48 protein-coding genes, 2 pseudogenes and 1 riboswitch are annotated in these 52,757 nt (G+C 45.0%); of the genes and pseudogenes, 26 read left to right on the plus strand and 24 right to left on the minus strand.

Annotated features, from left to right (window positions below):
- Both AACQ42_RS06390 and AACQ42_RS06395 read right to left on the minus strand, forming a co-directional pair.
- Nucleotides 1-867, minus strand: an 867-nt coding sequence (locus AACQ42_RS06390) for an IS4-like element ISVa16 family transposase (protein WP_094165913.1), incomplete at its 3' end; no start/stop codon positions are given.
- Nucleotides 868-985: 118 nt separating this feature from the next.
- Nucleotides 986-2,329: a sodium-dependent transporter gene (locus AACQ42_RS06395; RefSeq protein WP_013857032.1), complete on the minus strand. Its 1,344-nt coding sequence runs from the start codon at nt 2,327-2,329 to the stop codon at nt 986-988.
- A gap of 336 nt (nt 2,330-2,665) precedes the next feature.
- Here AACQ42_RS06395 and cls point away from each other — a divergent pair, with 336 nt between their 5' ends.
- Together cls and AACQ42_RS06405 are read left to right on the plus strand one after the other, a co-directional pair.
- The gene (gene cls, locus AACQ42_RS06400; protein ID WP_094165914.1) at nt 2,666-4,120 is read left to right on the plus strand and encodes a cardiolipin synthase; all 1,455 of its coding nucleotides are present in this window, start codon (nt 2,666-2,668) and stop codon (nt 4,118-4,120) included.
- An 80-nt stretch (nt 4,121-4,200) separates the two neighbouring features.
- Nucleotides 4,201-5,397 carry a cystathionine beta-lyase gene (locus tag AACQ42_RS06405; RefSeq protein WP_094165915.1) on the plus strand — a complete coding sequence of 399 codons (1,197 nt, stop codon included), beginning with the start codon at nt 4,201-4,203 and terminating at the stop codon, nt 5,395-5,397.
- A 68-nt stretch (nt 5,398-5,465) separates the two neighbouring features.
- On the opposite strand, the gene AACQ42_RS06410 is transcribed toward AACQ42_RS06405, so the two are convergent.
- Genes AACQ42_RS06410 through pspA form a run of 4 tightly spaced genes read right to left on the minus strand, consistent with a single transcriptional unit; the run spans nt 5,466 to nt 7,408 of the window.
- Entirely contained in the window at nt 5,466-6,056 is a 591-nt protein-coding gene (locus tag AACQ42_RS06410) for a DNA-3-methyladenine glycosylase I (protein ID WP_013857035.1), read from the minus strand.
- A gap of 52 nt (nt 6,057-6,108) precedes the next feature.
- Nucleotides 6,109-6,498 carry an envelope stress response membrane protein PspC gene (gene pspC, locus AACQ42_RS06415; protein ID WP_013857036.1) on the minus strand — a complete coding sequence of 130 codons (390 nt, stop codon included), beginning with the start codon at nt 6,496-6,498 and terminating at the stop codon, nt 6,109-6,111.
- Nucleotides 6,491-6,724 carry an envelope stress response membrane protein PspB gene (gene pspB, locus AACQ42_RS06420; RefSeq protein WP_026027627.1) on the minus strand — a complete coding sequence of 78 codons (234 nt, stop codon included), beginning with the start codon at nt 6,722-6,724 and terminating at the stop codon, nt 6,491-6,493. Before pspB ends, pspC begins: the two co-directional genes overlap by 8 nt.
- A 15-nt stretch (nt 6,725-6,739) precedes the next feature.
- Nucleotides 6,740-7,408 (minus strand): phage shock protein PspA, encoded by a 669-nt coding sequence (pspA, locus tag AACQ42_RS06425; RefSeq protein WP_026027628.1) that lies wholly within the window; start codon nt 7,406-7,408, stop codon nt 6,740-6,742.
- A 231-nt stretch (nt 7,409-7,639) separates the two neighbouring features.
- On the opposite strand from pspA, the gene pspF reads away from it, so the two are divergent.
- The 6 genes from pspF to AACQ42_RS06455 all read left to right on the plus strand — a co-directional run bounded on the left by pspF (nt 7,640) and on the right by AACQ42_RS06455 (nt 13,979).
- A complete protein-coding gene (gene pspF / locus AACQ42_RS06430) occupies nt 7,640-8,647 on the plus strand; it encodes a phage shock protein operon transcriptional activator (RefSeq protein WP_176429695.1) in 1,008 nt (335 codons plus the stop codon).
- Between the two features lie 96 nt (nt 8,648-8,743).
- A complete protein-coding gene (gene sapA / locus AACQ42_RS06435; protein WP_094165926.1) occupies nt 8,744-10,363 on the plus strand; it encodes an ABC transporter substrate-binding protein SapA in 1,620 nt (539 codons plus the stop codon).
- Complete coding sequence (locus AACQ42_RS06440) at nt 10,363-11,325, plus strand: ABC transporter permease (protein ID WP_094165917.1); 963 nt, start codon at nt 10,363-10,365, stop codon at nt 11,323-11,325. Before sapA ends, AACQ42_RS06440 begins: the two co-directional genes overlap by 1 nt.
- Nucleotides 11,312-12,199: an ABC transporter permease subunit gene (locus AACQ42_RS06445; RefSeq protein ID WP_013857042.1), complete on the plus strand. Its 888-nt coding sequence runs from the start codon at nt 11,312-11,314 to the stop codon at nt 12,197-12,199. The genes AACQ42_RS06440 and AACQ42_RS06445 overlap by 14 nt, the downstream gene beginning before the upstream one ends.
- The gene (locus AACQ42_RS06450) at nt 12,199-13,194 is read left to right on the plus strand and encodes a peptide ABC transporter ATP-binding protein (RefSeq protein ID WP_010320232.1); all 996 of its coding nucleotides are present in this window, start codon (nt 12,199-12,201) and stop codon (nt 13,192-13,194) included. Before AACQ42_RS06445 ends, AACQ42_RS06450 begins: the two co-directional genes overlap by 1 nt.
- Nucleotides 13,191-13,979: a peptide ABC transporter ATP-binding protein gene (locus tag AACQ42_RS06455; protein ID WP_013857043.1), complete on the plus strand. Its 789-nt coding sequence runs from the start codon at nt 13,191-13,193 to the stop codon at nt 13,977-13,979. Before AACQ42_RS06450 ends, AACQ42_RS06455 begins: the two co-directional genes overlap by 4 nt.
- Before the next feature lie 311 nt (nt 13,980-14,290).
- On the opposite strand, the gene AACQ42_RS06460 is transcribed toward AACQ42_RS06455, so the two are convergent.
- On the minus strand, nt 14,291-15,076 hold the full coding sequence (locus AACQ42_RS06460; protein WP_017043971.1) for an AraC family transcriptional regulator: 786 nt from the start codon (nt 15,074-15,076) through the stop codon (nt 14,291-14,293).
- Nucleotides 15,077-15,172: 96 nt separating this feature from the next.
- Here AACQ42_RS06460 and AACQ42_RS06465 point away from each other — a divergent pair, with 96 nt between their 5' ends.
- The gene (locus AACQ42_RS06465) at nt 15,173-16,291 is read left to right on the plus strand and encodes a multidrug effflux MFS transporter (RefSeq protein ID WP_088732291.1); all 1,119 of its coding nucleotides are present in this window, start codon (nt 15,173-15,175) and stop codon (nt 16,289-16,291) included.
- Between the two features lie 85 nt (nt 16,292-16,376).
- Here the strand turns inward: AACQ42_RS06465 and AACQ42_RS06470 are convergent, their stop codons facing one another.
- From AACQ42_RS06470 to focA, 7 genes are all read right to left on the minus strand, one after another.
- Nucleotides 16,377-16,769, minus strand: coding sequence for a DUF2750 domain-containing protein (locus AACQ42_RS06470; RefSeq protein ID WP_010320150.1), 393 nt, complete (start codon nt 16,767-16,769; stop codon nt 16,377-16,379).
- A 100-nt stretch (nt 16,770-16,869) separates the two neighbouring features.
- Nucleotides 16,870-17,775: a manganese-dependent inorganic pyrophosphatase gene (locus AACQ42_RS06475; RefSeq protein WP_010320151.1), complete on the minus strand. Its 906-nt coding sequence runs from the start codon at nt 17,773-17,775 to the stop codon at nt 16,870-16,872.
- Between the two features lie 210 nt (nt 17,776-17,985).
- Nucleotides 17,986-19,722 (minus strand): glycoside hydrolase family 36 protein, encoded by a 1,737-nt coding sequence (locus AACQ42_RS06480; RefSeq protein WP_094165918.1) that lies wholly within the window; start codon nt 19,720-19,722, stop codon nt 17,986-17,988.
- A gap of 205 nt (nt 19,723-19,927) precedes the next feature.
- Complete coding sequence (gene torA, locus AACQ42_RS06485; RefSeq protein WP_094165919.1) at nt 19,928-22,390, minus strand: trimethylamine-N-oxide reductase TorA; 2,463 nt, start codon at nt 22,388-22,390, stop codon at nt 19,928-19,930.
- 24 nt (nt 22,391-22,414) lie between these two features.
- Complete coding sequence (gene torC, locus AACQ42_RS06490) at nt 22,415-23,599, minus strand: pentaheme c-type cytochrome TorC (protein WP_026028833.1); 1,185 nt, start codon at nt 23,597-23,599, stop codon at nt 22,415-22,417.
- A gap of 51 nt (nt 23,600-23,650) precedes the next feature.
- Nucleotides 23,651-23,827 (minus strand): trimethylamine N-oxide reductase system protein TorE, encoded by a 177-nt coding sequence (gene torE / locus AACQ42_RS06495; RefSeq protein ID WP_010318622.1) that lies wholly within the window; start codon nt 23,825-23,827, stop codon nt 23,651-23,653.
- A 641-nt stretch (nt 23,828-24,468) separates the two neighbouring features.
- A complete protein-coding gene (gene focA, locus AACQ42_RS06500; protein WP_026028023.1) occupies nt 24,469-25,323 on the minus strand; it encodes a formate transporter FocA in 855 nt (284 codons plus the stop codon).
- Between the two features lie 302 nt (nt 25,324-25,625).
- Between focA and AACQ42_RS06505 the strand changes: the two genes are divergently transcribed.
- Entirely contained in the window at nt 25,626-25,859 is a 234-nt protein-coding gene (locus AACQ42_RS06505; RefSeq protein WP_010318620.1) for a TIGR02647 family protein, read from the plus strand.
- A gap of 64 nt (nt 25,860-25,923) precedes the next feature.
- Here AACQ42_RS06505 and AACQ42_RS06510 read toward each other — a convergent pair whose 3' ends face one another.
- A complete protein-coding gene (locus tag AACQ42_RS06510; protein ID WP_094165920.1) occupies nt 25,924-26,367 on the minus strand; it encodes a PACE efflux transporter in 444 nt (147 codons plus the stop codon).
- Nucleotides 26,368-26,463: 96 nt separating this feature from the next.
- Between AACQ42_RS06510 and AACQ42_RS06515 the strand changes: the two genes are divergently transcribed.
- From AACQ42_RS06515 to AACQ42_RS06525, 3 genes are read left to right on the plus strand one after another with little or no spacing between them, the layout of a single operon-like run.
- A complete protein-coding gene (locus AACQ42_RS06515) occupies nt 26,464-27,354 on the plus strand; it encodes a LysR family transcriptional regulator (RefSeq protein ID WP_010318618.1) in 891 nt (296 codons plus the stop codon).
- Nucleotides 27,355-27,386: 32 nt separating this feature from the next.
- The gene (locus AACQ42_RS06520; RefSeq protein WP_094165921.1) at nt 27,387-28,217 is read left to right on the plus strand and encodes an NAD(P)H-binding protein; all 831 of its coding nucleotides are present in this window, start codon (nt 27,387-27,389) and stop codon (nt 28,215-28,217) included.
- On the plus strand, nt 28,210-28,842 hold the full coding sequence (locus AACQ42_RS06525) for a YdcF family protein (protein ID WP_094165922.1): 633 nt from the start codon (nt 28,210-28,212) through the stop codon (nt 28,840-28,842). The genes AACQ42_RS06520 and AACQ42_RS06525 overlap by 8 nt, the downstream gene beginning before the upstream one ends.
- A gap of 83 nt (nt 28,843-28,925) precedes the next feature.
- On the opposite strand, the gene AACQ42_RS06530 is transcribed toward AACQ42_RS06525, so the two are convergent.
- Complete coding sequence (locus tag AACQ42_RS06530) at nt 28,926-29,504, minus strand: thymidine kinase (RefSeq protein WP_026027614.1); 579 nt, start codon at nt 29,502-29,504, stop codon at nt 28,926-28,928.
- 120 nt (nt 29,505-29,624) lie between these two features.
- Entirely contained in the window at nt 29,625-31,400 is a 1,776-nt protein-coding gene (gene aspS, locus AACQ42_RS06535; protein ID WP_088732277.1) for an aspartate--tRNA ligase, read from the minus strand.
- A 276-nt stretch (nt 31,401-31,676) separates the two neighbouring features.
- On the opposite strand from aspS, the gene AACQ42_RS06540 reads away from it, so the two are divergent.
- The 7 genes and pseudogenes from AACQ42_RS06540 (at nt 31,677) to AACQ42_RS06565 (ending at nt 37,863) form a co-directional block, all read left to right on the plus strand.
- Complete coding sequence (locus AACQ42_RS06540; RefSeq protein WP_094165923.1) at nt 31,677-32,543, plus strand: DUF72 domain-containing protein; 867 nt, start codon at nt 31,677-31,679, stop codon at nt 32,541-32,543.
- Between the two features lie 100 nt (nt 32,544-32,643).
- A complete protein-coding gene (gene cmoA / locus AACQ42_RS06545; protein WP_064625030.1) occupies nt 32,644-33,387 on the plus strand; it encodes a carboxy-S-adenosyl-L-methionine synthase CmoA in 744 nt (247 codons plus the stop codon).
- A 112-nt stretch (nt 33,388-33,499) separates the two neighbouring features.
- Nucleotides 33,500-34,471, plus strand: a complete 972-nt coding sequence (cmoB, locus tag AACQ42_RS06550; protein ID WP_017043928.1) for a tRNA 5-methoxyuridine(34)/uridine 5-oxyacetic acid(34) synthase CmoB — start codon at nt 33,500-33,502, stop codon at nt 34,469-34,471.
- A gap of 139 nt (nt 34,472-34,610) precedes the next feature.
- A pseudogene (locus AACQ42_RS17575) lies at nt 34,611-34,815 on the plus strand (ATP-dependent Zn protease); the annotation flags it as partial.
- A gap of 122 nt (nt 34,816-34,937) precedes the next feature.
- Nucleotides 34,938-35,363: pseudogene (locus tag AACQ42_RS17580) on the plus strand (ATP-dependent zinc protease family protein); the annotation flags it as partial.
- Between the two features lie 14 nt (nt 35,364-35,377).
- The gene (locus tag AACQ42_RS06560; protein WP_017044665.1) at nt 35,378-36,883 is read left to right on the plus strand and encodes an inactive transglutaminase family protein; all 1,506 of its coding nucleotides are present in this window, start codon (nt 35,378-35,380) and stop codon (nt 36,881-36,883) included.
- Nucleotides 36,884-36,885: 2 nt separating this feature from the next.
- Entirely contained in the window at nt 36,886-37,863 is a 978-nt protein-coding gene (locus tag AACQ42_RS06565) for an alpha-L-glutamate ligase-like protein (RefSeq protein WP_019280854.1), read from the plus strand.
- A gap of 79 nt (nt 37,864-37,942) precedes the next feature.
- Here the strand turns inward: AACQ42_RS06565 and mukB are convergent, their stop codons facing one another.
- From mukB to cmoM, 4 genes are read right to left on the minus strand one after another with little or no spacing between them, the layout of a single operon-like run.
- Complete coding sequence (gene mukB, locus AACQ42_RS06570) at nt 37,943-42,400, minus strand: chromosome partition protein MukB (RefSeq protein ID WP_094165924.1); 4,458 nt, start codon at nt 42,398-42,400, stop codon at nt 37,943-37,945.
- Nucleotides 42,397-43,128, minus strand: coding sequence for a chromosome partition protein MukE (gene mukE, locus AACQ42_RS06575; protein ID WP_176429696.1), 732 nt, complete (start codon nt 43,126-43,128; stop codon nt 42,397-42,399). The genes mukB and mukE overlap by 4 nt, the downstream gene beginning before the upstream one ends.
- Nucleotides 43,109-44,446: a chromosome partition protein MukF gene (gene mukF / locus AACQ42_RS06580; RefSeq protein WP_017047723.1), complete on the minus strand. Its 1,338-nt coding sequence runs from the start codon at nt 44,444-44,446 to the stop codon at nt 43,109-43,111. The genes mukE and mukF overlap by 20 nt, the downstream gene beginning before the upstream one ends.
- Nucleotides 44,447-44,448: 2 nt before the next feature.
- Nucleotides 44,449-45,240, minus strand: coding sequence for a tRNA uridine 5-oxyacetic acid(34) methyltransferase CmoM (gene cmoM / locus AACQ42_RS06585; RefSeq protein WP_064625018.1), 792 nt, complete (start codon nt 45,238-45,240; stop codon nt 44,449-44,451).
- An 88-nt stretch (nt 45,241-45,328) separates the two neighbouring features.
- Between cmoM and elyC the strand changes: the two genes are divergently transcribed.
- Nucleotides 45,329-46,153 (plus strand): envelope biogenesis factor ElyC, encoded by an 825-nt coding sequence (elyC, locus tag AACQ42_RS06590; protein WP_017049875.1) that lies wholly within the window; start codon nt 45,329-45,331, stop codon nt 46,151-46,153.
- Between the two features lie 125 nt (nt 46,154-46,278).
- Here the strand turns inward: elyC and torR are convergent, their stop codons facing one another.
- Nucleotides 46,279-46,992 carry a two-component system response regulator TorR gene (gene torR, locus AACQ42_RS06595; protein ID WP_013857070.1) on the minus strand — a complete coding sequence of 238 codons (714 nt, stop codon included), beginning with the start codon at nt 46,990-46,992 and terminating at the stop codon, nt 46,279-46,281.
- Between the two features lie 287 nt (nt 46,993-47,279).
- On the opposite strand from torR, the gene torD reads away from it, so the two are divergent.
- The 5 genes from torD (at nt 47,280) to AACQ42_RS06620 (ending at nt 51,308) form a co-directional block, all read left to right on the plus strand.
- Nucleotides 47,280-47,927 (plus strand): molecular chaperone TorD, encoded by a 648-nt coding sequence (torD, locus tag AACQ42_RS06600; protein WP_094147356.1) that lies wholly within the window; start codon nt 47,280-47,282, stop codon nt 47,925-47,927.
- Nucleotides 47,928-48,196: 269 nt separating this feature from the next.
- Nucleotides 48,197-49,204 (plus strand): HTH-type transcriptional repressor PurR, encoded by a 1,008-nt coding sequence (gene purR, locus AACQ42_RS06605; RefSeq protein WP_026028025.1) that lies wholly within the window; start codon nt 48,197-48,199, stop codon nt 49,202-49,204.
- Nucleotides 49,205-49,365: 161 nt separating this feature from the next.
- A riboswitch (cyclic di-GMP riboswitch) is annotated at nt 49,366-49,451 on the plus strand.
- A 114-nt stretch (nt 49,452-49,565) separates the two neighbouring features.
- Nucleotides 49,566-50,153: a TfoX/Sxy family DNA transformation protein gene (locus tag AACQ42_RS06610; protein WP_013857073.1), complete on the plus strand. Its 588-nt coding sequence runs from the start codon at nt 49,566-49,568 to the stop codon at nt 50,151-50,153.
- 148 nt (nt 50,154-50,301) lie between these two features.
- The gene (locus AACQ42_RS06615; protein ID WP_026028026.1) at nt 50,302-50,982 is read left to right on the plus strand and encodes a TVP38/TMEM64 family protein; all 681 of its coding nucleotides are present in this window, start codon (nt 50,302-50,304) and stop codon (nt 50,980-50,982) included.
- An 8-nt stretch (nt 50,983-50,990) separates the two neighbouring features.
- Nucleotides 50,991-51,308: a putative signal transducing protein gene (locus AACQ42_RS06620; RefSeq protein WP_081244899.1), complete on the plus strand. Its 318-nt coding sequence runs from the start codon at nt 50,991-50,993 to the stop codon at nt 51,306-51,308.
- On the opposite strand, the gene AACQ42_RS06625 is transcribed toward AACQ42_RS06620, so the two are convergent.
- Complete coding sequence (locus tag AACQ42_RS06625; RefSeq protein ID WP_017043918.1) at nt 51,305-52,105, minus strand: alpha/beta fold hydrolase; 801 nt, start codon at nt 52,103-52,105, stop codon at nt 51,305-51,307. The genes AACQ42_RS06620 and AACQ42_RS06625 overlap by 4 nt on opposite strands.
- 133 nt (nt 52,106-52,238) lie before the next feature.
- On the minus strand, nt 52,239-52,757 hold a 519-nt coding region (locus AACQ42_RS06630), incomplete at its 5' end, for a glycogen synthase (RefSeq protein ID WP_141195661.1).

The raw sequence follows: 52,757 nt of genomic DNA on the forward strand, positions 1-52,757 counted from the left end.
GGGATCTGTCATAGAAGTTAATACTTGGTAGTCTTTTCCTTTAATTTTACGAGTGACAAGTCGAGCGGTTATCGACTTTGGTAAATCAGACCATCGCTTTCTAGCTCTTGGATTACTGTGTAATTGAACAAGTTTGTCATTTCGCCCTAAAGATTGAACAATGTCATATTGTGTATTTTTCTTGAGGGGGATAAGCCAATGGCGCTCTGAGCCAGAGTCTTGCCATTTATGTAATAAGCCTAAAGAATAGAACCCCTTATCGAACATTGTCACGCTATGATTCGGTGTTGTTTCTATCAGTTTTTCAGCTAATACCATTTCGTTTGTATTGTAATTATCAAAGGCACTGGCCGTGATAATGTGACTGCTTAGTTCCATTTGGCAGACCATTCTCACCTGCGGATATTGTGTCCCTTTTTGTCGAGAAAATGCATTTTCATTTTGCGGGTTATCGGGCGTGCGCCAAACAACGCCATCGACGCCAAGAAGCGTTAATCCATTCCACTGGGGTAACTTTGCACTTTTTAACCATGAAGTCGTCATTCGCTCAAAGACCGCTTTAATTGCGCCTTCACCCAACGTCTTTCGACGTTGAGTCAGCGCACTCGGTGCGACAAAAGCTTTACCCGTACGGTCGACAATATCAAGTTGGTTAACTAAGTCTTTCATGGATTTATTGTTGTAGATAGCCATTCCAACAAGTAACCAAACCATGGATTCTAGAGTTAATTTCCTCTTTCTCATCGTGACGGTATCAGTAAGAGAATAAGCTTCGTTGATGAGGTCAATTGGAAGTAAGTCAGACAAAGTCTCAACGTTGCTAGGTTTCCAATCATTAATTATGTTTAGAGCTTGAGAAACATCCATAAAAAAATCCAAGTGCATTAAATACACTTGGATTTTGACAGCTCTGAAGGATCGTTCAACCGATCACTTTGGCCTTAACTGATCGGCATTACTCTCGGATGAGAGCCTTAGGAATGCGCTAAATTAATGAATAAGCAAAGACCATTAAAATCGCCACGGGGCAAACAAAACGCACGTACCATGGCCAAATTTTCCAGAATAGGCTTTGTGCAATGTCTGGGTTACCTTGTTTGATCTCATCAAGCAATTTATTACGATGCCAAACCCAACCCACCACAATAGCCCAAACCACACCTAATAAAGGTTGCATATAGACGGTCGAGACGTTAGCCACTAGGTTAAATAACGCCCCAAAGTTAAGGGAAATGATGATGCTCAGCAGCGCAATGGCTCCACCGATCATCCATGTTGCTTGGCTACGAGTCATTTTTAGTTCATCTTGCGCGCAAGATACTGGTACTTCTAGCATAGAAATTGAAGAAGTTAGCGCTGCGATAACCATCAAAATAAAGAAACCAAAACCGAGCAACACCCCTGCACTGCCCATATTATCAAACATCGCAGGCAGCACGGTGAAGACTAAATCGCCCGAACTCATCAAGTTGCCTGCATCATCAAAAATTTCGACACCATGATTTTTAGCCACAAACATTGCTGGGAGAATCAAAAGGCCTGCTGCAAACGCCACTCCTGTATCAATCGCCGCGACTTGCGCCGCTGTTTTTGGCAAATTAACATCTTTCTTAAGATATGAGCCATAAACGATCATCGCTCCAACGCCTAAAGAGAGAGAGAAGAAAGCTTGCCCCATTGCGTCTACTAATAAACTGGGAGTGATGTGCGCAATATCAGGGATCAAATACATCTTCAATCCTTCCATTGCCCCATCTTGGGTAAAGATATAAGCAATCATGGCGCCGAATAGAATAAAAAGCACTGGCATCAAACGGGTAGACCATTTTTCAATGCCGTCCGCGACACCTTTTCGCACAACATAAATAGTAAGCAAAGAAAATGCGAGAGCCAGTAAAACATTGCGTAAGCCGCTAAAATTCACTAACCAATCGGCCGCCGTCTGTAAACCCAACAGGCCTAATATAGGGGATGCCGCAAAACCCATAAGCCATCCGGCAAGAATGGAGTAAAAACTGAGGATCATCGATGAGGCAATCATCGCGATAATGCCAAACAGTGCCGCCGCCGCACGATTTTTGGTCCAGATACTTCTTAAAGAAGCGATGGGGTTAGATTGTCCATGTCGCCCGATCGTCAATTCCGCAACCAGCATTGGAAACGCCAGCAAGAATACCATTGCCAAATAAATCACTAAAAATGCCGCGCCACCATTACTTGCCGCTTTGGTCGGAAAACCCCACACATTCCCTAGGCCAACCGCAGAACCTGCAGCCGCCATAATAAAACCAAGTCTCGATGAGAAATGACCTCTTGAACTACTTGCCATAAACTATTTACCAATGTTGTGTTTGTTAGGCAGTGCTAAAAGTGAGTGTAAACTTTTAATTACACAAGTTATAATTTTTAGTCGCACTGTGATGGTGGCAAGTAAAACAGTTTGAGATTAAAATTGGAAGTCCGAACGATATAAATTATGGATTAGACCGTAGTTTTATAGTTCAATTGTTGCTTTTTTATCCTCAGATCATTTTTTTAAACTGCTATGATCACTTTAGTAACACAATTCATCTGTTACTATTTTCATATTATTCACGCGATAAACTTCCTTACTTTTCCCTTTCCCTTTACTATCGTGACTTATTCTATCGACAAGATTAATGGCATGGACAAGGTTTACCACGTTCTTACTTTAGCAGGCATCGCACTCTATTGGTTTTTGGTCGCCGCAGTCACGCTACGCGTTGTATTGAAACGCCGAGCGGTGAGTGTTTCTCTGGCTTGGCTGATGGTGATTTATATCATTCCGATTGTGGGAGTGATCTGCTACTTTCTTTTTGGTGAGCTAAATTTAGGGCGCAAGCGTGCAGAGCGTGCCAAGGAAATGTTTGCTCCATTTGGTGATTGGTTTAGACAGCTTAACGATTGCCAAGCTCATGCCCCTGAGGGAATGGGTGCTCAAATTTATAAAATTGATGAACTGTGTAACCACCGTATGGGGATTCCGGCCTTAAGTGGTAATACGTTATCACTGCAAACCTCCCCTAATGAAATTCTGCATTCCATTATTGCCGACATTGAACAAGCTCACACTAGCATCCAAATGGTCTTTTATATTTGGCACCCAGGTGGATTGGCGGATTCGGTTGCGTCGGCTCTGATCCAAGCGGCCAAACGAGGTGTGCACGTTAAGCTGCTGCTTGATTCCGCAGGGAGCCCCCGCTTTTTCAAAAGTCATTGGTATACCATGATGAAAGACGCAGGAGTTGAAGTCGTCCAAGCGTTAGAAGTGAGCCCGTGGCGGATGTTCTTACGCCGCTTAGACCTACGCCAACATCGTAAAATCATTGTTATCGACGATAAAATTGCCTACACAGGCTCGATGAATTTGGTTGACCCGGCCTATTTCAAACAAAACTCTGGTGTGGGTCAATGGGTCGATATTATGGTTCGTATTACTGGGCCTGCGGTCAATGTGCTGTCCGCAGTACATTGCTGGGACTGGGAGGTGGAAACAGGAACACGCATGTTGCCAGCACAACCAGAATGCACAATTGGTCCGGATCAGCCCCATCATCCTGTACAGGTTGTCCCCTCAGGCCCTGGTATGCCAGAAAACTTAATCTCCCAAGTGTTAACACTGGCTATTAATCAGTCAAACCAATCCGTTAGGATCACTACCCCTTACTTTGTACCTAGTGCAGACCTATTAGCAACGCTAAAAATGACCGCTCAGCGCGGTATCAATGTTGAGATCATTATTCCACATAAAAATGACTCATTGATGGTCAAATGGGCATCTCGCGCATTCTATGGTGAGCTACTGGAAGCAGGGGTGAAAATATACGAATTCTACGGTGGTTTGCTGCACACTAAATCCGTCGTGATCGATAACCAGTTCTGTCTTGTCGGTACAGTGAATATCGATATGCGCAGCCTATGGCTCAATTTTGAAGTCACGCTCGCGATTGAAGACCAATCCTTCACTCAGGAAATGAACTGGCTACAGCAACACTATATAGAACAATCTCACTTGGTTGAGCTACCAATATGGGAGCAACGCCCGTTGTATCATAGGTTTTTTGAACGATTGTTCTATCTGTTTAACCCTCTGCTATAAACTTTTTATCTGACTGGGGTTGCCAAGCTAGGCAACTCCATGTTTTAAATAACGAACTCTCTCCCAGACAAGGATTTCGGATGTCAGAAGGTAAAAAAACACAGTTGGTCAATGCGGGTCGTAGTAAAAAGTGGACCAATGGCGTTGTCAACCCACCTATTCAGCGCGCCTCTACCGTTGTATTTGATAGTGTGGCTGAAAAAAATCATGCCACCGTCAATCGGGCTAATAAAACACTCTTTTATGGACGCCGTGGTACTCATACGCACTTTGCGTTCCAAGAAGCAATGGTGGAAATTGAAGGTGGTGTCGGTTGTGCGCTTTTCCCTTGCGGTGCGGCCGCCATTGCCAATAGTATTCTTTCCTTTGTGCAAATGGGTGACCATATTCTGATGGTCGACACTTGCTATGAACCTACTCGTGATTTTTGTGAAAAAATCATGAAGAAAATGGGCATAGAAACGACCTACTACCCACCGACCATAGGTGAAGGAATCCGTGCTTTGATCCAACCCAATACCAAAGTGTTGTTCACTGAATCACCCGGTTCGATCACGATGGAAGTGCAAGATATCCCGACCTTATCGCGGGTTGCACATGAACATAACATCATTGTCATGCTGGATAACACTTGGGCGGCGGGCGTGAACTTTTCACCTTTTGAACATGGTGTTGATATTTCGATCCAAGCGGCGACAAAATACATTGTTGGCCACTCAGACGTGATGTTAGGAACAGCGATTGCCAATGAAAAATGCTGGGATCAATTGCGAGAGCAAAGCTATTTGATGGGACAATGTGTCTCACCTGATGACGCTTATTTAGGGCTACGAGGGCTAAGAACCTTAGATGTTCGCTTACGTCAACATGCTCAAAATAGCTTAGCCATTGCGCACTGGTTAGCAGAACAACCTGAAGTGGATCACGTTCGCCATCCTGCCTTAGAGACTTGTCCTGGACATGAGTTTTATCAGCGTGATTTCACTGGTGGTAACGGGCTGTTTTCATTTGTATTAAAGAGCAGTGATATAAAAGCTACGACGGCTTTGCTCGATGGCATGCAACATTTTAGTATGGGCTTTTCATGGGGTGGGTTTGAAAGCCTGATTTTAGCTAATGAACCCAAAAGCTTTGATAGTTTAAGAACCGTCGCACACCCGCACTTTGCAGGTACACTGATTCGAGTACATATTGGTCTTGAAGATGTAGACGATCTGATCGCTGATCTAAAAGCGGGATTAGAACGCTACAGTGCACAGCTTGCTCTGCGTGCATAATATGAGCGGAAGACCAAAAGGCCGCTGAATCTTCAGCGGTCTTTTGCATATTAGGTTACCCTGAAAAATTAACGCTTGGGGCAATCAGCCAAATGATCGTTCACCATACCCACCGCCTGCATAAAAGCATAACAAATCGTTTCGCCAATAAACTTGAAGCCTTTTTTCTTTAGAAATTGGCTCATCGCTTTAGACGTAGGCGTCGATGTAGGGATATCACTCATCTGCTGCCAATGATTGAGCACTGGTTGACCATCCACAAACTGCCACAATGCTTTGGATAAGGAACCATACTCTTGCTGCAACAGTAAAGCCGCTCGTGCATTGGAATAGACAGAGGCAATTTTTCCTTTGTGCTTCACCACATCGAAATGTTCGATAATGTAAGGTGCCCGCGTTTCGTCGTACTGAGCCAGTTTTTCAAGATCATAACCGTCAAAGGCTAAGCGATAACCTTCGCGCTTTTTCAAAATCGTAATCCAGCTCAGCCCAGCTTGCGCACCTTCTAACGTCAAAAATTCGAACAACTTGACATCATCGTAAACGGGAATGCCCCACTCATTATCGTGATAATCGCGCTCTAAAGGGTGATTCATCGCCCATGCACAAGTCATTTCTGTATGATGCTTCATTTTTTGTTTCCTTACCCTTACCTTCATTTGCAGTGTCAGTTGAACAATGACACTGCAAATCTACGTGCCAGCTTTGCTTTTAAAGCTGATTAAACTCACGATTGACTTTAAATGCTTCAGAGGTGACATAAGCCTCCATTTTACGGATTTTCTGATCCACTCGAGTTAAATCTTGATCCAATGTCGCCAGCAAAGCTTCGGCGGTTTGTCCTTGCTCCCAAGGCTTATTCTTCAATGTATGTTCGCGTTGGGCTTTTAGCGTTTCAACATACTGAGTAGGCTGCTTTTCTAACATCAGCATCAAAGCCATATAAGCTAAAAGCACTAAAAAACCACCACCGAGTAGTGCAGCCGAGATGACCAATATACGCACCAACCAAACTTCTAACCCAAGATAATTAGCAAGCCCAGCGCATACGCCAGCTATTTTGCCATTGACCGGATCTTTATAGAGTTCTCGGCTAGCCATGATTTTGCCTCCAAGTCGGTGATTCAGCATCTAAGATGCGTTCAAGGGTTTCAACACGGCTTTGCAGTTTTTCCGCTTTTTCAGATAACGCTTTGATCCGCTCTAAATCCTCTTGTGACAATGAGTTGCTGCTATGTCGTTTACCTCTGTAATGCAGAAAAAGCCATATCGGTGCAACAAAAATCAAAAAGACAATCAGTGGACCTGCGATAAAAAATGATGACATATATGCCACTCCTCGTTATTGGTTTTTGTCCATTTGCTGTTTCAGTTTTGCTAGCTCTTGTTCAATTTCATCTTGCGCTTGAAGTTCAGCAAATTCTTGGTCGAGTGACTTAGCGTTACCAGACATAGCGTAGAGATCGGCTTCAGCTTCAAGTTCATCGACTTTACGCGAGTACTGCTCAAACTTCGCCATCGCTTCATCAGTACGGCTAGTATGCAAATGACGTTGCACATCACGACGGTTGTGCGCAGTTTGGCTACGAAGTGCCAAAGCTTGTTGCTTCACCCGTGTTTCGGCAATTTTGGCCTCTAACTTACCGATTTCCCCAGTCAATTTATCGATAGTTTCTTCTACCAAGGTTTGTTCAGTGTGCAAGCCTTTCTGCATTTCTTGCAATTTCTTTTTTTCAATTAAAGCAGCGCGAGCGAGATCTTCACGCTGTTTAGCAAGCGCCAAGGTCGCTTTCTGTTGCCAATCTTCAATATGAGAGGCCATAGAATCCACTTTACGCGCGAGCTCTTTCTTATCCGCAATAGCTTTGGCCGAATTGGTGCGTACTTCCACCAAGGTGTCTTCCATCTCTTGGATGATTAAGCGGATCATCTTTTCAGGATCTTCCGCTTTATCTAACAGTGCACTGATATTCGAGTTTACGATATCGGCAAAACGAGAAAAAATACCCATGTTCAATCTCCTGATTAGTTGTTCATGACGATGTAGTTATTGGTGAGCCATTTTGAATCGCTCAAAACGTTTAAGACGAGAAGAGATAACCAAGTTTCATGCCATATATAAATCTATTGATAATCAATAAATTAGATAATGTCTCATAGAATGAGATTACTGTGCTATGATGATTTTCGCCAAGAGTTGGTGAATTTAACCACCCTTTCAATCACAGTGTGGAGAGTGAACATGCAACAAAACTTACTGGGTGAAGCGCCTCAATTTTTATCGGTACTGGATAAAGTCTCTAAGCTTGCACCGATTGATAGGCCGGTATTAATTATTGGCGAGCGAGGAACGGGCAAAGAGTTAATCGCTCAGCGCTTACACTATCTTTCCAAACGTTGGGACCAACCACTGGTTTCGTTAAACTGTTCAACCTTGAGTGAAGGGTTAATTGACTCTGAGCTCTTTGGCCATGAATCAGGCTCGTTTACCGGAGCCAAAGGACGTCACCAAGGACGATTTGAACGGGCAGAAGGTGGAACTCTTTTTTTGGACGAGCTCGCCACCGCGCCGCTTGCTGTGCAAGAGAAACTACTTCGAGTGATTGAATATGGACATTACGAACGTGTCGGCGGTAGCCAACGGCTTAATGCGAATGTCCGTATCGTCTGTGCAACCAATGCTAATCTTCCACAATTAGCTGAAATTGGAAAGTTTCGAGCTGACTTACTCGACCGACTGGCCTTTGATGTGATCCAGCTTCCACCGCTAAGAGAGCGAAAAGAAGATATTATGCCACTTGCTGAGTATTACGCGATTAAGATGTGCCGTGAACTGAACTTAGCGCTCTTTGTCGGGTTTAGTGCAGAAGCGGGAGATCAGCTTCAACACTACTTGTGGCCGGGAAATGTGCGTGAACTTAAAAATGTCGTGGAGCGTGCTGTCTATCAACATGGAACGGCCTCCCATCCGATTGAAAACTTGGTTTTTAACCCTTTTGCTAATGAGTGGCACAAACCAGATGACCTTACTGGCAATCTCTCCACAGATCGCCATACTTACACCACTGGCTTTGAATTTCCGATGGATTACAAAATGTGGCAGGAGGATCAGGACAGACAACTACTGAGTGCCGCGCTCAATGCCAGTAAGTTTAATCAAAGACAAGCTGCAGGATTACTCGGCTTGAGCTACCACCAATTGAGAGGTATGGTGAGAAAATATCAACTCGTCGGCAGCAATGATGATTAACCCTAGGTTTAGATCAACAAAAAATGGTAGATTATCAGGATTTTGAGGCATAATGATTAGCTTTGTTTGCCTTACTTCTCACAGTTATTTCTCTTTATGAAAACATTGATACGATTCGCACTAGGAATATGCAGCTTTAGCCTACTGATAGGCTGTAGCGAACAAATTGACCATAGTAAAATTCGCCAGAGCGGATTCGTATATTGTGGTCACGGCAATCCCACCACTTTTAACCCACAATTGGTTGAGAGCGGCATTACGTCTGAAGCTCTCAGCCCACAGATTTACGACACGCTGTTGCAATTGGATTCAGAAACCTTACAACCGATACCAAGTCTGGCCACGAGTTGGACAGTGAATCCACAGGGTACAGAGTATACATTCAAGCTAAACGATGGCGTTCAATTTCAATCAACCGCTTGGTTTACACCGACTCGCGCTCTTAATGCCGATGATGTGGTCTTCAGCTTTCGCCGAATCATTGACCCAACCAACCCATTTCATTACGTCAATAGTGGCGTCTACCCATGGTTTGCGGGTATTGATTTCAAAAACTTGCTGATCGATGTTCAAGCTCTGGATGAACTCACGGTTAAATTTACCCTCAGCCGTCCCGACAACTCCTTTTTATCCAATATCGCCACCAGTCACGCTGTCATACTCTCCTATGAGTATGCTAATCAATTAGTGATTGAAGATGAAAAAAGCATGATCGACAGCCATCCTGTTGGATCCGGACCATTTTATCTAGACGAATTTAAAGTGAATGACCTTATCCGCCTCCGTCGTCATGGCGCTTATTGGAATGGCGTGGCGAAGATGGAACAAGTCGTATTTGATGTCTCCAACCGAGGCACAGGGACACTCGCCAAACTACTACGCCATGAATGCGATGTGCTCAGCTCGCCTATTTCAAGCCAAATCCCTATTATCAAGCAGCAATCGGAAATAGAGCTTGATGCCAAGCCTGCGATGAACGTGTCTTATATTGCTGTGAATACCTCTCACCCTGCGCTCAGTGATGTTCGCGTGCGTAAAGCGCTTAATTTTGCGATCAACCGCCAAAATATTTTGGACTCGGTCTATTACGGTACAGGAAGTATTGCTTATAACATTCTTCCCCCCTCCTCTTGGGCCTATCAAAAGGACAGTATTCAAATTCGCTATGATCGTAACTACGCGATCGCATTACTTAAAGAGGCTGGCTATTACGCCAACTTGGAATTGACGATGTCTGTTCCTGCAGAGTCTCATGCCTATAATCCAAGTCCACGTAAAACTGCCGAGTTAATTAACGCGAACTTGGCTGACATTGGTATTACATTGCATATCATCACCCAAGACCGCCTCGATCGCTCAAATTTGACCCAGCACGCCAACGTTGATCTGATTTTAACGGGCTGGAATGGCGATACCGCAGACCCAGATAACTTTTTGCGTCCACTGCTCTCATGTAATTCAGATCGCTCAGGGCTCAATGCCTCGATGTGGTGCAATAGTGATTTCGATTTTCTACTCGATTTGGCCTTGGAAGTAGACAAGTCGCGCTATCGCCTTAACTTATACAAACAAGCGCAAAATATCTTGAACGAAGAGTTCCCGGTTATCCCATTGGCACACGGCATGCAATTTAAAGCGTACAGCAAAACATTAACGGGCTTTAAACTCAGCCCGTTTAATGTACAGCCATTCAATACGGTTGAGAGGATCGAATAGTGTTTTTATATACGGTACGCAGGCTCAACTTATTTATTATCACGTTACTCATTTTGACTATGGTCGGGTTTGCTCTGTTGCGCTTAGATCCCCTGTCGCCTCTAATGGACCATGGTTTCTGGTCAGGTTGGTCAACCTATTTAGGGCAACTACTGCAACTCAATTTTGGCGTCAATCACAGTGGTGTCCCGATTGTGGACGAACTGGCGATGGTCTTTCCAGCAACGCTGGAGTTATGCCTCATTGCTTTTACTCTCTCTTTGTTAATTGGTCTCCCTATTGGTACGCTCGCAGGAATGAAGCAAGGTAAATGGATTGATACCGTCATCTCCTTCACGTCAATGTCCGGCTATTCAGCACCGCTATTTTGGGTAGCTTTGTTAATGATCATGGTCTTTTCACTGCATTATGAGCTGTTTCCTGTTTCAGGACGTTATGATCTGCTCTACCAAGTGGAACACGTGACAGGTTTCGCTCTGATCGATGCTTTTTTCGCTGAAGGCAACTACCGTGCTCATGCTTTGCAAAGTGTTATTGAACATATGATTTTACCCTGCTTGGTACTGGCTCTAGCACCGACGACACAAGTGGTAAGCCTGATGCGCTCTTCGGTAGCCGATGTGATGGCTCAAAACTATATACGCGCCGCTCGAATTAAGGGCTTAAGTCACTACGAAATTGTGACTGCTCATGTGCTGAGAAATGCAATTCCACCGATTATTCCTAAATTCGGGGTTCAACTATCAAGTATGTTAACGTTGGCAATTATTACTGAGTCCATCTTCAACTGGCCAGGAATTGGCCGTTGGCTACTCGATGCCTTATCTAACCAAGATTATGTCTCCATTCAAGCCGGCGTGATCGTAGTTGGTACGCTCGTTCTCACAGCAAACATTCTGTCTGATTTGATTGGCGCTATGGTTAACCCGCTGGTAAGAAAGGAATGGTATGCTAACAAATAATATTTATCAGGAAGAGCATATTCCGACTCAGTTTGAGCGGTTTTGGCGCAGCTATCGCAATAACAGTTTGGCAATGTTTGGCTTGTGGTGCTTAGGACTCATTGTGTTGATTACCCTCACCTCTCCTTGGATAGCCCCTCATGATCCACAGTTGCAAACGAGCAACCTGTTAATACCGCCTTCTTGGGATCCTGCAGGTACTGTCGAATTTTTCTTAGGTACCGACGATTTAGGCCGAGACATCTTGTCACGGTTGATTGATGGTACCCAATACACCTTCGCTGCCGCTATTTTAATCACCGCTATCGCAGCTGTGATCGGCTGTTTTATCGGTATCATGGCAGGCATGACCAAAGGATTATTGTCCAGTACATTGAACCACTTACTCGACACGGTCATGTCGATTCCATCATTGCTGCTTGCCATTATTTTTGTGGCACTGCTCGGTTTTGGCGAGTTCAATATTTTGCTTGCGATTGGTTTGGCACTCATCCCTCGCTTTGTTCGTTCGGTGTATATTGCCGTACACAACGAAGTAGAAAAAGACTATATCCTCGCCGCACGTTTAGATGGTGCCAATGACTTTTATCTGTTGTGGAACTCCATTTTACCCAATGTACTTGCTGTCATCGCCAACGAAATAACACTCGCGTTATCCATTGCCATCTTAGACATCACCGCTTTGGGCTTTCTTGGTTTGGGTGCTCAAGCACCAAGCACCGAATGGGGCACCATCTTAGGTGATTCAGTTGAGCTGATTTACCTCGCACCGTGGACAGTCACTCTCCCCGGTTTAGCGATTATGTTTACGGTGATCATCATCAACTTAGTCGGTGAAGGTGTACGACAAGCTCTGAATGCAGGGGTGGAATAATGCCATTATTAGATATTCGCCATCTCACCATCGAAATTGATACGCCACAAGGCATGGTAAAAGCCGTCGATCGCATGAGCTTAACCATGAACGAAGGCGAAATTCGCGGTTTGGTGGGAGAATCCGGATCAGGAAAAAGCTTGGTGGCTAAAGCCATCGTAGGAATATGCAAAGATAATTGGACCATCACCGCCGACCGCATGCGCTTAGGTAACATTGATCTACTTCAGCTGACGCCGCGCGAACGCCGGCGAGTGATTGCCCGCGACATCGCGATGATTTTTCAAGAACCGTCAACCTGCTTAGACCCTTCAGATGAAGTGGGAAAACAACTGATTGAATCTATTCCATCGCGCACATTTGAAGGCAAATGGTGGCAGCGTTTTACATGGCGTAAAAAACAAGCAATTGCCCTTTTACATAAAGTAGGAATCAAAGAGCACGCTCGCATCATGAGTAGCTACCCCTATGAGCTAACTGATGGTGAGTGTCAGAAAGTGATGATTGCGATGGCTATCGCAACCAAACCAAAAATTTTGATTGCTGATGAACCAACGAACGATTTGGACCCCATTACCCAATCACAGATATTGCGCCTGCTCAGCCGGATGAATCAGGTCAATAACACCACGATTCTATTGATTGGCCACGACTTAACCACCATTACCCAATGGGCTAACCGTATTACAGTGATGTACTGCGGTCAGTCTGTTGAGTCAGCCGATACCCAGAAAATATTGAGTGAACCCAAACACCCTTATACGGCCGCACTACTGAAAGCGATGCCTGATTTTAGTGATTGGATCCCGCATAAAGAAAAATTGCAATCCTTACCGGGTTCCATTCCACCCTTGCAACATTTACCGATTGGTTGCAGATTGGGGCCTCGCTGTCCCTATGCTCAGCGCCAATGCGTTGAAATACCGTATCCACAACGTATTAAAAATCATAAGTTTGCCTGTCATTTCCCACTCAATATGGAGCAACAGTCATGAGTGCATCATTATTAGAAGTGAACGGGTTAACTAAAGATTTCATTACTCGTTCAGGTCTATTTCGCAAGAAAATTCAGCATGCGGTCAAACCGGTCAGCTTTACGTTAGAAGCGGGGCAAACTATTGGTTTTATTGGCCAAAATGGTTCTGGTAAATCGACATTGGCACGAATGCTTGCGGGGATGGTTGAGCCCTCTGCTGGCGAGATACGCGTTAATGGAGAGTTATTGGAACACAAGGATTACTCCACGCGCTGTAAGCTGATTCGAATGATTTTTCAAGATCCGAACACATCGCTCAACCCAAGAATTCAAATTGGTCGTATTCTAGAAGGGCCGCTCAAAAGAAACACCAATATGCCACCTGAAGCTCGCATGAAGCGCGTGAAAGATACGCTATTGCGCGTTGGGTTATTGCCAGAGCACGCCTACTTCTACCCGCAAATGCTCGCCACCGGGCAAAAACAGCGGATTTGCTTGGCACGAGCACTGATTCTACAACCGTCGATCATTGTGGCTGATGAAGCATTAAACGGGTTAGACATGGCAATGCGATCACAGATGATTAACTTGTTTCTAGAACTGCAAGAAGAGATGGGTGTCTCGTTTGTGTATGTCTCTCAGCACCTTGGTATTGTAAAACACATTACAGACAAAATTATGGTGATGCACGAAGGCGAAGTAGTCGAATCGGGTGACACACAAGAAGTATTGTCTAATCCAACTCATCCCATCACTCAAAGAATGATTGAGAGCCACTTCAACAAAGCGCCCAGCTTTAAATAGCCGCTCTGTATTTTATGTCGGAAGACAATATCGTGTGAACGATTCAGATACAGTACTGTTCCTCCCCCTTTTAGGAGGGGGTGGCCCTCCTAAAAGGGGAGGATTGACAGTGCTCACCCCACCCTAACCCTCCCCTAAAAGGGGAGGGAATTAGTTTCGTTAGCGTTGAGAGTATTTCATTTATGATGATAGATGCGGGTTGCTAAAATAGTTTTACCCTAAACCTTCTTGAGGAAATTGAGTTTCCATTTCAGTAAATCACTATTTGGCTTGTCTTTTCGTAATACCAATAACCTGACTACTTGATTAGTTTAATTCAATCTACTTCTACTGCTTTTCATAAAACTGAGAGGTGTTTGTCCTGTTTGTTTCTTAAAAAAAGCAATAAACGCACTATCAGAAGAAAAGCCTAGCAAATGAGAGACCTCGCTAACTTGTATTTCTTTAGACAGCAACTCAATCGCCTTTAACAAGCGCCATTGCTGCCTCCAGTCTTGATAGGACATTCCTGTTTCTGCTTTGAATAGCCTTGTGATCGTTTTGGTACTTGCACCTATAGAATGTGCGATGGTGGTAAGAGGCGGCACCAAAAAAGATTCTTGCATCACTTGTTGGCAGAATTTTTTAAACCGACGATCTAACGGTAAGGGTAATTGGAAAGAATGACGTTTAGCCGCATAAAATTCCTCCCAAAAAAGAGCCGTCGTTTTTTGCATTTCATTTTCAGGTTTATCCCATGCCCACAATGCCATCTTATCAATGAGTGCCTTTAGCAAAGCATCAACTTCTATCATAATCATGTTATTTGGACATTCAAAAACTGCACAATCGAAGTATAGCGATCGATAAGCTACCACGTTCGTCATCATCGCTCGATGTTGGATGTATGGTGGAATCCAAACTGCTTTTGTCGGTGGTAAAATACAGATTGAGTTATCTAAAGCAAAGCTGATGCATCCTTGAGGCGCATAGAGAAGTTGGCCTTTTTTATGTTGATGCATTCCCGAGTCGTGTTTACCGATGTCGGCTGCTATCCCTACAACGCAAGCTGTTAATTTATCAGCATCGAATTGGGTTTGTTCATCAATAATCGCCATTTGTCCGAATCTTGTTGTTTCTGGTATTAATGTTGTTAATAGATAAAGAATAGCCTCATTTATACTGTGCGCCAAGTTCATTGATGAGGACACAAGATGAATACAAAACCTTCTTTATGGCTGATGGTTGTCATGTTGATGTTTCCGCAAATCGTGGAAACCATTTACAGCCCTGCTTTAGGTTCTATTGCCCAATCATTTTCGGTAAACGACGCCCAAGCAGCTCAAACGCTGTCCGTTTATTTTTTAGCTTTTGCTATTGGTGTTCTTGTTTGGGGAATACTGGCAGACAAATTTGGCAGACGCCCAACCATGATTATTGGCCTATTTATATACGGCTGCGCTTCTTTGGTGGCTATGCAAACTGAAAGCTTTAGCATCATCATGGTCGCACGCGCATTTAGCGCATTGGGAATCGCTGTTGGTTCAGTTGTGACACAGACCATGCTTCGCGATGCGTTCAGTGGCGAAGAGTTAGGCAAGGTCTTTAGCCTAATGGGAATGGGGATATCAATTAGCCCTGTGTTAGGAATGCTACTAGGTGGTCAGCTAACGTCTATTGGTGGTCATCATTGTGTGTTCTTGGCGCTATTTGTTATGGCGATAATGCTATTTTTGTACAACCTGATTAAGCTTCCTGAAACTCAAAAAGAAAGTCAGTCTCTACAACTAGGTAGCTTAAGTCTTCGAATGTTGAAAGATTCGCACATCTGGTTTTCGGCTTTATTGGTTGCGCTATACAACATTGCACTGTTCTCTTATTACCAGCTTGGCGCTTTTACTTTTGAAGCGTTAGGTTTTAGCTCTGCCCAATTTGGTTACAGTGGGGTTGTATTAGGGCTTGGGACGTTACTAGGCAGTTACTTAAACAAAACTCTACTTTCGAAACAAGTGTCGCAACGTTCTCTTTTATGGGTATCCGCTATGCTGTTAACTATTGGTGCTATCGGGGTTTATGCCATGCAGGGCTCTATTTGGTTTTTAGCACCAATGATGTTAGTGGTGATGTCTTTTGGTATTGCGATCCCAAATGTGCTGAGTGTCGCTTTGGTTGACTATAAACAACAATCGGGTAGTGCTGGTGCTCTATTTGGACTTCTGTATTACTTATTGATTGGTGGCGGATTAGCTCTAGTTGGCGAGGTTCAAAACTTAGGTATGGTGCTTATCGTATGTAGTGCAGCCACGGTATTGGTCACAACATCACGCAAGTAATAAGTTACTGATATTTAATTGCAAATCTTTCCCGCACTGTTACTAATTTAGCTAGAAAAAGAGCTTCTATCAGAAGCTCTTTGAGTTAGCGAGTTTTACTGGCTTGCTTTTTCAATTCAAAATCGAACTCGTCGGGAAATAACACAACGCCTTCTTCATTCTCATTGGGGAACACCACCACCGACAGTTCATCTTCTTCTAGGCCCGAAGTCCAACGGCTGTGCCATTTGTTCAAAGAGATCGCTTCCGCTTCACACGCTTGCCACTCGCCTGTTGCCCATGCCTTGGCAAACTCTTGGTTAGGCCACACAGGAACACAATCATCTTCTTCTGTGTTGAGCATGACACAACCGTGCTCATCTTTTAGTATCCAAACTTCACGGTTTGCAACAATGGCTTTAATGCAGTATTTAAAACGTTCTTCTTCATTATAGCGATTGATTGTTTCTATCTGTTCTGTGGTTAATGCGTCTGCCATAGCCCGGCTCCATGCGAAAGTTGGGGAATATAAAAACGCCTACAGTGTAGCACTGCAGGCGTTACATTTAGAATCTTAAACAATAAGATGATAAAAAGGATTAAGCCAATTCAGCTTGCAGCCAAGGCCAACCTTGTTTCTTACGGCTTAAGGTATTTTCCATCATCAACATGCCATCTTGTTCGTGTTTAGTCAGTTTTTCAGCCCATTCACCAGTATAAAGAAGACGGGTCTGCGCGGTGGTAATGTCGGTCAACATCACGGCGGCAAACGCAAGGCCTTCCTCTTCGCAGCGACGAACTAGGTCTGCTTGAATGGCGTCAATCATGCCATCGACTTGTTCAAGCGTTGCCAATTCCACTTGACCAACCACCACATCACGGCCGTTGAATGGATAAGCTTTCAAATCTTTCTCAACAAGTTGAGCGGCAGATAAACCTTCAATGTCTGTTTTCGCAATCAAAAGCGCTTTAATAAAGGCATCAAGGTCTTCAACCTCAGCAATTTCAGCCAGTGCCAGCACAGCTTCTTTATCTTTTGGTGTGCACGTTGGAGACGCAAAACCGACCGTGTCAGACAAAATCGCAGACATCATCAATATGGCTAAAGGACGTGTGATTGGTGCATTTTCCATCTTGAATAGGTTGAACAAGATAGTACAGGTACAACCGACTGGCCAAATCCACGCTTCTAGCGGATTCACTGTCATTACGTCACCTAGGCGATGATGGTCAACAATACCGAGAATTTCCGCTTGGTTGATGTCATCAGGTGCTTGCGCAAGATCGGTATAGTCCACAAGCCATACTTTTTCGCCCGCTACACTAGTGCGAAGTTCAGGTTGATCAACACCGGCTGTTGCAAGAATGTGTTGAGTTTCACGGTTAATTTCACCCTGACGAACAGGCGTTGCTTCTAGACCACGTGCTTTAAGTAATTCAGCAGCAACTAATGCACCACAAATGCTATCACTATCTGGGTTTTTATGACCGACAACGAAAATCATCTTTCTTCCTATTTTAATGCTATTTGATGGCCTATCGAAGGTGATAGGCGAGATTGCTCACAAAGGCCGATACTTTACCTGATTTTCAGAATTTGTCATGACTTGTGGTTAAGAAATTATGGCTAATTTAGCGCAGCATTCCGCTACCCCGAATCATTCAGTTAACCTGAGCACTCTTAACAAGAGCACTCTGTTAACAAGGGCACTCCACTAACAAGAGGTAATCACTGCTCGGCTGGTTAAGCCACTTGCCAAGGAGACTTCAAATACTTTGACTGGCTCTGGCGAAAGCTTATCTCCTGTCCAGTAGTCATACCAATCCACTGGCTGGCTCGCTGTTAAGGTATAGTCACACGCCTCACCTTGGTAATTGAATAAGCAGTGCAGATCATTGCGTTCTGTTAACTTTAAAAATAGGTGATTGAGAGCCAATGAAGTTGGCTTAGCCGCATCTTGGTTGTGTTTGCGCCTAATCATTAACTTATTTAGGCTCTGCTTAGCAAAAGAGGTCAATTCTGGGAGTGGATCACCTGAAAGCAACAAGCCACCACACGCAAGCAATACATTGCGATGAAATTCATAGCTGATGCGATCGGTCGATTGATTCGCAAGCGACGTCAGTGTTGCGCAATCAGGATCAATTTGCCATAACTTGCGGTGCTGCCAACTGCGATAAAAAGTCTCTTTAGCGATTTGTTCAAAGCGCTGTGGCGAACGCTCGACATCGTCCGAAACACGCATGGAATCTACTAAACCCAGTGATGGCCACATCGGCGCGTTACATCCAAGTAACCATGCCTCTCCCGCGCCTTCTGCGATCGCCTGCATCCCTAAACGGTACGCTTCAACACCCGTCACTCCCGACTGATAACGCCGTCCTTTAAGTGCTCCCCAATAGTTCGCATCCAACTTAAATAGCTCAACCCCCCACTCTTCTTTCATGGTTTTGATCACATGGGTTAAGTATTCCTGCACGTCAGGATGAGAGCCATCCAGCACATACCAAGGTGTACAGCGCCAGCCACCGTAGGTTACTTCTTCAGCTTTCAGTGGTTGTCTTTGAGCATTTTGTACAAACCAATCTGGATGTTGCTTAAACAATTGAGATTCAGCTTGTGCAATGAAGGGCGCGAGCCAAATTGCGGGTTTTTTGCCCGCTTGTTTGATCTCTTGGATCAGCGCTTTAACACCACGAGAAAACTTATCGGACGGCGTCAACCAATCGCCCATAAACGCCTGATAGCCATCATCCAGCAACACCCATTCTAGCCCCGAAAGTTCTCCTTGCATTGCCGCAAGGTTGGTTAGGATGTGCTGCTCATTAACATCGGCATAATAGGCATACCATGAACACCATCCAACGGGCGCAGGTTGTGCCACACCAGCACGCGGCGTATGGTGACAACTAATATATTGCGCATACTGTTGATACAAACCTGATAATGAATCACCTTGCAAAATAACGACGGATTCTAAACTGTTATTTGTCCAATCTTGTGGATGGGTCTGCTCGCCGTCAATGGAAGCGACTAAATAGGTGCCCGCCCTTTCTTCAAGAATTTCAAAATAGCCAGCAAAACGGTGGCAAGAGGTAAAACCAAACAGTTGGTATCCGGTGGATTGTTCAATCACCAGCGTGTTGTAATAACGTTGGCTGTCTTGCAGCGGGTATATCCGGTAGCTCAAGCTATTGTCAGGGCAACGCCCCACATCCACCGGATGATGCGGCGAACCTGCAGTTTGCGCTAGCATTTGAAAACCGTCACCAATCACTCGTGCGTCCGATTCAACGTCAAATAGAGTGCGAAACAGCGAGTAGTGATCGGAAATGGGCGAGTTATGTATTCCTGAATAGGAAAAACTGATCTCATCGCCTTGCAATTGGGCAATCAAATCCGGTTGAAGTAACTCAACTTCTCGATGACATGGCAGAGTGATCGTTGTCATAACACCTCAGTACAAAGTACAAATTGTTGTTCTGGCAGTGTCTAATGAATTCGCGTTGCATGTAAGTTGTTTTGATCACGTTTTCTCTTTGACGTGGCTCCGTATGCTGTTTTATTCAACAATGAGAACGCCCAAGGTACAAGTTTGGATGTGACAAGTAAAACGCCAGCATGTTTGCTGGCGTTTCGTTGAGCTAATGACGGAATTACGCCACTTCGATTGGTCCACCGAATGACGTCACTGGTGGTACTTTACCAGTAAATTTCTCGAAATCGACAATGCAAGTATTGGCTGAAGTGGCTTGCGCCAGCTCAGATGAGCCGACATCGAGTGTGAGTGTATTTGGATCGCCATAGGTGCAAATAGCTCCCTCTTTTTCATTCAACGGGCCATACCACGCCCCCTCTTCGATGCGGATCACGCCGCGCGGGTAGCCATCGCTTAAAACGGCACCAGCTAATAGCTGGCCGCGATCATTAAATACGCGAACTAAATCCCCAGCTTTAATGCCTTTTTGTTTCGCATCGATTGGGTTGATATACACGGGCTCACGGCCATTGACAGCATAGGTCGCGCGATACTCTTCTGACTCACACATTTGTGAGTGCAAACGCTTATCTGGGTGACAAGATTGTAACCAATATGGATGCTTATCTGAACCTGGCCCACCGTGCGAACGCTCGGTTTTTTCAAACCACATCGGGTGATCTTGGCAATGTTCATAGCCATAACGCCCAATCTTACGTGACGTAATCTCGATAAAACCAGACGGTGTACCCAATGCGTTTATCTCAGGGTCTTTACGGAAATCGGCGTGGCGAACCCAAGGTTGGCCTTCACCAAAATCCAGTACGCTCTGCTGCCAAAACTGTTCAAATTCTGGTAAATCAAACTTACCCGCGTTGGCTTTTTTACACTCGTCATAGAGCGAACGGACCCACTCCATCTCATCCATGCCGCGTGTGAACTCTTCATGGCGGCCAAAGCGACGCGTCAATTCAGTAAAAATCTCAAAGTCAGTACGCGATTGGAACAAAGGATCAACCAAGCGGTGCATGGCAATCAAACCCTTGCCCGAATAAGAACCGTATACATCGATATCATTGCGCTCAAACTGAGTACAAGCAGGAAGAACGATGTCGGAGAAACGGCAAGTCGCCGTCCAAGCAAAATCGATCGTGACGACGGTTTGAAGCTTGCGGAACGCCTTCTTCATTCGGTTACGATCTTGGTGATGATGCCACGGGTTGTTGCCTGAAATAACCATCATTTTGTAATCAGGTAATTTTACGCTCGAACCGTTGTAGCGGATCTCTTTACCCGGCTCTAGCAAACAATCGACCCAACGGGCAACAGGAATCGTTTTACTGTAGCCGTTGTAGTTTTCGTTGTCCCATTTCGGTTTTGAACCCGTATCTAGGTTACGTGGAAAACCGCCGGGCGAGGCAAAACCGGTTGATGGGACCCCAATGCCAGAATAGTGATGCCCGTAGGAGATCCCCCCGCCTGGCAGGCCAATTTGACCAACCATCGCAGCCACAACCGCACCAGCCCAGTAAGGCTGTTCGCCATGCTCTTGACGCTGAATACACCAACCAAACAGTAACTGAGTTCGACCATTAACGAGCATACGTGCAAATTCGCGGATCTCATCGGCTGTTACGCCACAAATCTCGGCGGCCCATTCTGGCGACTTAACAATCTTATCTTTCGTTTCGCCTTGAACGTACTGAATAAAAGGTTCAAATCCTAAGCAATAGGTTTTGATGAACGCCTTGTCATACAGATCTTCGTTATACAACACATGCGCCACCGCCAACATAAACGCCACATCGGTCTGTGGGTTAATGTACCAATGGTCACTGTTTAAGAAGCGCTGGGTTTTATTCTTGACTGGATCAACCGAAATAACGTTGATCTCTCCTTTCGCCACTTTTTCTTTCAACTGATCAAGATAAGGAAAGGATTGGTGCGTTTCACAGTTCCAGCCAACTTGCAGGTTTTTTACCGGGTCGGTCGCCCACAAAACAATGTTGTCTGAATGCTCAAGAATTTCCGACCAAGAGGTTCCTTGGGCATACACTTCTGTCGAACCTAACACGTAAGGAAGAATGGTTTGGCCTGCACCTGTTGAGTAATCACCCACTTTAGTGATGAAGTTACCGTGCATACCTACAGCGCGTTGCATCATCGCTGTACAGTTGTGAAATGACCCCGTTTGGTTCCAACCCGTTTGTCCTGCATGCAGCGCCCAAGGGCCGTACTCTTTTTGTACACGCTCAAGTTCACGATAAAACAGATCCAACGCTTCATCCCAAGTGACGCGGATAAAACGGTTGTTGCCACGTGTTTCGCCGCTGTATTTATGTTTTTTGAGCCAATCAAGGCGAACCATTGGGTAACGCACTCGTGATGGGCTATAGATAATGCCTTTGATTCCGTTGAGCATATCAGTGGGGTGCGTGTCTGACTCTAGCGGCTTGACCGATTGTACTTTTCCGCCATACACATGTGCGCGAAATGCACCCCAATGAGAGCCTGATACTTTCCAACTGCCTGTTGTTTCTGCCGCGTTAGCCGATGTCGAGACCAATAAACTTGGCCCAATAACCGACGCCGCACTGGTGGTTGCTACACCTTTAAGAAAACTTCTTCGTGTAATCGCCATATTTAAAACTCCGTTTGACGTGGATTAATGGTGACCTTCAGCAAAATCTGAAGAGTGTTTTTGTAGATACTTCAAGACTAACGCTTCGCTGTCTGTGTCGAAGTTGACGAATGCCATCATGCCGTTAAACATGCCCGGCCAAGTATTCGCATCAAAATGCGCTTCATCCGGTTGGCTATGACAGACAGAGCAGTTCGTTTTATAGGCCTCACCCGCTTTTTCCCAAATTGGATCCACGCTATCGAGCATGGCTTGTTTTTTCATCCACACTTTCGCGTTTACTTTTTCCCAAGGTAGACCGGTGAGATCATCGACACGCTTTTCACCAACAGTGACGATTGCATCATTTTGTGCCGCTTCTTTCATCAAGGAGCCCACAGCGATGTTCATACCAAAATCTTCTTGGATCACACGACCAAAGCCTTTTGCTTTACGCCAACCATCAATTTCGATTTGAATCATCTCGCCTTTCTCATCCAATACCGTGACTGCCGATGCTGGGTTCAGAAGGCCTGCTTCCACTTGAGCTTGCGCATCTTCATAAATAGGTAAGAAGCGAACGCTCACCACTTGCTTGCCGACCGAGTAATCGGTTTTAGATGCCAACTGCTCTAGCTCGCCAATCAGTCCACCTGAGCTATCCATATTTTTAGGCAGGTTGTGGGCGATCCCTTTATGGCAATCTAGGCAACTTTGATCTTTTTCCGCTGCTTGTTTCATCTGAATACGCGCGGTTGCCGACATCTGTTCGAAATCCATCGAATCGTAATTGTGGCAATTTTTACATTCCAATGAGTTGTTGGCTGAAAAGCGCTCCCACTCATGCTTGGCCAATTCAATACGGCGCTCTTCGAATTTTTCAGGGGTACCTAAATCACCAAAAACTTGCGCAAATACCTCCTTAGAGGCTTGCATCTTACGCGCAATTTTAGCGGTCCATTCGTGTGGTACGTGGCAGTCTGGGCAAGTGGCACGTACGCCTGAATGGTTTTTCCAGTGCACGGTTTCTTGCAGCTCAACATAAACGTTGTCGCGCATTGTGTGGCAGCTGATACAGAATGCTTCTGTGTTGGTGGCTTCCAGTGCAGTATTAAAACCGCCCCAGAAAATTACACCGGCGATAAAACCGCCCATCGTGAGCACACCAAGGCTGATGTGCACGGCTGGACGAGTCATAGTGCGCCAAATTTTGACTAACAATGATTTCATGATTCGCTCTCTTAAATTTTCGATCAAAAGGATTACGGGTGAACAGTGGAATTAACCGTGCGCACCAGGAGGACCAAAGAGGAACACTTGCAGCATCCAAACAATGAATCCATAACCGCCGACAAAGGCGATACTTAAGATCGGAAAGAGAACCACTGTGATTAAGAGGAAAGACTTCCACTCAAGCGAACGTTTCTCATTACTCTCTATTTTATTAACATCACTCATACATTTGCCTGTTTTGTATTTCAGTCATTTTGAGCAGCTCGACGACAGAGCTCAGCTTATTACTATTTCTGATACGAAATGTTAGACCATACTCTTTGTAGGGTTCAATCGATTCCTACCTTATATAGCAAGGAATCCACTACTTTTTTGAGCTCGCACGGAGTTGTGTTTGATTAAGAATTTATGTATAGAAATGTGAGTAGTTGTGTCAATTTAATTTCTTTTCATAAACGTTAAACAAGAAACAAAAAAGAAACAAAATGAATTGCAAGATAGGATTGAGGTGCGAATTTCTTCCCGCAAAACGCTCAAATGGCAACCGAAGTGTAAGGCTATTGTTAATAAAATGAGGAATGGTTAGATGTCGATCACCGCTCAGGAATCGGTGTTATATTCGCCCCACTTCAGTGCATAATGCACTGCCCACTGCTGGGTTTTTGTGCACTTCTTGATAGAATTCATCTTACACACTGGCTTTAAAACAGCTTATCCACAGAAAATGTGGATAAGCTGTTTTAAAGGTATAAATAGTGAACAAACACTAGCAGAAGCAGTCAATCACCACCTAAGGCGATGGTTTAGAAATGACAACAAAAAGCGGCCCTTAAAGCCGCTTCTAAAATCATCTATTCAATAAGGAGTTATTCGTGAGATCCATCTCGAAGGTAAATTAACCAGTACCAAATGCCAACAAAAACACCCCCACCGATGATATTGCCAATCGTCACGGGTAATAGGTTATTGATCAAAAAACCCATTAAGTTAAGGTCTGCGTAGTCGGCAATATTGGCACCCGTCATCTGCCAAAACTCAGCGGGTGCAAAATATTTGATACCAATTGCCATCGGAACTTGGAACATATTAGCGATGCAGTGCTCAAAACCCGCGGCGACAAACATGGCGACAGGTAAAATCATCACCATAATTTTGTCAGTCAAGGTACGACCACTGAAAGTCATCCAGACCGCCACACACACCAACACATTACACATAATGCCAAGCGCTACTGCCTGCATAAATTCGTGGTGCAACTTATGCTGAGAAATGGCCATCGCATTGAGGCCAACTTGTCCACCATCAAACATATATTGTTTGGAAACGAGCATACAGGCGACAAGCATCAGCGCACCAGCAAGGTTGCCAAAATAGACGATGACCCAGTTTTTAATCAGCATGCTCCAAGAAATTTTGCCACTCGCACGTGCAACCAAAGTCAGCACTGAACTAGTGAATAACTCACCACCGGTGACCACCACCAGAATAAGACCTAAGCTAAACGCAAAGCCGCCGATAAAACGGCTCAGACCCCAAGCCATATCGCCCGTGCCTGTCGTCACTGTAGTGTAAAAAACGAAAGCAATACCGATATGAATGCCAGCAGAAATGGCAAGAAGGAAAGACTTCATCGGATCTTTCGTCGCTTTTCCAACGCCAGTTTCTGCGGCGCGCTCTGCCATTTGCGGTGGCAATAGGGAATCAAATTGGTTTAAGTTCATGGCAAGTAACATTTTGAAACAAGTTATATAAGGCGCGGATAATCGCTCCATTCCTATGACAATTCAAGAGCTATTTTCCATGTTTACAAAAAATGTGTTTAGCGTGATGAAAATCATAAAAATTTATTGATAGCCCATATCCAGCGTCTATGGATAGCCACTCTCTTGCAAGCCAATGATGAATATAACTGTGTGAAATATCCCCAATTTGGTTGCAGATAACATTTCTTACAACAACTGATTGCAGCCAACAGCGCCGCCATCTATGGTGACAAAAAATCATTCACTATATAGGTGTCGAGATGAAATTTACTCAACAAAATATCGCCGAGCTCAATCTACTCCTCCAATTTGATTTAAGCAGCGCTGCGACTGGCATTAAAGTCCGCAATGATGCGTCTGACGACATGCAATCCGCCGTTCAACGTCTTTACGAAAAAGGTCTATGTACATTACCTGATGGTGGCTATTTGACGGATGAAGGCATCGAAGTGGCCGAGCATGCAGAGCGCGTGCTGCGCGTTTTGAACTCTTAATCTAGCCTGCAAAGGCAGCCGAGACTCTGCTGGCTGCCTTGCCCCTTTAAAAAACCGCCCTTCTTTATTTGGCCATTCGCTCAATCCAACGTTGATAGGGCTGAATTCGATCATATCCCCAGTTAAACAGTGTGGTGTAGATAAAGAAAAAGGTCAGAAACCCAGCTTCCAAAATCAATGCATCCCACATCGATACGTCTAAAACCCAAGCGATCACCGGAATAGAAATAAAGACGAGCCCACCTTCAAAACCGGTCGCGTGTAACAAACGTAAGCTAACCGTACGCGCTAATCGGTTGGTACCAAACACTCGGTCGAACAAAACGTTGTATAGATAGTTCCACGCTACGGCAAATAGGCTCAAACCAATACCTATCATGGCTAAATCCCCCGTTCCCTGCCCTGTCACCAATGCGGAGATTGGAATAATTAACGCTAATGCGGTCACTTCAAACGTTATTGCATGGAAAAGGCGCTCTTTCATCGACAGCTCTCTCATTGACATCATTTTTCTCCTCTTTATTCTTCGTCTGAGGTGTTGAATGGACTCATTTTCATCTATATTGAAGATACTAAAAAGTTAGATAGTATCGGTAAATGAGATATGTTGAGTATTGATCAGTTGCAAGCCTTCACCGCAACCGTTGAGAGTGGCTCTTTCTCCGGCGCGGCAAGACAGTTGGGCAAAGTTCAATCGGCCGTTAGCCAACACATCATCAATTTAGAAATTGATTGCGGTGTAGAACTGTTTGATCGCTCCGGCCGTTATCCACGATTAACCGCGCAAGGCGAACGACTTCTACCGTATGCGCAAGCGACGTTGCAGCAACATCAACGCTTAGCGCAACAAGCACAACTGCTTGCTTCATCACCCAATCAACAGCTTTCGCTCGCGATGGATGAAGGGATCCCGTTACAAGGGTTAACCCATTTATTCAAACAGTTAGCCACACAGTTTCCACACATTGAAATTGAATGTTTAAGTGCATCAAGTACCGATGTGATTGAGATGGTGGAACAAGGTCGCGCTAGCTGTGGGATCATCTTCAGTGAATTGGCCTTACCGAATAACCTTGATTTTGAAAATGTCGGTTCAATCCGTTTTGATGTTTATGTGGCCGCAGAGCATGAATTGGCTCAGCATCAAGCGCCCCATATCGATATGCTAAGATTGCATCGCCAACTCGTTATCCGCTCACGCAGCCATAAAACCAGCAGTTTCCATCAAGCCTTTAGCCCCGAGATATGGTACGCCGATAACTACTATCTATTATTAGAGATGGCGTTAAGCGGTTTAGGATGGTGTTTGCTGCCAAGCTATTTAGCCGAAAGTGAACAAGCGATGGGGAAATTAGTGCGTGTCCCTGTTGAGTTTGAACAGCTGGCTTGGTATACCAACATTGATGTCATTCAGCATCAGCGCATGAGCGCCGATCCTATCCATAAAATGGTCAGGCAGTTGTTGCGCCAGCTTAGTCCACTCACCGATGCCTGATCGGCATACAATCAATACAGGATGTACATTTTATGAGCACCATTACCCTCATTGGCGCAGGTTGGCTAGGCCTTCCTCTAGCGCAAGCTCTTACCGAAAACCACCAAGTCTACGCCAGCCGCACCCAAACGGCAGGAATGCTTGAGTTAACGCAACATGGCATCACAGGCTTTGTATGCGATCTTTCTCTGCGCGACCAAAGCTTATCGCAGCACTTTATTGCTCAAAAAAGTGAAATTGTGATAGGCAGCTTTCCACCCGGTTTTCGCAAGGGAAGAGGGCAAGAGTATGCGCAGCAGTGGCAGCATTTAGTCGCACAAGCAAAGCTGGCTAATGTGCGTAAAATCGTCATGGTCAGCTCAACCAGCGTCTATCCTGACATTGCACAACCCATGAGTGAACAGGATGCCTCCTTGTCACTGGCGCAAAATGACTCAAACTTCAGTGAAGGAGCACGAATCATGTTGCAAGCCGAGCAACACGTTATCGATTCAGGGCTGGATTATGTCATTGTACGCTGTAGTGGCTTGATCGGACCAAAGCGTCATCCCTCACGATTTGCAGCGCGTTTGGCGCAAGTCAGCCGGCTTGCACCAGCTAATATGTTGCATCAAAAAGACGCCATTGGTGCACTGATTTTTGCCAGCGAAAAACTCTCCAACCAGGTCGTTAACGCCACCACACCACAAACCGTGAGTAAAGCTGAGTTTTATCAAGCCGCGTTGGCGGCCGCCGAGCTAGACTCACCATTGCCGCCAATTGTCGATATTGCAGACAAGCGTATCTTAAGCGACAAGCTGAGCCAATTGGGCTATCAATTTCATTATTCACACACGTTAGAGGCACTGGCACTGAATGAGTAAACATCTCTACCAACACATTGAAACCTTGTGGCAGTACATGCAGATGAAGCATGAGCTCGTCGCGGCCGATATCATTATGGTGTTTTGCAGCAATGATTTGCGCGTGGCTGAGTATGCTGCACATTTGTACCAACAAAATTTGGCCCCCTACCTTCTTTTCTCTGGCGGACAAGGGCGTTTTACTGAGGGTAAATTTGCTAAAAGCGAAGCAGAAACCTTTGCTGACATAGCCAAAGATTGTGGCGTCCCAACCCACGCGATTTTACTGGAAAAAAAGGCGACTCACTCTGGAGAAAATGTACGATTTAGTCACCATCTATTGGCAGAAAAATCGATCACTGCGCAACGTATTATTGTGGTTCAAAAACCCTTCATGGAACGTCGTGCCTACGCCACATTTGTTAAGCAGTGGCCCGCCCCATTTGAGTCATTGATGGTGACCTCTGGCGAAGAGACATTTTTCGATTATCTTGATGAGGATTTCACCGTTGATGTTGTACTGAGTGCGCTATTAGACGATTTTGTGCGAGTCCGCGACTACCCAGCACAAGGATTTCAGATTGAGCAACCGATCCCAGACGATGTGACACTTGCTTACCAAGTTCTGAGTCAATTTGAGTGGTAACACAAGTTGTGGGGCATACAAAATAGATAGGGAGGCTAAACCTCCCTATCGAATAATTTGTTCAAGGCGCAGAAGTAATGAATTTACTTACCCAAGGCTTCTTTATAGTGCTGACGACATACCGACACGTATTTATCGTTACCACCAATAGAGACTTGATCACCTTCGGCAATCGCCACTCCATGTTCATCGGTGCGAATGACCATGTTCGCTTTACGGCCACAATGACAAATTGTTTTCAATTCCACCAGCTTATCGGCCCAAGAAAGTAGATATTTACTCCCTTCAAATAGCTCACCTAAGAAATCGGTACGCAAGCCATAGCACAGTACCGGAATGCCGATTTTATCGACCACTTCAGTCAATTGATAGACTTGCTCTTTGGTTAAGAATTGGCACTCATCAACCAAAATGCAGTGACGCTTTTGTTGCTCGTGCAGTGCGTTGATCTCATCATACAAATTCGTTTCAGCGGTAAAAAGCTGGGCGTCTGATTCCAATCCTATTCTTGAACTTACTTTACCAACACCATAACGGTCGTCGATGGCGGCGGTATAGATCACGGGCGTCATACCACGCTCTTGATAGTTGAAAGAAGATTGTAGAAGAGTGGTTGATTTACCTGCATTCATCGCAGAGTAATAGAAATACATTTGAGCCAAAAGAGAGATTCCTGTCACTAAGTCAATTGGCGAGAGAACAAGGTTCACTCAAATAAAAAAGGATAACCCTACGCGGGGGCAAAAAAGAGGGTGACTTTCGCCACCCTGCTACCGTTGCGTTTATTGCGCTTTTTCTTTTGCGACCGTCACCGCAATCGCCAACTCTTCGAGCGACGCTGGGTTAGCCAGACTCGGTGCATCCGTTAGCAAACAAGCGGCTGCGGTTGTTTTAGGGAAGGCAATCACATCGCGAATATTTTCCGTACCACACAACAGCATCACCAAACGGTCAAGACCAAATGCAAGACCTGCGTGTGGTGGCGTACCAAATTTCAGCGCATCCAATAGGAAGCCAAATTTCAGTTGTTGCTCTTGCGCATCGATACCTAAAATATCAAACACCACAGATTGCATTTCAGCATTGTGAATACGCACCGAGCCACCGCCCACTTCATAGCCGTTTAATACCATGTCGTAAGCATTTGAATTTGCAACCGCGGGGTTGGCTTGCAGCTCTTGCGCGGTTAAGTTAAGTGGCGCGGTAAATGGGTGATGCATAGCATGCAAGTTACCTTCGTCATCTTCCTCAAACATCGGGAAATCAACAACCCATAGTGGAGCCCATGAATTTTCATTGGTGATCGCCAGATCTTTACCCAATTTCAAACGCAGCGCACCCAAGGCTTCAGTCACCACTTTTATTTTATCGGCACCAAACAAAATGATGTCGCCAGACTCAGCGTGAGTGCGTTCTAAAATACCTTCCACAATGTCAGCCGAAAGGAATTTCGCGACCGGAGATTGAACACCCTCTAAGCCAGCAGCGCGGTCATTGACTTTCATCCACGCCAAACCTTTCGCGCCATAAATACCAACAAACTCAGCGTAGCTATCAATTTGTTTACGAGTTAATGCCGCGCCACCCGGTACACGAATAACCGCAACGCGTCCTTTAGCATCATTAGCTGGGCCAGAGAAAACATTGAAATCCACATCTTTCACAAGGTCTGCAACATCAACCAATTCCAGTGGGTTACGCAGATCCGGCTTGTCACTACCATAGCGACGCATCGCTTCGCTGTATGGCATCACAGGGAAATCGCCTAGATCAACGTTTAGTAGTTCTAGCCACATGTTGCGAACCATTTTTTCGGTCACTTCACGCACTTGATCTGCCGTCATAAATGACGTTTCAATATCGATTTGAGTAAATTCTGGTTGACGGTCAGCACGTAAATCTTCATCACGGAAACATTTTACGATTTGGTAGTAACGGTCAAAACCTGACATCATCAGCAACTGTTTAAACAGTTGTGGCGATTGAGGAAGTGCATAGAAACTGCCTTTGTGCACACGACTTGGTACTAAATAATCACGCGCACCTTCTGGCGTTGCTTTCGTCAAAACTGGCGTTTCAATATCGAGGAAACCGTGTTCATCAAGGAAGCGGCGTACAAAGCTAGACGCCTTAGCGCGCAGCTTAATACGATCACTCATTTCTGGACGGCGTAGATCTAAGTAACGATATTTTAGACGTTGCTCTTCTGAGTTCTTTTGGTTGAAATCCAGTGGTAAAACATCACTGCGGTTGATAATCGAGATCCCACTCGCGAGAATTTCCACTTCGCCAGTCGCCATCTCTTTATTGATTTGACTTTCTGGACGCGCGCGTACTTCACCAGTTAGCTTAATGCAGAATTCATTACGCAGTTGGTTAGCTACTGCAAATACATCCGCCATATCTGGATCAACCACCACCTGAACGATGCCTTCACGATCTCGCATATCAATAAAGATAAGACCGCCTAAATCACGACGGCGATTAACCCAGCCGCACAACTCCACAGTTTGTCCTGCGAGGGACTTGTTCAGGTGACCACAATAATGGCTACGCATAATGAATTTCCCAATCTCTAATTAGTTATCAATTCTAAGCCGCTCAGCGTCATTATCTGAGCAGCGCAAAGTTCCATTTATACGCTGAAAGATGTGCAAAATCGACCTTCCAGAATACAATTTGTTGTGTTTTATCAAGGGTTGCTGCTTTTTAAATCAATAATCAACCAAAATAGCAACACCGCTGAGAAATTGCGGCTGATTATAGCGTTAAAATACCAAAATCATCAAAACTCTCGTAGAGTATTTATTTTTAGTAATGGATAAAAGGTCAGTATGATGAATTTACCACTGCGACTCGGCCTTACCATGTGGTCACATGCAGGCTGGCAAAGTACGTTTTACGGCGCGGGAACGCCTGCTGCGCAGCGTCTTGAAAAGTATGCGAGGGTTTTTCATACCGTAGAAGGCAACACTACTTTCTATGCGTCACCTTCCATGAACACAGTGCAGAACTGGCGCGCCGCCACTCATGCTGATTTTCGGTTTACGTTCAAACTGCCCAAAGCTATTACCCACGAACATAAGCTCACTGGCTGCCAAGATCAGTTAAAAGATTTTATGATGCTGATGGAGCCTCTACACTCTCGTGTTGGATTATGGACCATCCAACTGCCAGCTACTTTTGGCCCACAGCACTTAGAGCAGTTGAAAAAATTCTGCGCCTATTTTCCCGCGGGTTTTCCACTGAGTGTTGAAGTGCGGCACCTTGAGTTTTTTGCTAAGGGAGAAGCTGAAAAAGCGCTCAATCAATGGTTAGTTGAATCGTCGATTGATCGAATCATTATGGATAGTCGTCCTATCTTTTCGGCCAAACCGACGACCGACGTCATCATTGATGCACAGAAAAAGAAACCTAAAGTCCCTGTTCACGCCATTGCCACGGCACAAACGCCGATGATCCGTTTTATCGGCCACCCAGAGTTAGAGGCCAATTACCCCTTTTTTGAAGCGTGGATGACCAAACTGCCACATTGGATCGAACAAGGAAAACAACCTTATCTTATGGTCCACACGCCAGACAATATTGAAGCCCCATTATTAGCCGCCGAGCTATACCAACAGCTGCAACAACGACTCACATTACCTACATTGACAACATTTCCAGCCCAAGATGACCAACACCAAATCACCCTATTTTGATGATCGCGTGCGAGGTTAATGACACGCGCACACTTTTCTCTTAGAATGTGCGCCTTTTTTAAGGTAGTGCAGCCGTCAGCACTGCTTGTTGCGCGCCGCCATGAGGTACACCATGAGCCATCATAAAGACATCATCTTTTCTGCCCCAATCGATAAGATTGGTGATTTCACCTTTGATGAACGAGTTGCTGAAGTCTTCCCTGATATGATTCAGCGCTCTGTGCCGGGGTACAGCAATATTATTTCGGCAATCGGCATGTTAGCTGAACGCTTTGTTAAGCCACACTCTACCATTTACGATTTGGGTTGCTCTTTAGGCGCGGCTACGCTTTCGATGCGTCGTCATATTCGCCAAGAAGGTTGTAAAATTGTAGCGGTTGATAATTCACCTGCCATGGTGGAGCGTTGTAAGCTGCACATTAACGCCTATCGTTCGGATACGCCTGTCGAGGTGATTGAGGCCGACATTCGTGAGATTGAAATTCGTGATGCCTCAGTGGTAGTGCTCAATTTTACGCTGCAATTTCTATCGCCAGAAGATAGGCTCGCACTGCTTGAAAAAATCTACGTGGGTCTTCGCCCCGGTGGCATACTGATTTTATCTGAAAAGTACATTTTTGAAGATGAAACGGCGCATGATCTGCTAATTGACCTTCATCATGATTTCAAGCGAGCCAATGGTTACAGCGAATTAGAAATCAGTCAAAAACGCAGTGCGATTGAAAATGTGATGCGCCCAGACTCCATCACAACACATAAAGCTCGCTTTAAACACATTGGCTTTTCAAGTTATGAAGTGTGGTTCCAGTGTTTCAACTTTGGCTCGATGTTCGCTATTAAATAATAGTTCGCTATCAAATAATAGAATGACATTTTAGCTCTTTTCCCTAGAAGGGCCAAAACCTGACCAGCCATTTATCTAGGATCTTTTTACCTAATCTAGGAATACGCTTTGCATGTTTAACTTTGCCAATTTTTATCAACTGATCGCTCAAGATACCCGTCTTCAACCTTGGCTAAACGTTTTGCCACAGCAGTTGACGGACTGGCAAAATGCAGAGCATGGCGACTTTGACCGCTGGGTTCGTGCGTTAAATAAAATCCCCTCGGGTACACCTGAGCTGATCGAGCTCAAACAGTCAGTCACTCTCTCAAATAGTACACCGCTGACGTTAGGCGAACAGAAGAAATTAGAAAGTTTGCTTAAAACTTTTCATCCTTGGCGCAAAGGCCCTTATCACTTACATGGTATCCATATCGACACTGAGTGGCGATCCGATTGGAAATGGGACCGCGTATTGCCCCACATTTCACCGCTGAAAGACCGTTCCGTGCTGGATGTCGGCTGTGGTAATGGTTATCACATGTGGCGTATGCTTGGCGAAGGTGCTCGCCTGTGTGTGGGTATCGACCCTTCGCACCTGTTTTTAGTGCAGTTTGAAGCGGTGCGTAAACTATTGGGTGATGACCAACGTGCTCATCTTCTGCCACTAGGCATTGAACAGTTACCCGAATTGAACGCCTTTGATACCGTATTTAGCATGGGTGTCCTATACCATCGCCGCTCACCGCTAGATCATCTGATCCAATTGAAAAATCAGTTGGTCACAGGGGGCGAATTGATTCTTGAGACGCTGGTGATTGAAGGCGATGAAAATGCGGTGTTGGTCCCTGTCGACCGCTACGCACAAATGCGTAACGTCTATTTTTTCCCTTCCGCCAAAGCGCTCAAAGTGTGGCTTGAGAAATGTGGTTTTGGTGACGTGCGTATCGTTGATGAAAGCGTCACCTCTGTTGATGAACAACGAACAACTCAATGGATGACGCACAACTCATTGCCCGACTATCTTGACCCAAACGACCCAAGCAAAACCGTAGAAGGGTATCCCGCACCACGACGCGCTATTTTGGTAGCAAAAAAACTATAATTGACACAGTTTTAACGCTTGGCTATGCGTATAATACTACCCTTGTCAAAGGATGCCGTACGCATCCTTTTTTATCAGCTAAATTTTGTTAGCTAAACTTCGGTTTATCCGTATTCATTACAAACACATAAGGTCGCAAATGTTTAAGTCTGTAGCCCCCGTCATTGCCATTGCCTTACTGTCAGGTTGCACTCTAACCAATGGTGAACAATACCACCAAGCTACCCTCGCAGCGATTCAAACTGCCGAATCAAACCTCAGCAACACAATGACCAACCTTGAGCTTCAGCTAAGTAACCAGAATGATTACATTGAAAGCCTTGAAAACCAAATATCAAAGCTCGATCAAAAACTGACCAAACTTAAGCAGACCACGACCAATAACCAACAAAAACGTGTAGAAGCAACCAGTAATGATGATGTGATAATTCCAGTCGCTACAACCTCTATTCAAAAATCACGCTATGACGTCATTTTAGGTGAAGTCGAAAAAGTCACGATTGATTCGATCAAACAAACCTTTGATGCTCGAGTTGATACAGGGGCCGCCACCTCTTCACTCAATGCGATTGATATTGAAGAGTTTGAACGTAATGGGAAAAACTGGGTGCGCTTTCATCTTTCCGATGGAGATAGAGCAACAGACGAAAGTAACTGGATTGAATCACCCATTATTCGCTACGTTAAAATTCGCCAATCGACCAATGAAGAAATGGAACGCAGAGCCGTTGTTGAGCTGTGGGTAAAATTAGGCAGTATTCACGAAAAAGCACAGTTCACCTTAGCTGATCGCTCTCAAATGAGCCATGCTATTCTTCTAGGCCGCGAGTTTATTCGTGATATCGCGTTAGTCGATGTCAGTCGCAAGTACATCCAAACCGAAACTAAATAGTAGCAAGGACATTTATGACGTCACGAGTTCCATTTTATCTATCCGTTTTATTGCTGATAGTGGCAGGAATTACACTGAGTGTAGTTCGCCACCAAACTTACGGGGTGCCATGGACACCTGGAGAAACTCGCCAAATTTGGGATATTGAAGCACGCGTCGAATTCAATGCGTTAGGTAAAGAAGCCAAAGTCTCTTTAGCCGCACCTCATACTCAAGATGGATATACTTTGATCAATGAATCGTCATCATCACCAGGTTATGGCGTAGCTTACGTTACCACTGATACGGGCAAACGTGTTGAGTGGTCAATCCGCAAAGCAACTGGCCCACAAACTATTTACTACAAAAGCCAATTTTTAGTCGATCCTCAAGCGAAAGCGGCCCCTATCCCCCCCATCGGTGATGTGGTCAAGCCAACCTTTGACGGCCCAGAAGAAGCAGCGGCTATCGCATTAATTGAACGAGCGAATCAACGCTCGGCGGATAACATCACTTTTACCCGCGAACTGATTAAAAATCTCAATGACGCCGATAGCCAAAACGCCTCTTTGCTGCTTAATAAAATGAGCAAAGTGGACGCCACACAAAAACTGCTGTCATACTCTCAAATTCCCAATAAAGTCGTTGGTGTTATTCAGCTCGAAGATGGTCGCCGCCGTCAAACGATTCAACACATGAACGAAATATGGAATGGCGATCAGTGGGTACTTTTTAACCCTGAAACAGGTACGCAGCCCAACCACCCTAACCTACTGGTTTGGGATGAATCCAACGTTTCACTGCTGGATGTCACGGGTGGGCAAAACAGCCAAGTTCACTTCACTATGCTGTCTCAAGATGTTTCACCTCAAACGGCAACCAATAATAAAATTGAGGCCGACAAACTCTTAAACTTCTCTATTCACAGTTTGCCGCTTGAAGAGCAAGCGATGTTCAAGACCATCATGTTGATTCCTATCGGCGCATTAATTGTGGTGTTCTTGCGGGTGATTATTGGGCTAAAGACCTCAGGTACTTTCATGCCGGTACTGATCGCCGTGGCGTTTGTTCAAACTCAATTACTGACAGGTATCGTGGGCTTTCTGCTTATCGTCGGTACGGGTTTGATCATTCGTAGCTATTTATCGAAATTGAACCTGCTACTGGTAGCACGGATATCGGCGGTCATCATTGCGGTAATACTCATCATCTCTGTCTTTACCGTCGTTGCCTTTAAGATCGGGCTGACCGAAGGGTTATCCATTACCTTCTTCCCGATGATCATTCTCTCTTGGACCATCGAACGTATGTCGATTCTATGGGAAGAAGAAGGAGCAAAAGAGGTGATTTTACAAGGTGGCGGCTCGCTCTTTACTTCCATCTTAATCTACTTAGCAATGACTAACTCTTATGTCCAACACCTAACCTTTAATTTTATTGGCTTACAACTGATCGTATTAGCTGCCATTCTGCTATTGGGAACCTATACTGGATACCGTTTAACTGAACTTCGCCGTTTTAAACCGTTAGCCGAGGAGTAAAGATGTTTTCATTATCCGAATACACTTCTCCATTTAAGCTACGCCGTAAAGGCATTATGGGCATGAACAAGCGCAACCATAGCTACATTGGTCGCTATAACGATCGCTCAAAATACCCATTGGTTGATGATAAGTTACAAACCAAATTGATTGCGCAGCGTGCGGGTTGTACTGTGCCAAAACTGATTGGTGTGATCAGTAATCAAGCGGATGTGAAGTCGATCCATGCCATGGTTAAAGAGTGGCCGGGCTTTGTGATAAAACCTGCACGCGGAAGCGGTGGTAAAGGAATTTTAGTGATTATGTCGCACAAGGATGGTGTGTACACTAAACCTTCTGGTGCGACCATCAACCAGCAAGATGTTGAGCGCCACATCAGTAATGCCTTGGCCGGACTATTTTCACTAGGCGGTAAAAATGATGTTGCTGTGGTTGAAAACCTAATTAAGTTTGACGATTGTTTCGAAGGCTTTAGCTATGAAGGTGTGCCTGATGTACGCATTATTGTCTTCAAAGGTTACCCCGTCATGGCGATGATGCGCCTTTCGACTTCGGCTTCTGATGGTAAAGCCAACTTACACCAAGGCGCTGTTGGCGTAGGTCTTGATATTGCGACAGGAAAAGCAGTACGAGCCGTGCAGTTTAATTTACCCATCACTGAGCACCCAGATACCGGCAAAGAGCTCTCAACGCTGCAAGTACCACATTGGAAAAAGCTACTCACCTTAGCCTCTAGCGCTTGGGAAATGACCGGCCTTGGTTATATGGGAACCGACATGGTGTTGGATAAAGAAGAAGGACCAATGGTACTTGAACTGAACGCTCGCCCAGGGCTTGCTATCCAGATAGCGAATGGCGCAGGGCTGTTGCCACGCTTGCAGCATATTGAAAGTTTAGGTACGCAACTTATCTATCCCAGCCCCGAAGAACGCGTGGCTTATGCCGCAAAGCAATTCGGTTCAGGTGAGGTAAGCGAGTAACTCTCACCAAATTTAATCACTAAAAAGCCCAATCTCTATCAGGAGTATTGGGCTTTTTTATTAGCGATGGAGGCGATGCTTACAGCATTTCGGCCATCTGCTGTGCTTCTGATTTTGGTTTTTCAGTTTGACCAAAACCCCGTAGACCGACCACATGAACGTGTTCGTGATCTTTAAACACTTTGCGCACTAATTTATAAGTCGTGCCTTTCTCAGGGCTAATGTTCTCTGGCGCAGCAATTAAAAGTTGCATATCCAGACGCTCGCACAGTTCAAACAAGGTTGAAATGGATTTAGCATCCAAACGCGCCGCTTCATCTAAAAACAGTAAACGACATGGAACGATGTCTTTACTGCGTAGACGACGAGATTCCTCTTCCCAACTTTGAATTACCATCAATAAAATAGACTGCCCAGTACCAATCGCTTCACCAGTCGATAACGCGCCCGATTCTGCTTGCAACCAGCCATCGGATCCGCGATTTACTTCAACACTCAGCTCTAAGTAGTTGCGGTAATCCAATAGCTCTTCACCCAATACTTGCGGTGAACGTTGCCCCATATCGATATGCGGGTTAACACGCTGGAACAATTTCGCCATCGCTTCGGAGAAGGTATAACGAGTACTCTCAAACAGATCTTTATGCTGACTCTGTTTTTCAGATAATCCCGCGAGTAGGATTTCATGGCTCTCGCGTACTTTCACGTTAAGGCGAACGCCTTTCACCTGACCAAAGTTAATGTTAGACAAACCTTGGTTGAGCATCCGAATACGATTTTGCTCACGTTGAATGGTTTTTTTGATGATGCTGGCCACCGATTCAGAGCTGATCGCTAAACGGTTTTCACGTTGAGTCAACTCTTCAGTTAAACGCGCAAGCTCCACTTCCATCTCTTCAATCGCTTCAACAGGATCATCAGTGCGAATGATGTCTTGGCGAATACGCTCACGCAGATGTTGATACACGGCGATGTAGAACAAGACTTTGCGTTCTGGATGTGCGTTATCTTCCGACAAACGCAGTGCATCGCGTAGGTCGTCATTGCTTGCGACGGCTAAACGCAGCGCGCCCAACGATTTATCCGACATGGAACGCAGTTCATCGGCCGATAGATACGCCAGCTCACGTTTATGCAAGCGGCGCTCAACATCGTGATCACGCGCCAAACGTAATACAGAGCACCACCCTGCTTTTGCATTCACCACAAATGTGCGCAGATCTTGATAATCTTTCTGCACCTTTTTCAACCGTTTAACTAATGCTTTCATTTCAAGATCAGTTGCGGTCAGTGTACGTTCATACTCGCTCTTACGGGTACGTGAGGCATGCAGACGCTGTTGCAATTCATCACGACGACGTTCAGCACGCTCTTGCGCACCTTCATCGGCATGCACACCAAACTCTTGTAGCTCCTGCTTGAACTCTTGAACCGTTTCCAACTTAGCTTGATGCGAGCTTTTTAAGGCCGCTAACACTTGGTTATATTGGTTCATTTGGCTTTGAGCCTGTTTGAGCTCATCACGAGTACGGGTACGGGCGCTTTCTGCCTCAACCAATTTGTTTTTGAGCTGCTCACTTAGCTCGCTACTTTTACTGAGCAGAGCAACCGAATCGGAATAGCTAAAATAGTGGCGGCGTTCAATCACGTCTGAGAGTGCAAAGATCTGCACTTTCAATGTCTGAAGAGCCTGATCCGCTTGCTGATATTGTGCAGTGAGTGCATCAAATTGCTGCGGGTCAACCTCAAGCGCTGAAGCAAGCTGCTCTAACTCCGCGATGGCTTTACCGTGCGAGCTTAAAAACGCTTTCGCTTCCGCCAATTGATTAATGTTCAGCTCAGCTTCATCGAAACGTGCTTGCAATGCCTCATCTTCAATGAGCAACATGTTAGGAGCCAGCTTATCGAGCATCGTTAACGCGTGTTTGCTTAGCTGTAACTGGTTGCGCTGCTGCTGCTCTTTTGCATCCAATTCAGCCAATACACGGACCAGTTGATTGCGTTGCTCACGTGCAGCTTGCACTGCTTGTTCTGGATCGGCTTCAAAAGCAACTTGGATGTGTGAAGCAACAAATTGGTTAAAGCTGTGGTATAGACGTTGCAGTTTTTGTGAATCAAACGCCGCTTTCGCGTGCTCTTCCACCACTTCTTCGCGCTCGTTACGCAGTAACTCTAAACGTTGTTCACGCGCGGCGCGGCCAAAGAGTGGGATCTCAGGTAAACGAGAATAACGCATTTGGCGGTTATTGAGCTGAACACATACCGCTCCTTCCAATTCGTCAGCATTGAACGAGCTATCATCAAAGGCATCGACATCCCCTTCAATGATGTACAGATCTTCTGGGCAGTCATCAAGCTCGACCAGCTTCTCTTTGATGCCAGATAAATCCGAAACCACAATCGCATGGCGAGCTGGGCCGTACATGGCACTGAAATAAGGTGCATCGTCAATCGTGATGTCATCGTAAATTTCAGACAGTAAAACGCCACCTAAGCTATCCGCTAATCCTTTCAAGCGAGGATCATTTGAACCACCAGGAGACGCCAAGCGCTCGATTTCATTTTCAAGCTGCGCGCGACGTTCTGCCAGCTTATCTTTAGCGATTGATTGTGCTTTTTCTTGCTCAAGCACTTGCTGCATCTGCGCCATCACAGCTTGGCTATTTTCTAATGTTGCACCACTTTGTTCGCGTAAGGTATGCAATGCATCGTTGGCAGCAATCCAAGTCGGAGCGATCGATTCCAGTCGTTGAATTTCAGCCTGTTTATCTTGCTCGGTACGGCGCTGCTCACTGCGCTGTTCACGCAGCGCTTCTTGTTCATACTCCAGCGATTCAATCAGAGCGGCGTGGCGCTCGCGCTCTTGCTCTAGTGTTAGCTCATCGTGCAAGTCAATATGGTGTTGCTTTTGGTATTCAACCACGGACTGACGCGCCACTTGCTGCTGATTTAAGCGACGTTCCAGATCTCGCTGCTGTGCATACCACTGTGCTTCATTTTGGCTGATTTGCTGGGCGTTACGCGCTTGCTGCATGATGGCTTTTGCATGCTGAGCCGCATCGTGACGAGGCACTTCACCCACCACACTGCGCACCAATTTCAGTGCCTGCTCAAACTGTTCGACCGCGGCCGAAGACATGTCCAATTTATGCTTTAACGCTAATAAGGTGGTAGTGTTAGCGTCTTGCTGATGCTTGAGATCAGAAACCTGTGCTTGGGCACGCTCTGGTGTTAACTGATCATCATTTAGCAACTGTTTGGCTTTATCGAGCGCCTGTACGGCTTGTTGATATTGCAAGGCTCGCGTTTGTTGAACATCTAATGCTTGTTGGTAATCGGCCAGTTGACTCTTTAAGCTATCGACCTCATCTTCAGAGATAATCGCTTGCTCTTCAGCCATCATGACGCGCTCTTGCGCCTCTTCGACCACCATCATTTGCTCTTCAAGGCGAATAGTGAGCTCTTGCAAATCCTCTTGATAGCGTTCAATTTTCTCTTGCTGACGCAGTGCGTTTTGCACCAGTTGCAAGTGATCAGAAGCGGCTTGGTGATCTTGCTCTAAGGTAGATTCTTGCTCTAACAGCAGTTCAAGCTCTTCTTGAACTTGATTGAGTAATCGATTTTGCTCAATCAATGTGTGGCGAGAGCCGAATAACTCGTTACGCAACGCGAGCGTTTGCTCTAGCTTATTGTGGCGATCGTTGGCGTGGCGCATGTAATCAGCGGCCACGTAATTTGTCGATTCGGTAATCAGGTGCTTGAAGAGATCGCGATCCGCTTGCGTAGTTTTGATCGCTTCTAACGTCATGCGGTTTTCACGCAACGCCGATTCCATATCTTGAAATGCTTTCTTCACTCCGCCATTTTGTGGTAATAGATAATCACGCAACGAGCGAGTAATGGCACTAGAAATACCGCCGTATAAAGAAGCCTCAATCAAGCGATAGAATTTTGAACGGTCACTACTGTTACGCAGTTTTTTCGGCACCACGCCAAATTCAAACATCTGCGCGTGATAATCTACAATGGAGCTAAACGCTTTAAAATGCGCCCCTTCAATTTTCGCGACAATCTCTTTCACTTCATTGAGTTGACGCACGCGAGCGTGGTTGTCTGAGACGTTTTCAATCAGCACATCGGTTGGTTTGACATGGCTTGGCAAGCCTTGAATCACAAACGGTTTGATATCAACTTTCTTATCACGCCCCGCCACCTGTTGTAGCTTAACGCCAAACAGTAAACGCTGTTTGCGTGAATTCACTACATCCAACGCGGCGTAGCATGCGCCCGCTTGCAGTTTACCGTATAAGCCTTTATCGCGAGACGCTTGTGAGCTGCCCGCTTCGGTGGTGTTTCTAAAATGGAGCAAACTTTGATCTGGGATCAAGGTGGTGATAAATGCCGCCATGGTGGTCGATTTGCCCGCACCGTTACCGCCCGATAAGGTGGTAACTAATCCATCAATATCAAAAGTCCGAGCAAAAAAGCCGTTCCAATTGATCATGGTTAGCGATTGATATTTACCTCTCTCAATCATGCTTCACCTTCCCATTCTGTTTGCTCGTTAACATTTTGTTCTTCAATCTCGTCTTCGTTATCCAGCAAGCTGCCTTGATTCGGTTCTTGGGCGTGAACAACCGCTTCACCATCGCGGATCAAACGCAGTTGCGCTTCACGCATGTCGTCACCGATGCGCACATCGGCACCAAAACGAAATACGGCTTCGCTAATACGGAATTTATTGGTATCACCTAAATGGATGATCATCCCCAAACGACGTAAACGACGTAATGAGGTACGCACTTTTTCAAACAGCTTTTCTTTGTCTAAGTCTGAACCGCTGGCTCGGTTGGTGACGAGCTTCATCAGTTTTTTTTCATCGGCCAGAGACAGTAGCTCTTCGTACAATTCTTGATTAGTAAAGATGCCTTCGTGCGCAAGGCGTTCAGGACTCAAATACAGAAAACAGAGCACTTTGCCGACCAGCATATCCAACTCAGACAGCACGCTACGATTGATTAAAGCAGTAGAGCGAGGACGCAGGTAAAAAAAGCCTTCCGCCGCTTTGACTAATTCGGTGTTATAGCGTTGGTAAAACAGCGCTAAATCGGGCTCAAAATACAATAAAAAGGTGTGATTATCCAAATCATCACTAGAAACATGACGCCCAGCTCGAAGCTGGCTATCTAGCGCAGGAAATAAAGGATTTGAAATCGCTTTAGCCAGATTTTCTGGCATGTATTCATTAATATCTGTCGATGACATTTGCTTGTACCTTTGCACCAAAATCGTTGATCGCTTGCCAGTCAGGTTGGATGGCTTGGTAATCTTGCTCTGAGTAGCCAAGTCTCACCGCTTGATCAACAATAATTCGTGCTAAATCAAAATGATGTGTATGGGGATGAGTGGCGAGGTAGTCTCTCAGTACTCGTCCTAAATCAATTGGCATCCCTTGATCTTTATGACCTTTGAGCATGCTGCCGATACGCAAGGAGAGCTCATCATTGACTTGCTGGAACTCTTCGTACTCCACTTCTGGAGGCACTTGCCCCATCACCTCATCATCTCTTAAGACGAGAGCTTCATCACGAAGGTCGGTTAAACGCTCAGCATCGGCATAAGTGAGATACCAAGGCGCGTCAAAATAGTCGCTGAGTGATTGACGTAAACGCTGGCTAAACGCTCGGTTTTGGTCCATATCAATGGCGGTACGAATGAATTTATGGACATGGCGGTCGTAGCCAATCCAGAGATCGATCGCCTGTTGTCCCCAACTGGTGATGCGATCAAGTTTCATCTGTAATCCAAACAGGATTTCTTCAATAAATTCGAGTTCGGCTTCGCCATAAACCAATTCTTGAATATCCAAAATTTGCGTTTGCAGCTCATCCCCCGCCGCTTGTAAAGTGTCTTGCAGTTCACGCAGCGTTGAAGAAGTTTCAGACAATAACGATTCACAGTTGTTGATCGCTTCACGCCAATCTTTATTCAGCAACTCTGCGATTTGCAGTTTGACCGATTGCTGCTGCTCGTCCATCACACGTTGGTTTAAATCGATACGATCAAAAATTTCCCCTACCGAGTATTTTAATACGCCGTAGACGTTCTTTTTCCAATGCCCTGGGGTACCACCTTTATTCGCGGCTTCAATCGCCTTGGCCATTTCATCGGCGACCATAGAAAGCTGAATTGAGAGCTTCAGCTTGGAAAACTCTCTATGGCGGACGTAGTAGTCCGTAATACCAATAGCCAACGGTGACAAACGGTAAATGCTAACGCCATCAGTCATCTCGCTGGTGAAGCGGCTCATTAAGCGCTGTTTTACCAACTCATTGATCGCATTATTGGCACGAAACGCGGAGGCTTCACCGGTTTCTTCAAATAAGCGAGTTACGATGGCAAACGCATCGTGTAACTCACCTTCACCTAATTCTTCATCAAACCTTTCGTTACTCAATACTGCAATGGCAATAAGGAACGCCAGTCGTTCTGTCGTCAGGTTCAATGAGAAATCATGCTGTTTTACCCAGCTAACCAATTCATCAATAGGTTGCTGTGCAGCGTTCTGAGTCATCTCACTCATTGTTATTCCTGCTCTATTTTCTTTTTCGCCCATACATGAATGTATCGACCTAGCGAGAGGTACGGCTCTTGTCTACATAATTGTTGTTCGAGTGCCAGTACATCTTCATATTGGTAGTCACCCATATTTTTCACATTCCCAATATAGTCACTGAATGATCGGATGCCCGATTTTCCACAAATCTCAAATCCTGATTCTTCGATCCATTGATACACTTCTTCAGGTTTTAGCCCTTGCTGAGGCTGGAGCTTAAACCGCTTGCGATGCGGCATACCCTCCAATACATGGGGAATGTTGCCACAGACAACATTTTTGTACACCAAGCCATGATGGTTATAGAACATGATTGATGCCATACCACCTGGCCTAACTTGCTCTAACAAATTCTGCAATGCGGGTTTTGGCTCGGCTAACCATTCCATCACCGCGTGAAACAACAAAACATCCATTGGCGCACTAAGGTGCGATTGGATGGATTGCACGGGGGAATGTACCAACCGATACTGCTCAAGCAGACCATTTTTGCGGATCTCTTGTTCCGCAAGTTGAAGCATTTCAGAGGATAAATCACACAGCGTGATTTGGTGTCCAAGCTTGGCTATTTTTTGTGACATTTGTGCCAAACCGCCTCCAGCATCAAGCACTTGCAAAGGTTTTGGGTGGTTGCTCAACAAAGCGAGCAGTTGCTCAAGATCTTGCCAAACAATGACTTGACGAATTTCACCTTTGTCAGAGCCGTATATGTTTTTTGCAAATTTGTGGGCAATATCGTCGAAATTCCGGTCTTCAGTCACAGTGGCTTGAGTTATGATAGCGAATCGTGCTGCTATTCTGTCATAGGAATGGCAGGAATAAAGGGGCTTTGTTCCTTTTTATTATCAAGTGGTGTTTTTTCGGACTATTTTGTATATGTTTGAGCTGAAAAAAGTTGTTTCCTCATTATTAATGCCTCTTCCGGCAATGCTAATCCTCGGTTTTGTCGGATTAATGCTCATAATGTTCACCGTCAGACGTAAGACTGGCTGTATGTTTGTCCTCTTCTCTTTAGTGGGGATATTTCTTATCTCTTTCCAACCCTTTGCAACGCGCATGCTAATGCCTTTGGAAAGACAATACTCGGCTTTTCTCCCCGTTGATGGCACCATCGATTATGTGATGGTTTTAGGCAGCGGCCACGTAGTGGATGACCAAATCCCGCCGACCTCGGAACTCAGCCGCACTGCGTTGGTACGCTTAAACGAAGGCATACGTGTCATGCGTATGTACCCCGGCTCAAAATTGATTTTATCAGGCTACTCTGGCGGGTCAGAATTTAGCCATGCGCGTATGCTAGCCGTGGTGGCCCTAGCGCTTGGAGTGAGTAAATCCGATATTATTTTGCTAGAAACAGCTAAAGATACTTGGGAAGAAGCACGACAGGCCGCCGCCTTTGTCCAACAGCGTAGGCTTGTTTTGGTAACATCAGCCAGTCATATGGAAAGAGCGTTAAAAGAGTTTAATTCTGCAGGTATTGACCCAATACCTGCGCCAACCAATTTCTTAGCGCAAACGAATATTGAGCAACCTTGGGAAAAATACGCTCCTCGAGCACGTTATTTAGAACAAACCGAGCGTTACTGGTATGAAACGTTAGGGCTGCTGTGGCAAGACTTACGTGATTGGGCCTCCGGGCATGGCGATACAGAATTGGACATCAATAGCAATTAGCAATTGTATTCAACCCAAAACGGAGCCACTTATGTGCTCCGTTTTTCTTGGTAATCGCGGCTACAAAAAATCATGGGAATAAAAAGGCACGGCCCAACGCCAATTTTACACACACGACCACTCAGCTAATCACCAGCGAACATATAACCTTCACCGTGCACAGTCACAAAGATTTGCGGATTCTTGGGATCAAACTCCATCTTCGCCCTCATGCGTCGAATCAGTACATCAATCGTTCGATCGTTAGGTGCATCCACACGATGGCTGATCATATTTAAAATACGTTCACGGCTAAGGACTTGATTCGGATATGACGACAAGGCAACTAATAGCTCATATTCCGCTTTGGTCAGTTTTACGGGCTCACCATTACGGCTCAGCGCTCGGCGCTGGATATCAAAGGTCCACTCGCTAAAGCGCACTAAATTCGCATTGTGAGATACACCGCTCTCTTCGTTCAGTTTGTTTTTTGCGGTCGAGATCCGCCACAGCAAGTTTTTCACTCTCACCAGCAACTCGCGCAATTCAAAAGGTTTCGTTACGTAATCATCGGCCCCCATTTCAAGACCAACAATCTTATCAATGCTATCCGTGCGCCCTGTCACTAATATGATGCCAATATCAGATTGGCTGCGTAGCTCACGCGTTAACATTAAACCATCTTCACCGGGTAAATTAATGTCTAGCATAATCAGATCTATCGCGCTGTTTTTCAAAGCATCTCTCATCTGAGTACCGCTTTCCGCTTGCGTTACCATATAACCTTCGCTTTGAAAGTATCCAGCTAGCTTGCTGCGAGTGACTGCATCATCTTCAACTACTAATACGTGATAGCTCATTTACACCACTTTACTCTATAGAAATGTTCAAACCTCGGCTCGAGATTCTGTACAAAGCCATTCTATTCATAAATAGTCATAATTCTAGTCGTATCACTTTTAAAATTAAGAAAGATGAGAGTTTATTGATTCAAAACAACCTTCCAGACATCCATTAACTTAATGAAAAAATCACTCATATTTTTTCATTTTCTTAGCGACTGCTATTCATTTTTATTAGTTACACTTAGATCAATTACTTTTTAAAAACGATTTTCGCAAAACCACCCCCTTGGAGAGCCAATACCATGCAAGACATCAAAGCTTTTAATGAACAGCGTGCCGAGATTTATTGGTGGCTTTCGAGCTTATTTGTGAAAGAACTTTCGGAGCATGAATTAGAGCAATACTATACGCCCGCTATTCGCACATTTCTTTCAGGATTAGCAGAAAACGCGACACTTAAACCTGCCATTGATAAATTAGTTGATGCACTGAACCGATTGCAAGACAAAGAAGACGCACAGCTTGAGCTCGCAGCCGATTTCTGTGATCTTTTTTTAAAATCCAATAAGGAGTCCGCGCTACCCTATGCCTCAATTTACATTGGAAAATCAGGGTTGCTCAATGACGAACCAGCCAGAGCAATGTCGGATTTGATGGCAGCCCATCACATTGCAGTCAACGATACACTCAACGAACCCGCCGACCACATTGCGATTGAACTGGATTTCTTAGGTAACTTGATCATTCGCTCCAATGAGCTTGAACAAGAGACACACCTTGAACAAGCCTTTACGCAGCAGTGTGATTTTATTGAACAACATTTGCTCTCTTGGATCCCACAATTCCATCTTCGCTGCCAACAAATTGATCAATTTGGTTTTTACGGTGCCGCAAGCGAATTGTTGGTCGCGTTTCTTCACTTAGACCGCGACTATTTATCAAACCAGTGAGATAACTTGGTTAATACCAATTACTAAATCGGTCAATTGTGACTGTTGACCGATTTATTCGGTGGATTTTTCGTTGCTTGATGGACATTTGCGGACTAGAATCTTGACCGCAAACGATAAAAAATGAATTTAAGATGCAACCGCTGATTAGAGGCGGTTTTTGTGTTTTTACTACTTTTAGGCTTCAATATAACACCGATAGGCCTAATACCGCTGAATTGCTCTTCGTGACTATCACTTTCAGCAGTTATCGACAGGACAGAGAATTTATGGCTACGATTAAAGACGTTGCACGCTTAGCGGGCGTATCAACCACCACGGTATCGCATGTAATCAATAAAACTCGCTTTGTGGCTGAAGCAACCCAAGAACGAGTGATGGAAGCGGTATCAGAGCTTAACTATGCACCAAGTGCAGTCGCTCGCAGCTTAAAATGCAACACCACCCGTACCATTGGTATGTTAGTGACCCAATCGACAAACTTATTTTTTTCTGAGGTTATCGATGGTGTTGAAAGCTACTGCTACCGCCAAGGCTACACACTTATTTTGTGCAATACCGGCGGTATTTACGAGAAGCAACGCGACTACATCCGCATGCTAGCGGAAAAACGTGTCGATGGTATGTTGGTCATGTGCTCGGACCTCACCCAAGAACTGCTTGAGATGCTTGATCGTCATTCAGACATTCCGAAAGTTATCATGGACTGGGGCCCTGAAAGTTCTCAAGCCGATAAAATTATTGATAACTCAGAGGAAGGCGGATATCTCGCCACCAAATACCTTATTGATCATGGCCATACTGACATTGCTTGCTTAAGTGGGCACTTCGAAAAAGCGGCGTGCCAAGAGCGTATTCAAGGGTTTAAGCGTGCTCTTGCCGAAGCAAGCCTAACCGTTCATGAAGATTGGATTTTGGAAGGTAACTTCGAGTGTGATACTGCGGTGCTCGCCGCCGACAAGATCGCCGCCATGGACAAGCGCCCAACGGCTGTTTTCTGCTTTAACGATACAATGGCTCTCGGTTTAATGAGTCGCTTGCAACAAAAAGGCATCCGTATTCCTGATGACATGTCTGTTATTGGTTATGACAATATTGAACTTGCTGAGTATTTCTCGCCACCATTAACCACGGTTCACCAGCCAAAACGACGAGTAGGGAAAAACGCCTTTGAAATCCTATTGGAACGCATTAAAGACAAAGAGCATGAACGTCGTGTGTTTGAGATGCACCCCGAAATTGTTGAACGCAACACAGTAAAAAACATAACGAAATAGTGTCATTATTTAAAGCAAGCGACAAATGTCAATTTTAGGGATTTTCCTATATTCGAGACAGAACGCCGTATTAAATAATAGTAAATTTGGAATGAGCATCACGCAAATAATAAATAAACGTGATGCTCATCCAAAAATTTATATATTCTTACTATTAGAAGTCACGCACAGGGCAAACCATTTGAAAAGATGGGACGCAAAGCCTCCGGCCTAAACCGACTATTCGGTAGGTAGCGGGGTTGCCGATGGCAAATATGCAAACGTTAAGTTTACCCCTTACTGACACTCTTTCTGCATAAGTTTGCTAATCTCTCGGACCTGATTTTGGTGGCGTTTTTCCCATACACCGAGAATTTACAGCATGGATAAACCAGTACTTAAAGATTCAATGCGACTCTTCGAACAACTTGGACGCGTTAAGTCTCGTTCAATGTTTGGCGGCTTCGGCATTTTTGTCGATGACACCATGTTTGCTTTGGTCGTAAACGATAAACTTCATATTCGCGCAGACGATCTATCAACCTCTCGCTTTAAAGAGCAAGGCTATGAGCCCTATATCTATAAAAAACGTGGGTTCCCTGTCGTCACAAAATACTTCGCATTACCTGACAATTGTTGGGAAAACCCTTCGCTCATTTTACGAGATGCTGCTGTCGCACTTGAAATCGCCAAACAAGAACGAGAAGTTCAAGCCCAAACGAAGCCAGAACGCCTAAAAGATCTCCCGAACCTTCGACTCGCCACCGAACGTATGCTTAAGAAAGCAGGGATAGAATCTGTAACGGATTTGCATACAAAGGGGGCTTTGGAAGCCTATAAAGCGATTCAGCAAACCCATTCTTCTTCAATCAGTCTTGAATTGCTATGGGCCCTTGAAGGTGCGATTGAAGGCAAGCATTGGTCGGTTATCCCACAATCTCGACGCGATGAATTAGCGAAAAGCCTTTAACCTCCGAGTAAATAAATATCTCGATTAAATAATCAAATACGCTCGCATCACCATGCGGGCGTTTTTTTAATCCCGTTTTGAAATATAAATTCGACTTCCTCTGTCTTCTTAACTATATCTAGTAAAATATGTCGTTTTGAGGAATACCATGAATAAAAAACTTCTCTTAGGCTTGGCTTTATTTGCCTTTATTGTCTTTTTGATTGTAAATTTTGGCCACTATCTAACGTTAGATAATGCCAAAGCACAGCAAATGCTATTAAACGAATACATTAGCCAAAACGTGATCAGCGCTGCTTTGATCTATTTCTCACTCTATATTGTGCTCACGGCTTTCTCTATCCCAGGAGCGGCGGTCGTCACGTTACTGGGTGCTGCGCTGTTTGGTTTTTGGACTAGCTTACTGCTTGTCTCCTTTGCCAGCACCATAGGCGCAACTATCGCCTTTTTGAGTAGCCGTTTCTTACTGCGTGAATGGATTCAAACAAAATTTGGCCAAAAGCTGCAAACGATTAATCAAGGCGTTGCAAAAGATGGGGCATTTTATCTATTCTCACTGCGCTTAATTCCGGTTTTCCCTTTTTTCTTGATTAATTTATTGATGGGCCTAACACCCATATCAACCGCTCGCTTTTACCTGATTAGCCAACTCGGTATGCTGCCCGGCACTGCCGTTTATCTGAATGCTGGTACTCAACTAGCTGAAATTGAAAGCTTATCCGGTATTGTATCTCCTTCGGTTTTGCTTTCATTTGCTCTATTAGGTCTTTTTCCTATTCTCACCAAGTGGATTATGGCCAGATTGAACAAAAACCCAACATCCGCCTGAAGTGAATAATGATGAAAATTTGTGTTTCAAACCACCCGATAGAGGCATATATAGTTTGTCAGTATTTACAGCAATTCAATATTCGCTGTGAAGTGAGAGGCGATAACTTATACGGCTTAGGTGGAGAGCTCCCTTTTTCAGAAGAAACCTTGCCCTATATATGGCTGTTGGATGAAGCTCAAATCGCCGAGGCTCAAGCACAATTATTGGCCTATCAGATAGAAGAGATAAACGAAGAACCTAACTGGGTTTGTGGACAGTGCAACGAGGAAAATGGGCCGCAGTTTGCAGCCTGCTGGTACTGCGGTTGTTTAGATTCAGACTAACGAGTCTGATGCTGGCGGATGAACTCAATTGAATGGCGGTTAAACATCTCAGATTGTTCAACATTACACACGTGGCCGCAATCTGGGATCTCTAATAACACACTTTGTCTATGCATTGCCACCATGTCTTTAACGGGTTGAATGAACATATAGTCTCTCTCTCCCATAAGATAAAGAGTGGGAATGGGCAGCTCTTTCTCTTTGAAGCATTTCATCAGAGGATTGACTTCGGAAGTCAGCATAAACCAGCGTTTAAACTCTTTTTGGCACAGCTTCTTCGCTTCTCGAATAAAAAGATGGCGTGACTCTTTTTGGTTGCGTTGTGGCATTACAATGTAAGCAAACAGACGATAAAGCCACATGTAAGGAATGATGTGTTTACTCAAATTACCCAACTTTACGAGCACTTGAGAGCGCACATTCAAACGGGTTATCGCTCCCCCCAAAACCATAGAGCAAACTCGCCCAGTCGCCATTTCAGCAAGATTACGCACAATAATGGTGCCGAGTGACATTCCAACAAAATGAGCAGACTGAATTTTCAAATGATCGAGCACTTTGAGAATATCAAGAGTGACAGATTTAAACGTGTAACGATTTGCCATCAACTCTTTAAACAGTTGGTTTGACTTGCCATGACCTCGTAAATCAACTAATAACAGGTTGAAATGCTCACGGTACGCTTTGATTTGCTTAAACCAGATGGATGAACTTCCACCTGCACCATGCACAAAAACAACCCATTCATCACTGGTGGGATGCAGGTAGGTCTTATGGAAAAGTAGGCTATGAGACATACAAAACCGTTAATCAGCTTCAATTTGAGAAACGCAAGACTACCACAAAACGGGGGCTGAATAGCAAAAAATCATGCGGGCTCGTTCGGCTAAACAAGTAAGGCGCCAAAGCGCCTTACTTGTTATAAAAACATCAGTCATGAAACGCGAGATGATACATCTTGATGTACTCTTTCGCTGAATCCTGCCAGCTAAAATTTTGTCGCATCGCCCTCTGCTGAACCTCCAACATAGTTTCGGGATGTTGAAGATAAAACAGCATCGCTCGCTGCATTGCAATAAGCAGTGCTTCTGGAGAAGGATCATGAAAACCAAAGCCGGTCGCTTCTTCAGGAAACTTATCATAATCACGCACGGTGTCTTTTAAACCACCAACTTCACGAACGATGGGCAGCGTGCCATAAGCCATGCTGTAGATCTGATTCAAACCGCAAGCTTCAAATTCTGAAGGCATTAAGAAGAAATCAGAACCGGCTTCAACCAAATGTGCAAAACGATTGCTATAAGCTTCAACAAACGCAAATTTATCAGCATGCTTCGCCGCCATTTTATGTAGCTGAACAGCAACTTCAGGCTCTCCTGTGCCAACAATAATGAGCTGAGCATCATTGCGTAAGAACGACTCTAGTATAGGTAAAATGGAGTGGAAACA

It is taken from the genome of Vibrio sp. V12_P9A6T4 (genome assembly GCF_963874835.1).
Lineage (GTDB): Bacteria > Pseudomonadota > Gammaproteobacteria > Enterobacterales > Vibrionaceae > Vibrio > Vibrio anguillarum.

What these genes read in the sequence shown, in the direction of transcription:
- AACQ42_RS06395 (WP_013857032.1), bottom strand. Translation starts at nt 2,329, where the DNA reads ATGGCAAGTAGTTCAAGAGGTCATTTCTCATCGAGACTTGGTTTTATT.
- cls (WP_094165914.1), top strand. Translation starts at nt 2,666, where the DNA reads ATGGACAAGGTTTACCACGTTCTTACTTTAGCAGGCATCGCACTCTAT.
- AACQ42_RS06405 (WP_094165915.1), top strand. Translation starts at nt 4,201, where the DNA reads ATGTCAGAAGGTAAAAAAACACAGTTGGTCAATGCGGGTCGTAGTAAA.
- AACQ42_RS06410 (WP_013857035.1), bottom strand. Translation starts at nt 6,056, where the DNA reads ATGAAGGTAAGGGTAAGGAAACAAAAAATGAAGCATCATACAGAAATG.
- pspC (WP_013857036.1), bottom strand. Translation starts at nt 6,498, where the DNA reads ATGGCTAGCCGAGAACTCTATAAAGATCCGGTCAATGGCAAAATAGCT.
- pspB (WP_026027627.1), bottom strand. Translation starts at nt 6,724, where the DNA reads ATGTCATCATTTTTTATCGCAGGTCCACTGATTGTCTTTTTGATTTTT.
- pspA (WP_026027628.1), bottom strand. Translation starts at nt 7,408, where the DNA reads ATGGGTATTTTTTCTCGTTTTGCCGATATCGTAAACTCGAATATCAGT.
- pspF (WP_176429695.1), top strand. Translation starts at nt 7,640, where the DNA reads ATGCAACAAAACTTACTGGGTGAAGCGCCTCAATTTTTATCGGTACTG.
- sapA (WP_094165926.1), top strand. Translation starts at nt 8,744, where the DNA reads ATGAAAACATTGATACGATTCGCACTAGGAATATGCAGCTTTAGCCTA.
- AACQ42_RS06445 (WP_013857042.1), top strand. Translation starts at nt 11,312, where the DNA reads ATGCTAACAAATAATATTTATCAGGAAGAGCATATTCCGACTCAGTTT.
- AACQ42_RS06450 (WP_010320232.1), top strand. Translation starts at nt 12,199, where the DNA reads ATGCCATTATTAGATATTCGCCATCTCACCATCGAAATTGATACGCCA.
- AACQ42_RS06455 (WP_013857043.1), top strand. Translation starts at nt 13,191, where the DNA reads ATGAGTGCATCATTATTAGAAGTGAACGGGTTAACTAAAGATTTCATT.
- AACQ42_RS06460 (WP_017043971.1), bottom strand. Translation starts at nt 15,076, where the DNA reads ATGGCGATTATTGATGAACAAACCCAATTCGATGCTGATAAATTAACA.
- AACQ42_RS06465 (WP_088732291.1), top strand. Translation starts at nt 15,173, where the DNA reads ATGAATACAAAACCTTCTTTATGGCTGATGGTTGTCATGTTGATGTTT.
- AACQ42_RS06470 (WP_010320150.1), bottom strand. Translation starts at nt 16,769, where the DNA reads ATGGCAGACGCATTAACCACAGAACAGATAGAAACAATCAATCGCTAT.
- AACQ42_RS06475 (WP_010320151.1), bottom strand. Translation starts at nt 17,775, where the DNA reads ATGATTTTCGTTGTCGGTCATAAAAACCCAGATAGTGATAGCATTTGT.
- AACQ42_RS06480 (WP_094165918.1), bottom strand. Translation starts at nt 19,722, where the DNA reads ATGACAACGATCACTCTGCCATGTCATCGAGAAGTTGAGTTACTTCAA.
- torA (WP_094165919.1), bottom strand. Translation starts at nt 22,390, where the DNA reads ATGGCGATTACACGAAGAAGTTTTCTTAAAGGTGTAGCAACCACCAGT.
- torC (WP_026028833.1), bottom strand. Translation starts at nt 23,599, where the DNA reads ATGAAATCATTGTTAGTCAAAATTTGGCGCACTATGACTCGTCCAGCC.
- torE (WP_010318622.1), bottom strand. Translation starts at nt 23,827, where the DNA reads ATGAGTGATGTTAATAAAATAGAGAGTAATGAGAAACGTTCGCTTGAG.
- focA (WP_026028023.1), bottom strand. Translation starts at nt 25,323, where the DNA reads ATGAACTTAAACCAATTTGATTCCCTATTGCCACCGCAAATGGCAGAG.
- AACQ42_RS06505 (WP_010318620.1), top strand. Translation starts at nt 25,626, where the DNA reads ATGAAATTTACTCAACAAAATATCGCCGAGCTCAATCTACTCCTCCAA.
- AACQ42_RS06510 (WP_094165920.1), bottom strand. Translation starts at nt 26,367, where the DNA reads ATGATGTCAATGAGAGAGCTGTCGATGAAAGAGCGCCTTTTCCATGCA.
- AACQ42_RS06515 (WP_010318618.1), top strand. Translation starts at nt 26,464, where the DNA reads ATGTTGAGTATTGATCAGTTGCAAGCCTTCACCGCAACCGTTGAGAGT.
- AACQ42_RS06520 (WP_094165921.1), top strand. Translation starts at nt 27,387, where the DNA reads ATGAGCACCATTACCCTCATTGGCGCAGGTTGGCTAGGCCTTCCTCTA.
- AACQ42_RS06525 (WP_094165922.1), top strand. Translation starts at nt 28,210, where the DNA reads ATGAGTAAACATCTCTACCAACACATTGAAACCTTGTGGCAGTACATG.
- aspS (WP_088732277.1), bottom strand. Translation starts at nt 31,400, where the DNA reads ATGCGTAGCCATTATTGTGGTCACCTGAACAAGTCCCTCGCAGGACAA.
- AACQ42_RS06540 (WP_094165923.1), top strand. Translation starts at nt 31,677, where the DNA reads ATGATGAATTTACCACTGCGACTCGGCCTTACCATGTGGTCACATGCA.
- cmoA (WP_064625030.1), top strand. Translation starts at nt 32,644, where the DNA reads ATGAGGTACACCATGAGCCATCATAAAGACATCATCTTTTCTGCCCCA.
- cmoB (WP_017043928.1), top strand. Translation starts at nt 33,500, where the DNA reads ATGTTTAACTTTGCCAATTTTTATCAACTGATCGCTCAAGATACCCGT.
- AACQ42_RS06560 (WP_017044665.1), top strand. Translation starts at nt 35,378, where the DNA reads ATGACGTCACGAGTTCCATTTTATCTATCCGTTTTATTGCTGATAGTG.
- AACQ42_RS06565 (WP_019280854.1), top strand. Translation starts at nt 36,886, where the DNA reads ATGTTTTCATTATCCGAATACACTTCTCCATTTAAGCTACGCCGTAAA.
- mukB (WP_094165924.1), bottom strand. Translation starts at nt 42,400, where the DNA reads ATGATTGAGAGAGGTAAATATCAATCGCTAACCATGATCAATTGGAAC.
- mukE (WP_176429696.1), bottom strand. Translation starts at nt 43,128, where the DNA reads ATGTCATCGACAGATATTAATGAATACATGCCAGAAAATCTGGCTAAA.
- mukF (WP_017047723.1), bottom strand. Translation starts at nt 44,446, where the DNA reads ATGAGTGAGATGACTCAGAACGCTGCACAGCAACCTATTGATGAATTG.
- torR (WP_013857070.1), bottom strand. Translation starts at nt 46,992, where the DNA reads ATGAGCTATCACGTATTAGTAGTTGAAGATGATGCAGTCACTCGCAGC.
- torD (WP_094147356.1), top strand. Translation starts at nt 47,280, where the DNA reads ATGCAAGACATCAAAGCTTTTAATGAACAGCGTGCCGAGATTTATTGG.
- purR (WP_026028025.1), top strand. Translation starts at nt 48,197, where the DNA reads ATGGCTACGATTAAAGACGTTGCACGCTTAGCGGGCGTATCAACCACC.
- AACQ42_RS06610 (WP_013857073.1), top strand. Translation starts at nt 49,566, where the DNA reads ATGGATAAACCAGTACTTAAAGATTCAATGCGACTCTTCGAACAACTT.
- AACQ42_RS06615 (WP_026028026.1), top strand. Translation starts at nt 50,302, where the DNA reads ATGAATAAAAAACTTCTCTTAGGCTTGGCTTTATTTGCCTTTATTGTC.
- AACQ42_RS06620 (WP_081244899.1), top strand. Translation starts at nt 50,991, where the DNA reads ATGATGAAAATTTGTGTTTCAAACCACCCGATAGAGGCATATATAGTT.
- AACQ42_RS06625 (WP_017043918.1), bottom strand. Translation starts at nt 52,105, where the DNA reads ATGTCTCATAGCCTACTTTTCCATAAGACCTACCTGCATCCCACCAGT.